Below are 56,937 nucleotides of genomic sequence, written 5' to 3'. Positions count from 1 at the left end.
CCGCACACGGCGAAGGTGATTTGTGATGCGGTGTGGAGTGCTGATGAGCCGCTAACCGTTGCCCCTCGCTACGTCTTCAAACAGCTATTAGACAAAGCGACTGAGATGGGATTTGATGTGATGATGGGTCACGAATTTGAGTTTTACCTACTACATAGAGAGACTCAAGCGCCGCTGTTTGGCGGGCTACACATCTTCAATCACATTCGCAATCAATATGTCCCCGAACTCAATCAAATGTTGGATTACCTGCGGGCGGCGGGCATTGATGTGATCACCCACAATTGCGAGTATGCGCCTTCTCAATTTGAGATTAATTTTGGGCCGGCGATCGGGCTTCACGGGGCAGACAAGGCCTTTACCTTCAAGAATGCGGTCAAAGAAATCGCGCATCAACTGGGCTATCAGTCCATCTTTATGTCTAAGCCATTTTCCGATCGCGCGGGTTGTTGTTGTCACTTTCACATCAGTTTGCTCGATCGCCCCACTCAACAAAACGCCTTGCTCGATCGCACTCAGCCCGATGGATTGTCTCAAACGGCTCGATCGTTCATTCAGGGCATTCTCACCCACGCGCCCGCGATGATGCCGTTGATTGGCCCGACTCCCAACTGTTACCGCCGTCTCAAACCCCACACCTTTGCCCCCTCCAACATTAGCTGGGGAATCGAAGACCGATCGGCGATGGTGCGCGTCAAAGCTACGGGCGATCAAGATACTCACTTTGAAATGCGGGCGGCTTCTGGGTTGAGCAATCCTTATCTGACGGCGGCGGCGACTCTTGCGGCGGGCTTGTTGGGCGTTCAACACGGCTATAAATTGCAGCCCCAGGCGGACGGGCCGAGTGAAGATAATCCCGATTTGCCCAAGTTACCGCCGACCTTAGAAGCTGCGCTAGAGAGTCTGAATGCGGATAGTGGGATGCGATCGCTCTTAGGCGAAGAATTTGTACATCTATTGACAACCGTCAAACAGTTTGAACTCGCTCGTTTTCACAGCCACGTCAGCGATTGGGAGCGACAAGAATATCTGGAAGTCTATTAGTAAATCAATAACTCCGGCAATTAATTTGCGGCTATCACAACGAAACCCACCTTCGCAGGTTAAAACTTTCAGTTGTAGATTGTTGAATCCTTTCTCCTTAACCAGTCTGGTTGTGAGGTTTACTCGGACTGCCATTGTCCCAAATGCTGATCACAAAGCCTTGTTCTCTGGCGTGCTGTTCGATCGCGCTCTGATCCAATCGGTTAGCAAAGAGCAAGATCCCGCCCTCACAGCCATCACCCCGATTTAACGCCTGAGCGATCGCATCGAATGGTTGCAGATGATAGCCCTGCCACCCAAACGTTGGATAGGTGTCGCAAACCAAGACGAGCGATCGTGCCTCCCCTTTAACAGTGCCAGCCAAAATGAGAAAGTGCCCCACATTCCAATCTGCCGGGGGCGCAGAAATCGGGTCGCCTTTGAGATAAGCGATCGCGTCACTGACCGACAACTGGCTTCCCCACAAATGGTTCGTTCTCAGGTTGCAAAGCGGAATCATTTCCCAATCTGCCTGATGACAAAACTTCAAAACCGTCTCGACCCGTTCAGCAGACCACTCCGCCCGCAGAGGCACCAGACAATAAGCGTTTTGAGAATGCTCTGACACCGCCTCGATCAAACCCTGAGCAGACGTTCCCGCATCTTGCAGACGATCGGTTTCTGGTAAAGCCAACTCATAATCCTGACGAGACAAAGCACCCCTGGGCAGCCAGTTTGACGCATCCCCGATCGGAAGGACTGAACCCGCCGATCGCGCGATCGCTGCGGGAGAAATCGAGAAGTGGCGCGATCGTAGCAACAGAGATGCCCAATAGGGCCCACAAAGATTATCCTGCTGCTGTCCTGCAAGCTGACGTTCGCTCACAACCTGCGACATTCCAGGAAGTAGCTCGATTGAGAATTCACGATGCTGCATAGGGAACATCAGCTTACTTTTTGATGACTATAGGTTAGGGAAAGGACATTGGACGCTAGACATTCGACATTAGAAGTTAGGTATGAAGCAAAGCAAGTCCTGGGTTTGTGTCTCTTGCCTCCTGTCCTCTGTTTTCTCTCTTAGGTCAAACGTCTTCAGCCTATTTCTCTATCTTTTGGGATGCAAGTGGCGCTTGCAATTGGGGGCAACACTCGCTACGATGGTGCAAGTAATGCTTACATAACCCCACTGTAACGCCCTGCGATCAAAAATCCAGGTCATAGGAATTTCAATGACTCCAAACTCTCCGACTGTTCTTCCTAAGAGCAGAAACACCCTTGCGCCCAGTTGGATTACGATCGCCTTTCTGACTTCAATGCACGCGCTGGCACTCTTGGCTCCCTTGTGCTTCTCCTGGTCTGCCCTGGGGGTTGCTTTATTTCTCCACTGGCTGTTTGGCGGGATTGGTATCTGTCTGGGGTATCACCGATTGTTGAGTCATCGGAGTTTTCAGGTTCCTAAATGGTTAGAGTATACGATCGCCACCCTCGGCGCTTTAGCGATTCAAGGCAGTCCGCTTTCCTGGGTTGGGGGTCACCGCCAGCATCACGCGCACACCGAAGACGTTGACAAAGATCCTTACTCGGCAAAACGTGGCTTTTGGTGGAGTCACATGCTCTGGTTGCTGTATGATCGTCCCGAATTTTTTGATCGAGAAGTCTATTCTAAATATGCGCCTGACCTGGCCAAACAGCCCTATTATCGCTGGCTCGATCGCTACTTTCTGGTGTTGCAGATTCCTTTAATCGTTTTGCTGTATGCAATGGGCGGCTGGTCGTTTGTGCTGTATGGCGTTGTGGTGCGATCGGTTTTATTGTGGCATTCTACCTGGCTGGTCAATTCGGCGGCTCACGCTTGGGGCTATCGTACCTTTGATGCCGCAGACGGCTCTCGCAATTTGTGGTGGGTTTCGCTGGTCACCTATGGAGAGGGCTGGCACAACAACCATCACGCCTATCCCCATGTTGCCCAAGCAGGCTGGCGCTGGTGGGAAGTCGATACAACCTGGTGGGCAATCCGCGTTTTGAAGATGTTGGGATTGGCCAAGAAAGTTGTGATGGCTCCTGTGCAGGTGAAAAGTGAGTAAGCGTCCTTAAGGGAGCAATTAGCTGCTTTTACGAAAGTAGAACGACTGTGCTGACCCTTGGTATCAAACAGATTCGACGACTTTAGAAGAATAGAATACACTCTCGTTTAGATCTCCGATTTCTTGAAGAAGTTGGGGATTTTCACCTTTAAAGTGATGCAAATAACGTGTCGATGAAGTTTTCTCGCTTCATTATTGGGGATGAATCGTTGAGGTTGAAAGTTCGGCAGTCCCGCAGAATTGGGGTTTGGGGAGCGAGTTCAGACCATTATTCAGCAAGGTCAAAGTTCTGGGAAACGTCGATCGCTCTAATAACTTCCCAAATCTGCCCAATTCAGGGACAATCAAAGCGATAATCTGTAGCAACTTTCAGCAATGGACTCACAAATCGCGCAGTTAGTCGTCAACGGTATCTCGATCGGGACAATTATCGCGCTGTCTGCGGTGGGTCTGACGCTAACCTATGGCATTCTTCGGCTGTCTAATTTTGCCCACGGGGACTTTATGACGCTGGGTGCTTACATTACTTTTGTTCTAAACACGGCGGCAGGGGTGAATATCTGGTTGGCAATGGGGATTTCATCGATCGCGACGATCGCTGTCGCCCTCCTGACCGAAAAGATTCTCTGGGCCCCGATGCGGGCCAAAAGAGCCACTTCTACAACGCTGATTATTATCTCGATCGGGCTGGCCTTATTCATTCGCAATGGCATTATTTTTATTTGGGGCGGCAGTAACCAAAGGTATGCTCTCCCCGTTGCCGAAGCGCTTTCTTTTTTAGGAATTCGCATTCCTTTTTATAATCTTTTAGTGATTGTGTTAGCAGTCATTGCGATTGCGGCCCTGCATTATCTCCTGCAAAACACCAAAATCGGTAAAGCCATGCGAGCCGTTGCCGACGATATCGATCTGGCCAGAGTCACCGGAATTAACGTCGATCGCGTTGTGCTTTGGACGTGGGTCATCGCAGGCGGCATGACGGCCCTGGGAGGCAGTATGTTGGGACTGGTCGAAGCGGTGCGCCCGAATATGGGATGGTTTCTAATTTTGCCGCTGTTTGCGTCGGTCATTTTGGGCGGAATTGGTAATCCTTATGGGGCGATCGCGGGTGCCCTGGTCATCGGCATTGCTCAAGAAGTTAGCACCTACTTTTTGCGCCCAGAATACAAACAGGGAGTGGCCCTTTTGATTATGGTGCTGGTATTGTTGGTGCGTCCGCAAGGTTTGTTTAAGGGGACGATGTAGGCGGATCATCAGGTCGCCCTTGAAGAATCTATATTACAAATTCAATTACATCGTCCCGATGAGGAGCCGCTTATCCGTTCAGTTTTTTGGCCAGCAGTTGATTGGTTAGTTTGGGGTCAGCCCGTCCGCCTGTTTGCTTCATGACTTGACCCACAAAGAACCCTAACAGCTTTGTTTTGCCACCGCGATAGGCTTCCAGTTCTTTAGGATTGGCGGCAATGACGGACTCGATCGCCGCTTCGATCGCTCCCGTATCCGAAATTTGCACCAGTCCTTCTCGTTCGACGATCGCCTTAGGTGAGCCGCCTTTGGTCAGCAGTTCGGGGAGGATGTCTTTGCCGATTTTGTTGCTGATCGTGTTGGCATCAATTAGAGCGGTCAGTTCTGCCAGAGCGTCTGGGGTGAGCGGCAGATCTTGAATGCTTTTCTTCTCGGTGTTGAGATAGCCGCTGATGTCGCCCATGATCCAGTTTGCAGCTTGTTTGGGATTGGCCTTGGCCGCAACGGCCGCTTCAAAATAGGCGGCGACATCTCGATCGTCCGTCAACACCCGCGCATCATAAGCCGACAGCCCAAACTCATCTTCATAGCGATGGCGCTTTTGATAAGGCAGTTCAGGCAATTCATTGCGCCACTGGTCTAACTGCTCAGATGTGACTTCGATCGGGCCCAAATCCGGCTCAGGAAAATAGCGGTAATCGCTGGAGCCTTCCTTGATTCGCATACTGATCGTGCGTTGTGATCCTTCTTCCCACAGTCGCGTTTCTTGAAGGATCTTTTCTCCGGTCTCGATCGCGGCAATTTGTCGTTCAATTTCGTATTCGATCGCACGTTGAATGGCATTGAACGAATTCATATTTTTGATTTCGACCTTGGTGCCAAACTCGGCTCGACCAACGGGACGCACTGAAATATTCACATCGCAGCGCAGTGACCCTTCTTGCATATTGCCATCGCTCACGCCCAAATAGCGCATAATTCGCCGCAGTTCTTGAGCATATTCGGCCGCTTCTTGCCCCGATCGCAGATCCGGTTCTGACACAATTTCAACTAGCGGCACGCCCGCCCGGTTGTAATCGACGAGCGAATAGGTTGACCCAGACAGTCTATCGCTGCCGCCATGCACCAGTTTTCCAGCGTCTTCTTCCATATGCAGTCGAGTCACCCCAATGCGTTTGCGAATGGGCTTGCCCTCTGCGTCAGGCAGTTCGATCTCTAGCCAGCCATGTTCGGCGATCGGCAGGTCAAATTGAGAAATCTGATAATTCTTAGGTAGGTCAGGATAAAAATACTGCTTGCGATCGAACTTACTATAAGGTGCAATCTGACAATTGAGCGCCAGTCCCGCTTTGACCGCATACTCCAACACTTTCTGATTGAGCACAGGCAACACCCCCGGCAGTCCCATACAGATTGGGTCAATGTGCGTATTGGGGTCGGTGGTAAATTTTGCAGAGCTATCGGAGAAAATCTTGGTTTCAGTGCTTAACTGACAATGAGTCTCTAGCCCGATCACCGCTTCATACTGTGTTTTGGTTGGGGCAGCAATGGTCATAGAATCCTTCCCATATCGTGAAAGCCATACACTATTATTGTAACTTCAAGCGTGAGAAGGCTCTTCAAACTCTGACCCTCATACCTCACACGTCTCCTAACGTTTCTCACAAAATTCTGCTTAAGATAGTCAATAGAACCGACACAGAAGGGTTTAATAGAAAAGTTCCCCACTTCTGACTTCCACGGGAATTGAGGAAGATCCCAATGCTTGTTTGCCCTCAGTGCCAATTTGAAAATCCTCACACTAACAAGTTTTGTCAAGAGTGCGGAAGTTCTTTGACCGAAAAAGCTTGCCCTACCTGCGGGATGATCGTATCCCTGAGCGACCAGCGCTGTCTCAAGTGTGGCACCGTCACCGGAACTCTCTGGTGGGCGATTTTGTCAAACCCGTTGGATCAAACGCGGCAATCAGACTATCTGGATGTCGATCGTCGCTATCAGATTCTTGAACCCTTGCCCGATGCTCCCTCAGCCGTGAAGGTTCTTGATTTGCAGCCGCTACAGCTATCACCTTTAGAGACGCTGATTGCACCAGTGGAGGATATCTCTGAGCCTCAAGCTGTTGATCCCAGTGCAGAAGCATTGAGGTCGGTGATCATTTCGCCCCAGGTTCAGCTTTATCTAGACGTGCGATCGCAGATCAATCAGACCATTCCTCAAGTCCACGATGCCTGGAAAACGGAGCATCAAGAAGTGCTGCTGGTCGAAGATCGCTCTTCCCTGCCGTCTCTTGCGACTTACCTCAAGTCACAGTCTGCCATTCCGCTTCTGCAAATTTTGCACTGGTTTCACGAGATGCTGGACATCTGGGACGCTCTAGAGCCATACCACGCTCGTCAAAGTCTGCTGGACTTGCAAAATTTACGCCTCGACGAAGACCAGGCACTCTGTCTGCAATGGCTATCTGGGGAGTCAGAACCCGCACCCAACTTGCAAAACTTAGGAGGAGTCTGGCAATTTCTCTTAGAGCAACTTTCTCAAACTCAATCGGCTGCTCTGCATCTGCTGGTTGTAGACTTGCAAGTCGGTAAACTTGAAACAACGGACGTGCGATCGCGACTCGAAACGATTGCCCACGATTTTCAAATCAGTCTTACGCAAACCGAAACTATGCCTGACCCCCAAGAGTTTTCGCCTGATGACACGACCCTGCCGCTGAGTTCCGACGAAGACGGGGACGACGATTTTGTCCAAGCTGTGACCCTGCCTCCCGATGTCGAAGAGGACTCAGATGGGGACGATATGCCCACGATCGTTCTGCCGATGCAGCTATTCAGTCTGGATGATGCCGGACGCACCGACATTGGTCGCCAGCGCGATCACAACGAAGATTGTTTTTGCATCAATACACGGGTGATGAAGGCGCAACTTCCGGGAGGTAAAACCGTTCGGGCGCGAGGGCTATACGTGCTTTGTGACGGAATGGGCGGTCATGCCAGCGGGGAAGTAGCCAGCCAGTTGGCGGTAGACACCCTCAGAGAGTTCTTTCAAGACTTCTGGGAAAATGACGCGACGGGGCTACCCTCCAAATCGGTGATCCAGGAAGCGGTGCAGTTGGCAAATAAGGCGATTTTTGATGTCAATCAGCAGAATGCGCGATCGGGCAGTGGCAGAATGGGCACCACAATGGTGATGATGCTGCTTCACGACACCGAAATTGCGGTTGCTCATGTAGGAGACAGTCGGCTTTACCGCTATACGCGCAAACGACAGTTAGAACAGATCACTCTGGATCACGAAGTTGGACAGCGAGAAATCCAGCGAGGAGTTGAGAAAGAAATCGCCTACGGTCGCCCCGATGCTTACCAATTGACTCAAGCGCTAGGGCCGCGAGATGAGCATTTCATCAACCCCGATATCCAGTTTTTAGAACTCAATGAAGACACTTTGATCATCCTGGCTTCTGATGGTTTAACGGACAATGATTTGCTGGAGAAACACAAATTGACTCACCTTGATCCCTTTATCAGTTCACAAGCCAGCCTGGAGCAAGGAGTGGGTCAACTTATCGATCTTGCTAATGAGTACAATGGTCACGACAATATCACGGCCGTAGTGATCCGTGCCAAAGTCCGACCCAATTTGGATCATTTGAAGTAAAGCGTTCTGAGTTCTAGTTTTGATCGATCCGTTTTATTGACTCAAACCTAGAACTCAACCTTTTGTCGTAACTTTTTGGAGTATTTGGCAAAAGTAGGCTTACTCCTTTATTCTTCGCACAGAGGTGTTAAAAAACTCATGCTAAGGTCTACTAATCTTCTTCCCAGCTATCAACTGATAACAGGTCACTAACAGGGTCTTGCATGGTGAAGTCAAACGCCTGGAGTTCTTGTTTCCAATAGGCCCATTCATCTCCATAGAGCAGGGCAATCTTCCACAGGCTGTCGCTGGGTTTGAGCAGTTTTGAATCGACGAGCGATCGCACCTGGCGTTGCAGCTTAACCATCGGGTGAGCTACTTGTTGGGTCATACCGTCTTTGATCATGATTAGGTTGTGTAAAAATCTAAGTCAGCCTTCTAAAAGTTCCTGAGCAATGCGTAGGTAGTTGCTTAATCAGAAAGCGGCTTTTCAGCTTCTAATGTTAGCGTATTTAGTGAGCTTTGTGGCAAGTAATTTTTTTAATCCGCACCTTTAGATCCGTTGATGAATCTATCTGTAATAATCGTGAAAAATCACGGATAGTCTAGCATCTACAGGAAGAAGGATTTTATTTACTCAGTCACATAGCGTACTTCTAAGCTTTTTTGTCTAAGTCTGCTAATGGCTCTGCAATCGTTAAGGGTAGCGCTGTGGGTCAAAGGTGAGTCAGACTTTTTTTCGTGGCTGAGATAGTAGGGTGAATAGCTTGAGCGATCGTATCGTGAATCTAAATTACAATACTCAGCAACTCAACTGACTAAGATAAAAAAACGACCATCATCTACTGACAGCCGCTTGTAAGTTCAGGGAATGATTTAGGAAATTTAAATTGAGTCTAGGCAACCCCTACTAATTTGTGTTCTGGATTCATTTGTAACACTGACGATTCAGCCGGAATGATCGAGAAATCAATGGCTGAATGTGGATCAACGCCTGATGCGGCGGCTAGATAGCGTTCTGCGATCGCATTCACAATCGGCATCTCTCCAAAGGCTCGGCCATCGACCGATCGGATCGGCGTAATCTCAGCCAAAGTCCCCACCAACGCCATCTCGTCTGCAATGATCAACTCAGTGCGATCGATCGGCCGCCGCTCAAACGGAATCCCCATTGAGTTGCACAACGCTTCTACAATATCGATGCTGATACTTTCTAAGGCACCTTCCCAGGCGGGTGGCGTAAACACTTTGCCATCGCGCACAATGATTACACAAGAAGAAATGCCTTCAGCGACTCTCCCTGCCTGATTGAGCAAAATCATGTCAGAATAGCCGCGATCGCGTCCTTCAATCTTCACAAATCGCGCTACTTGATAATTTGTGCTGGTTTTGACTCGGCAGGGAAGGGCGAGATCGGTGGCTCGTTGCCAGGGGCTAATGCCAACATCCATTGGGGCCGGGCGCTCTTTTGGGGTGTGGTAGGCCGTCAACACTAGATTAGTCGTGCTGTCTTCGCCCCAGTGGCCTTCGTCTCCATAGAGTGTGGCGCGTACCCACATATTTTTGTCGTGTTTGTAGAGTTGTTTTACCAGTTCGTGAGTGGCCTGTTCAAATTCTTCGTAGCTCATTTCAAAAGGCATGTACATGATCTTGGCAGAACGCAGCAAGCGATCGTAGTGTCGTCTCATCGCTACAATGCCAAAGCTGCCGTCAGGTTGCCAATAGCCTTTTAGACCTTCAAAAACATTTAGCCCCCGCAAGACGGCCTCGCTTGAAATGTGAAAAACAGCCTCTTCCCACAGACAGACTTTCCCGCCAAAGTAGACATATTTGGGTTTCTGTAGCTTTGTTGATAAGGTCATAGGGTCTGATTCCTTCAGGTAAACAGGAGATGAGTGAACCGGATTGTAAAGCTGAAAAGAGATCGTCCTGGGACACTGCTCAAACAAAAGGGGGGCTTTTGAGACATTCGCTGGACTGGCAACTCTGAAAGGGGTCAAGTCGTCTGGTTGGGTCTAGAGGTTAAGCACTCCAAAAAATCCTCCGAGTTTCTCCGCAGAGGGGGAGTTAGTTAATTACTCCGTATCATAGTTACGCCAGAATAATTACTGATGACTAAAGTTGAGAACTTTATGGAATTCTTAAGGAAAACCTAAAATTATAAATTTATTATTTCTCACAAGTTGAATTAGACAGAAAAAGCAACTTCTAAATTGGATGAACTGCTTGCAAAATATGGCTTACTCAATCGTTTTTTTAACTGTTCATCCATTCATATCTGTCTAAAAACGTCATAGATTAATAACGATGTTTACTCAAACAAAAATGTACTCAATCAGGCAAGAATGAACGCTCAAATTTCCATTCTCTTGCTCTAATCAGCTTTTACAACTTCTCAAGTCTCTATTCAAAGCGTCGCTAAACTGCGATCGTCGGCATATCAAACCGAATATTGGATTGTCTGAAGCGATCGAGGGCCTCACCAAGACGATCGCAGTCCGCAATCAAGCTAATCCGCACATAGCCTTCGCCTCCCGCTCCAAAGGCGTTTCCAGGAGTCACGACTACACCCGTTTTCTGCAACACAGACAGCGCAAAATCAGTCGAACCCGTACCCGGAGGACAGGGAATCCACAAATACATCGTGGCTTTGGGGGTAGGAATCGACCAGCCTAGGTCTGCCAGACCTTTGATCAAGAAGTCTCGACGAGTGCGGTAGCGATCTTGCACTTCAACCAGGTACTTGTCTGGAAGCTGAAGGGCCGTTTCTGCGGCAGTTTGCAGCGCGGCAAAAATTCCGTAATCCAGATTGGTTTTGAGCGTGCGTAAGCCTTGAATCACATGCCGATTGCCGACGACAAATCCGACGCGCCAGCCTGCCATATTGTAGGTTTTGGACAGCGTATGAAACTCAACGCCAATTTCTTTGCCCCCCGGAATCTCAAGCAAGCTGGTGGGCTGATAGCCGTCAAAGGCTAATTCTGCATAAGCCTGATCGTGGACGAGCAAAATCTGATAGCGACGGGCAAAGGCGACAACTTCCTCAAAAAATTCACGCGGAGCGGTGGCCGTTGTGGGATTGCTGGGATAGTTGAAGTAAAGGATCTTGGCACGTTCGGCAATGCGATCGGGAATCGCCGCCAAGTCAATCAACCAATCCTGCTCCGCCTTGAGAATCAACGGATAAATTTCTCCACCTGCGATCAGCGGCCCGCGAAAATGGGGCGGATAAGACGGACTCGGCACCAAAACGACATCGCCTGGATTGATATAAGCCAGCGCCAGGTGAGTGAGTCCTTCCTTGGAACCTAAGAGGGGCAACGCTTCACCGTCAGGATCGAGATTCACTGCATAGCGACGACGATACCAATCTGTAATCGCTTTTCTAAAGCTGGCAGTGCCTTCAAAGGGAGGATAGCCGTGATTTTTGGCATCCTGAAGGGCCGCGCTGGCCGCCTCAACGATCGGAGCCGGAGTCGCTCCATCAGGATTGCCCATTCCCAAATCAATTAAATCAACCCCTTGCGCTCGTGCATTTGCTTTCAATTCATCCAGCCGCGCAAACACGTAGGGAGGCAAAGATCGCAGACGATCGGCGGGGGTAATCCAATTTAGGCTCATGATCAATGGGTGAGGAGTGAGGAGTGAGGAGTGAGGAGTTAACGAAAGGGGTAACTTACCCAAACTGCCTGTCTGAGTTAGGTATTTTAACCTGGAATAGATCCCGATCGACCATCCTCACGGCCCACACTTTTCTCCTCACTCCTCACACCTCTCTCCTCACCTCTTCCACAAGGCGCTGTTGTTGAAACCATTGCGGCCATCAGTTGGGCTGGAGTCACGCTAAAGGGTAGACGATGAATGTCAGAAGTCTCGGCGCAAGCGATTTCGGCGGATTTTTGAAGGGCGGCGATCGTTACGCTTTCTAGTCCCAACTCTGTCAACGTTTGTGGCAGTCCAATTTCACGGTAAAACTTCAACAACTGCTGGCGGGCTGTGGCGGCTAACTGGTTGCCCTGGATCATTTCTTCGAGCCGAAGCTGTACCAAAATCCCAAACGCAACTTTTTCGCCGTGTAGGGTTCCATGACTTTCGAGCAGGTGCGTTAAGCCATTGTGAACGGCATGAGCCGCGACGGTTCGACATTGTGCGCCGCCGATTCCCCCGATTACGCCCGCCATCAAAACGGAGGCATCGACGACTTCGCGCCACGGTTCGCTACCGGGTTGTTGGAGAGCGATCGCTGACTTTTGAAACAAGATATCTCGCAGCACTCGCGCCTGTTGGACGGCAGCAATCAGAAAGGTTTTTTCAGAGTGACCGCTACTGACCGCAGCCTCATACCATTTGGCGATCGCGTCTCCAATCCCGGCAACCAGCGTTCTTTGGGGTGCAGTGGCGATCAGGTCATAATCTAGAATCAGTAAGTCAGGACATTTTGACAAACTCACGTCATACAGAAACGCCCCTTGTTCTGAGTAAATGTTGGAGAGGGCAGTCCAGGCGGCACAGGTAGCCCCGGAAGTTGGAATCGTGACGATCGGCAATTCACCTTGAAAGGCTACAAGTTTAGCGGCATCCAACGCTTTACCGCCGCCAATTCCAATAATCAAATCAGCTTGATGAGCAATGGCCGCCTGTTTGAGAGACAGAAGCGCTTTTTCGCTGCAATCTGCGCCATAAGAAGCGTGAGCGATCGACAGCTTTTGTGCCTCCAAAACAGAATTGAGACGAGGCTGGATCACTTCTAACGTACGATCGCCTCCTACCAATAGCGGACGAGATCCCAATCGAGCGATCGTTTTACCCATCTGCTCCAACGCTCTTACCCCTCGAACGACTTGAGCAGGAGCGATCGCCAGCGAAATCAAAGAATCAGTTTGAGTGGACATTTGAACTTAACGAATCACAAAGACAACGGTTTATGGTTGAGATTTTTGGAACGGCTAAGGATCGTGAATTGAATAAGATCGATGATTGCCTGGTTGCTTCGCCCCCTAAATCCCCCATTCTGGGGGACTTTGAGAAAGCAGAAATTCTAGAATTTAAGTCAGTTTCGCGGTTCAAGATTTAGGGGGCAGAAGCCGAATCAAACGAAGCGAAACCGCAAGAATTACAGGTTGTTTAATTCACGATCCCAAGGATTAGAGTTTCAAGCTTTTGCCTGCGGGAGTTGAGCCAGGTTTTTGCGGTAGATCTTAATGGTTGCCTGATCATCGTCTCGAACGGACAGCGATCGCTGAATTTCTCCGATAAACAACGGCTGAGACAAACCTTCTCTGGGATGCAAAATCGTCCGCGCTCGAATCAGCAGGCGATCGGCTCCTTGAGACAAGCGACCTGGAGAATACAAATCGGCGGAGGCTTGACGCAGAGTGGCTTCTAACTGCGGCTCCGTAACCGTCGGCGGCACAGCAATCACCACGACATCAGCCGACTGGTCATAAATTCGAGAATAATGCACCGCACCCGGAATCGACGGACGCGCATGGAGACCCAAACTCAGCCCAAAAATTCCCGCCGTCAAAACCCCCATAAATCCAGTAATCCCCACCAATCGAAAGCGAATTCCCCATTTGAACAAAAAGGCCATCACAGTCAAGACCGCCAGCGCGATCGTCAAAATTCCTGCCCATTGGGTTCCGGTAATCAGTTGTTGAGTTTCAAACATGGCAAGGCGTTTTGAGGGTTAAATTAAGCTTGAATTTGAGGCTATTCGTTGCTGACAGCGACAGGCGCGTTTGAAGCTTCGAGGGCAGCTTTCATCGTATGCCAGGTCAGCGTTGCACATTTGATTCTGACAGGAAACTGAGAAACGCCCTGCATAACATTGAGCTTGCGCTGCTCCGTCGGAAATTCGGCTTTGCCCAACATCATATTTTGAAAGCGCTGCACCATTTCTAACGCTTCGTCAGTTGCTTTACCGCGCAGAGCCTCCGCCATTAGATCCGCCGATGCCATTGCGATCGCGCAGCCTTCTCCTTCAAATTTCACATCCTCAATGCGATCGCCCGTCTCATTAAGCTGTACGGTTAGCTCGATCGTATCTCCACAAGAAGGGTTGTGTCCCCGCTGTTGACGGTGAACCGGATTCGTCACCCCTTTGTGTTTTGGCTTCTTGTAGCGTTCAAGAATGACCTGTTGATAAAGGTCGCGCAGGTTCCCCAAAGTCATGGCTTGGATTTGTAAATGGATGGTTCATCTTTCTTCACTCTAGAAGTTTTTGAGCCGTTCTGTCATAAATCGCGCAAGAAAGAGACATTCGACCAGAGACATTTAGACCGAAGTCCAAAGTCCAAAGTCCAGAGTCTGGAGTTAGTTTGGATTCTCTTAAACCCGATCGCTATCTAAATTTGGTACTCTATCGAAATAGTCTTGGGGAAGAGAGCGTGGATATTCAAATTGGCAGGGGCAAAACCGCTCGTCGAGCATACGGAATTGACGAAATTGCGCTGGCTCCAGGACAGCGAACCCTCGATCCAAAGTTGGCCGATACTCGGTGGAAAATTGGCGGCATCGATCGCGAAATTCCGATCATTGCCAGCGCGATGGATGGAGTCGTCGATGTAGAAATGGCCGTCTTATTGTCAAATCTGGGAGCATTAGGCGTTCTCAATTTAGAAGGGGTACAGACGCGCTACGAAGACCCCAACCCGATTTTGGACGAAATTGCATCAGTCAGCAAAGACGAATTTGTCACCCTGATGCAGCGACTCTACGCCCAACCGATCAAACCTGAACTGATCGAACAGCGCGTCCGAGAAATCAAAGAGCGCGGTGGCATTGCGGCCGTTAGTGCGACCCCGGCAGGCGCGGCTCAGTTTGGGCAGGTCGTCGCTAAAGCAGGAGCCGATTTGTTCTTCATTCAGGCAACGGTTGTCTCAACGAACCATTTGTCTCCTGAAGCGATCGCTCCCCTCGATCTGGCAAAATTCTGTCTAGAAATGCCGATTCCAGTCATCCTGGGCAACTGTGTCACCTACGAAGTCACGATGAATTTGCTCAAAGCAGGTGCGGCTGGCGTTTTGGTCGGAATTGGCCCCGGTGCAGCTTGTACCTCGCGGGGCGTTTTGGGGGTGGGTGTCCCGCAGGCAACGGCGATCGCAGACTGTGCGGCCGCTCGTGATGACTACTTCCGCGAAACTGGAAACTATGTGCCAGTCATTGCCGATGGCGGCTTGATCACCGGGGGAGATATTTGTAAATGTATCGCCTGTGGAGCCGATGGTGTGATGATTGGTTCCCCGTTTGCGAGAGCCAAAGAAGCGCCTGGTCGCGGATTTCACTGGGGAATGGCCACACCAAGCCCTGTTTTGCCTAGAGGCACGCGGATTCGAGTCGGCACCACAGGCACGCTAGAACAGATTTTGCGTGGCCCGGCTCAACTTGACGACGGCACCCACAACTTTTTGGGCGCACTCCAAACCAGCATGGGCACTCTTGGCGCAAAAGACCTCAAGGAAATGCAGCAGGTAGAAGTGATCATTGCCCCCTCACTACTCACCGAAGGCAAGGTGTATCAAAAAGCGCAACAGTTGGGGATGGGGAAGTAGAGGATGAGTGTCAATTCGACGCTGAAAGTTCAAGCTTCTTTGCCAAGTTCTAAACGAATTCTTAAGAGTTTTTTCAGTCTTGGCTGGAGTGACTGGTAATTCCAAATCCGTCGTCTAGAATAGAGAAAGCGGAGACGCATGTTTCCGTTCACTCCTCACACCACACTCCGCCTGAGCTTCGGTTCGGGCGGTTCCTTATTTAAACGGAGTAAGGGATGGGGGAGTTGTCAAAGAAAAGAAATTAGAGAAATCTCGACGGTTAAGACTGCAATAGAGGTCAGCTTTACCCTATACGCTGCACCCTCACCCCTCTTTCTCAATCTTCAGGATTGTATCTATTTATGTATGGCGTGAATTCTAATAGCCCCGTTATTGCTATGGTAGAATTTCGTCGAATGATATATTAGGCAAGGATTTTCAGGCATGTCAGCAGCCGCACAAGTCACAGATTCTACGTTTGATCAAGAAGTGCTTGAGAGCGAAGTTCCGGTATTGGTAGATTTTTGGGCCCCTTGGTGCGGCCCCTGCCGGATGGTGGCTCCCGTTGTCGAAGAAATCGCAGCGCAGTACGAAGGCAAAATTAAGGTTGTCAAAGTGAATACAGATGATAATCCCAGTGTTGCCAGCAAGTATGGGATTCGTAGCATCCCCACGCTGATGATTTTTAAGGGTGGACAGCGGGTTGATATGGTGGTGGGTGCCGTGCCCAAAACCACTCTGTCAAATACGTTGGAAAAGCATCTCTAGTCGCTTAATTCGCTCCAGGTCGCCCATACCTGAAGTTTCGTCAAACAAATCGTTACTTTACTCGCTTGTCCGTCATTTTCTTTAAGCATTGAGCATTTGAGAAAACTCATCTGCGATCGGGTGAATTGACGCTTCTGGTCATCAGGTAACTTTGCTCTCACTGCGCCTCAGCTTTCGGGTTTTGGGGCGTTTTTCAATGGAGAAGCTCAACCGATTTGCAGAATACCGATAGAATAGAATACCCGGTTTGCAGGTAGTGTTTATGGCTTCCGATCGCTCCTCTCATTCCATCGAGTCTCTTCAAGCAACGGTGAATGATCTGTTTACTCAGTTGCCTCAGTTGCGGAATGGCGACTTGATTGCTCAAGCGTTTGCGACCATTGTACGAATCGCTGGGGATGAGATCGATCGCCTCGACTGGAAGATGCTCAATGCCTCGCTGCAAGATATGGAGCGGGCTTTCAGTACGTTTTATCCCTATCGTCACGTTCGCAAGATCGCAATTTTTGGCTCGGCTCGCATTTCGTCAAACACTGAGGAATACGAGATGGCTCGTGAGTTTGCCCGCTGTGTGACGGCTCAGGGCTATATGGTGATTACGGGAGCAGGCGGCGGGATTATGCAGGCTGGCAATGAAGGGGCTGGGGCCGAGAATTCATTTGGTCTAAACATTCAGCTTCCGTTTGAGCAGGGCGCAAATCCCTTTATCGAAGGCGATCCAAAACTGGTGCCCTTTAAGTATTTTTTCACGCGCAAGGTGTTCTTTCTCAGAGAGAGTGACGCGCTGGCGCTGTTCCCAGGCGGGTTTGGCACGCAGGATGAGGCGTTTGAATGTCTGACGCTGACGCAAACAGGCAAGTCTGCCCCGGTGCCATTGGTATTAATTGACAAGCCTGGTGGCGACTATTGGCACGATTGGGCGACCTATATCGACAAACAGTTGATGAATCGCGGCTTGATTGGGGCTGACGATCCGAGTCTATACACGATTACGGATGACCTGGATGTGGCTTGTGACGCGATTTCTAGTTTTTATAAGGTCTACCACTCCAGTCGATATGTGGGCGAAAAGCTAGTGGTGCGCCTCAAGTCAGAATTGCCTGATGAGCGGGTCGAAAAGCTAAACGATCGCTTCTCTGATATTCTCGTGTCGGGCAAAATTGAGAAAAGTCGAGCGCTGCCTCAAGAAGGTGAAGATGAGACTTTGGAGCTACCGCGTTTGATTCTTCACTTTAACCAGCGCGATCTGGGCAAGCTGTATCAGTTTATCGCCGCGATCAATCAATTGGGAACGCCGCTACTGTCGCCCGAAGACTCGGCCCATCCCGAAAGAAAGTAGGAGTATGGGATGTGCTGTGCCCCTAACGAAATCCAGGTTCAGCGGGTACTTTATTTGCGCGCTAGTCCCTTAGCTGCTTTGAGGAGAACGATCGCTTTCTGACAAGTCATTCTGAGGAATCTGTGTGTCGGTGAGATGCTTTAAGCCCCAAGCCGTTATTACCTTTAAAACAGGGCGCAAGCTTTTTCCCTTCTCGGTCAGTTGATAGTTCATTCGGCGGGAGTGGTTACCATAAGGCTGCTTTTCTGCTAACCCTAATTTTTCGAGCAGCTTGAGGCGGTTTGCCAAGATGTTCGTTGAGATGCCTTCAGGAGAGTCCAAAAACTCTTCAAATCGCTGCTTTCCAAAGAACATCATGTCTCGGATCACTAATAGCGTCCAGCGATCGCCAATCAGCTCCAGCGTACAGGAGACAGGGCAGGTAGAGCGTCTGGGTTGGGTCATAGCTGAGAGCAGGTTGATTACTTGCATTTTACAAGCGATGCCTGCTAAAGTGCTTTCTAACTTGCAACTTAAGAGGTAAGGATGGACACAGCCAACCAGAAGCAGCCGTTTGAGGTTGAGATCAACTTACCAGTTAGAACCTATGATATTGACTTTGCAGGTGTTGTGAGCAACATCGCCTACGTTCGCTGGTTAGAAGATTTGCGCCTGGAGATGTTAGTCCACCATTTTCCATTGGATAATCTACTCAAGAGTGGCGTTGTCCCTGTTATTGTGCAGACAAAAATTGACTACAAGCAGCCCATCAAACTCTTTGACATTCCAAGCGGCAAAATGTGGATCAAGACGATGGAGTCCTTACGGTGGACGGTTAATGCCGCGATCGTCGTCAATGATAAAGTCGCTGCTCTCGGTGAGCAAGTTGGCATTTTTGTTGATGTGCAAAGCTACAAACCAATCCGCGTGCCACAAGGATTAAAGCAGAAGTATCAGGAGTTTGTCGCCTAAACAGCGCAAGACGTTGGTTCGTCAACGTGATTAAATCAACGTCAGTTCGATGAACGCTTCGCTTCGCTTTTAGATCCAGGAACGCCCCCTAAATCCCCCACGAGTGAGGGACTTTGAACCAGAATTCCTCTCTGAAAGTCCCCCAAAATTGGGGGGTTGGGGGGCAAAAGCCGTGAACAAGGAAGCGAAGAAACTCTCATCGAATTCACGTTAAATCAACGACTCATCGCACTCTTACAAATCCAGCTTTGGCGATCGCCTCTTGTCCCTGGTCAGTCAGTAGAAAATTGGTGTAGGCTTCTCCTGCCTGCTGTTCGGCTTGACCGTTTTGCTTGACCACGACAAATAGATTGCGCGTAATCGGGTAGCTGCCGTTTTGAAACGCTTGCGTATTGATTTGGTTGCGCTGACCGCCCGGACACTGCGACAAAAAATTGCCCTGATAGGGAGCCACAAACTGAGCGGCAGTCCGTCCGATCGCCAACGGTTTGATCGTGCATTGTGGAACCACTTCGGGCGCAGATGCAAAATAGATGCCTCCCGATGTCGCCGCCAATCGCTGAAGGGCTTGAGTCGTGGTTGAGACAATTTGCACATCGTTGGCAAGGGGCTGACCGCCCAAAATGCTTTCGATGAATAGCTCAACAGTGCCGCCAGAGGTCGCCGATCGAGAAAACGGAGTGACTGCTAGATTGGGGCCGCCTAGTTCTTGCCAGTTTTTGACGCGGCCGCTGTAAATTGATTTAAGTTGATCAATCGTCAAATTTTGCACAGCCAAACCAGGATTGACGGCCACCGCAACACCATCGATCGCCACGGGAATCTGTTTGAGCGTAAAGCCGCGCTGTTGGGCCTGCTGATACTCCGTTTCTAAAACCGGACGCGAGGACTGCGTAAAGGCAATCTGCCCATCTAACAGCATTTTGATCCCCAATCCAGAACTCGGCGGACTGCCCACCGGATCGACATAGCGCAAGCGAAATTCGGGTCGTGTGGATTGAATAGCGGTATCGATCGAGCCGCGAATCGGTGCCCAAGACGTACTGCCTCCATAGCTAAACAGCCCCGACGGGACAGCCTGAACTTGAGAGAAATTGGCGGCTCCTGTTTGCCCAGGTGGAGTACCAGGAGACTGATCAGGCGATCGCGGCTGAGACTGATTTTGCGATTCTTGCGAAGTCAACTTGCCGACATCCACACCCGATCGCTGCGTAAACCACCAAAAACCACTGCCCAACAAACCCGCTGTAATCAATAGTGAAGCAATTAATACCGGAGTTTCGTTCTTTTGAGACATAAAATCATTGCTCAACGAGCGATAGGAACAAAATCGAACCCTGAACCCGATCGATTACCAGGAGAAACTTTCACTAACTGAATGCCCGCATTGCGATCACCTGATGGCAAAAACCGCACCGCGCCCGATGCCCCCACCGCCGAAAAATCAGCAGCCACCAACGCCGCCTGAATGCCCGATCGCGTCTGACTTTTTTCTAGCGCGCCTGCAAAGGCTTGAACGGCATCATAAGAGATCGCCGATCGCCAACTCACATCTCCTCCCCAAAGCTGCCGAGATTTGGCAGGAAACGCCGACCCCGGATTGCCGTCAATATGCCAGGGCACCGCAACGACCATCCCAGTTGCTTGCTGTCCTCCCGCCTGGAGTATCTTGGGCGAATACACATCATCACCTCCCAAAAGATTAACCCGTTGCTGGGCAGCGTCAACCACCTGAAGTGCTTTATTCAATGTCCCGGTGTTGGCAGCTAACATCAGCACTTTGACACCCTGTTTGAGAGACTGGTCGATCGCCCTAGACGCGCCAAAATCCCCAGAGGACAGATCATATTCGCCAGACACGGTGCCCCCACCCAGAGAGACCGCGGTGACAAACTCTGACTTGAGAGACATGCTGTAGTCGCTCTGAGAATTGAAAAAGACGGCAAAGTTCTTTTGCTGCAACGTTTTGAGGGCGTAGTCTGCCAAGGCTCTCGCAGCTACATAATCGCTGGGCACTGTGCGAAACACATACTTGCCAAAGCCAGACAGCTTGACGGTACTGCTAATGGGCGAGATGCTGACGAGTTCTCCTGCGTTGTAGACGCTGCCTGCTGCCAAGGTGACATCGCTGGCATAGTGCCCCACCACACCGAGAATTTGAGGGTCTTGCACAAAGGTACTGGCGATTTGTCGAGCGATGCTGGCACTGTTGTCATCGTTGGCGATCGCAACTTTCAACGGCACCCCCTTCACGCCGCCTGCTTGATTGATTTCGGTTTGCGCCTGGGCTACTCCTCTGAGAATTTCGGCTGCGCCATTGGAATCAGTCCCGATCGGGACGGCGACCGCGATCGTATAAGCTTTGTTGTTGGCGATGCGGGCATTATTGAGATAAATTAGCGTCTCTGGGGCATTGCGAGATTTTTGCAGCGCCGATTCAAATAAGGTCACTGCTTGGCTGTACTGTTGAGCTTTCATCGCCCCGGTGCCCGCTTCTTTTGCTTGAGAAAACGCGGGGTTGTCCGATCGCTCTTCTAAAAGAATCTTCTCACCCTGACTAATCCGGTCTGAAAGGGCGATCGTGGGTGCCCCGTTGCTGAGTCCAATGGTTTCCCCGGTGCCCGTGTCCGTTTTTGGGCTAAACCGTTGAGAAAACCACCAAAATCCGCCACCCAGCAGACCTGCCGTAATCAACAGTGAAAGAATCAGAACGGGCATTTCGTTTTTTTGGGACATCACATTCAACCAGTAGAGAGCAATCAAACTTAAAATTTAATCGGTGCAAACTCGTACCCTTCTGACTGAGCGCCTGGCTGCACCCGCACCATAATTGGGGCACCACTGCGATCACCCGACGGCAAAAACTGAATTTTTCCGGTCGCTCCCATTGTCGAAAAATCTGGACTTGATAGCGCCTTTTGCAATCCGTCTCGACTGCTGTTTGATTTTAAACCTGCGACGATCGTCAACACCGTGTCATAAGACATTGCTGTTCGCCAGTTGACTCGCCCGCCCCAATACTGATTGGCACTGACCGTAAAAGGATTGTTGGCAATTGCATCGGGATGCCACGAAACGGGCAACACCAACCCATTTACGTCTGCCTGTCCCAGTTTGAGCGTGTTGATCGTATACATCGTCTGATTGCCCACTAATAGCAACCGACCTTGATTGGTTCGGGCCACATTGATAGCAGCATCGAGTCTGTCCACTTGGGGAGCCAACAACAGTGCTTCTGCCCCACTGCTGACTGCTTTGGAGACGATCGCGTCTGCTCTAAAGTCAGGGGCCGCCAGATCACAGCCAATATTGACAAACCTTCCCCCGTCTGCCGTCATCGCTGAAATCATGTTGTTTGCAAAGGATTGACTATCGGGTGATTTGGAGTCGAGACAGATGGCGATCGCGGTTTTGCGAGCCGTCTTCAGCACATATCTGGACAACACATCCGCCGTCAGCCGACTACTGGGCACCACGCGAAACACATAGCTGCCGATTCCTGAAATGGCATCCGCCGAGCTAGTCGAGGTAATCATCGTCAGCTTTCCCTGTTCATAAATTGGGGCAGCCGCGATCGACGCATCGCTAGAGTTATGTCCCACGACCGCTAACACGCTGGCATCCTGGACGAATTCTGTGGCGACCTGTTTGGCGATTTCAGGATTGTTGTCGTCGTTGGCGATCGCCACTTCTAAAGGGATCTCAGCCCGTCGGTTTAATTCATCCTGGGCTTGAGCGACTCCTCTGAGAATTTCTTGAGAGACGTTAAGGTTGCTGCCGATCGGGACGCTGACAGCGATCTTGCGCGGAGATTTTCGATCGAGCCGCAGTTGAGCATTATTCAAATAAATCAGCGCTTCTGGATCATTGCGATTGTCTTTGAGAGACGCTTTGAGCTTAGTCACGGCTGTCTCATAATCTTTTTTGGCAAACGCCTCAATTCCAGTTTGTTTTGCCTGACTTGCGTTGGCAATAATCAACAGTTTGTCACCCAGACTGATGCGATCTTTTGATTGGAGGTTGCTTCCGACTGAGGGCGACTGACCTGGCGGAGAAAACAGTCCTCTAAACAACCAGAATCCTACTCCCAACAAGGTTGCTGTGATCAGAAGTGCCAAAACCAGCAGCGTCGTTTCGTTTCGTTTAGCCATGTCGCACACCTCGCCAGTCGTCTTTTTACATCTCTCCTCTGAGGAGAGCTTTTATGCAAATCGACTTATAGACTATGGCTTCAGTAGCAGATCCGTAAATTCCTCAAGACTCTTTACTGAATCGTCAACGTCTAAAGAATATTGCTCAAAAGTTTATAAATCAGGCGAAAAACGGCTGTGACAGCGATCGCCACCAATCCCCCAAAGGCGGCCAAGATCAACACGCCCTCAAATCCATTCAACGACAACAATTTAAGCGCCGTAGACAACCCTGGGAAAATCAAAAGTACCGCCAGCGTAATCGCAATCAAAATCAGCAGATCGACTTTTTCAATAATTCGTCGCGACTGAGCTAGAACGAGAATGCCCGATAGCACCAGCCACAAACCTGCATTAATCACAGGAGACAGGGGAAGGCTAAAGAGAGCGATCGCCAACAATCCTCCCTCAAATCCAGTGAATGCGGCGTTGCCCAAAAGCTCCAAAGTCGAGAAACCGGGAACCGATCGAGGGGGCGCGATCGGAAGTGGCGGAACGGCGGGCTGAATCGGCAGCGGAGCAGATTGCTGAGTCATCACAGGTTGAACGGGCTGCGACTGAACGGGCTGCGGAGCCACCGGGGGAACAACAGGGTGCGATCGTGTTGTCAAAGCCTCCAGCACTTCGGCGGCCGATTGATAACGCTGACTGGGCTGCGGCAATAACAGCTTATTTAACACGCTGGCCAGACGGGGACTGGGTTGGGCGTAAACTTGCCACTTCCAAACATTTTTATAGGCATCAAATAATTCTTTGGTTTGCTTGCCCGTGAGCAGCATGATGCAGGTGACTGCCAGGGCATACAGATCGGTCGAGGGATAAACTTCGTCTCCAGCAATTTGTTCGGGTGGGGCAAATCCTAGCGAGTAGATGCCCGTCGAAGCTTTGCTGCCTCCAGCGGCCTTGGTGGCAAACTTGACAGCGCCAAAATCAAGGAGATAAAACCGTCCGTTGCGGTGGCGCATGACGTTGGAGGGTTTGATGTCGCGATGAATGGAGCCGTTTTCATGGACAAATTGCAGCACCTTGAGCGTTTCTCTCAGCACCTCTAACACGTCTGCTTCTGAGAATTTGCCCTTTTCAGCTAACGCTTCTTCTAAATTCTTGCCGTCGATAAACTCTTGAACGAGATAGAAAAACTTGTCTTCTGAGCCTTTGTAGGGATTGGGAACCGCCAACTCAAAATAAGCAAACAGATCGGGAATCTGAGGATGCTGTGATCCAAGCTGTTCTAGCACTTCGGCTTCGCGCTCAAACAAATCTTGCGCCGTTTGTAGTTGAGTGGGTGAGAGTTGTCCCGATGGCTGAAACTGCTTGACCACACATTGTCGCAGGCCCGGAGTGTAGCGATCGCGCGCCAAAAACGCCGCCCCAAACCCACCTTGACCCAAAAGCTTAGTCGGCAGATAGCGACCCAAAAGAATTAAGGGCATCCCGCAGTGGGTACAAAACTTTTGCTGTACGGTCTTTAGCGTGGTGGAGTCGTCAAGATCGCTAAAGAAATTAATCGGTCTTGAGCAGCCGGGGCGTGTGCAATGAAGCTGCATAACTGCGGTGTGGAAGCATCCAATTCTAACTTAGCTTACCAGGGATGAAACTGGCACTATTTTTTAGTATTAATCGAGATCGGGCGTTAAGCGATTTTGATTGGAGGCCTGAAGCATTGCCCGCAGGTTTTGCGGTTCTGGATAAGGACTTTGTTTGCGCTCAAAGGCGACAGGCTGGTTGGTAAATTTGGGTAAAATTTCTCGACAAAACGCTTCGGCAGCCTTGGATCGATAGCGATTGGGGTTGATGATCACCGACAGCATTCGTTTGACGACGACATCATCAATTTTGGCGCGGTGCAGCATTCCCATTTGCAACTCTTTCTCGATCGCTGAGATCGACACAAATGACGCACCCAATCCGGCCTGAACGGCATTTTTGATGGCTTCGATCGAGTTCAGTTCCATTTCAATTTTGAGGCGGCGGGTTTCGATGCCACATCTAGCCAACACCTGATCGATGACTTTGCGAATGGTGGACTGTGAATCCAACGCGATAAACTGCAAGCGATACAGGTCGTCTTTTTGAATGACTTCCGTGCGAGCCAGCGGATGCAACGTCGGCAAAATTAGGGCCAGTTCGTCTTCGGCGTAAGGGATAATCTCTAACGTGTCTTGCAGTTCGGGAGAAATTTCGCCTCCAATGATCGCCAGATCAATCTGCCCGTTGGCTACGCTCCAAGAGGTGCGTCGAGTCGAATGCACATGAAGCTGGACGGCCACATCGGGATACTGCTGGCGAAACATCCCAATCATGCGCGGTAGCAAATAAGTCCCGGTCGTTTGGCTGGCTCCAATAATGAGTGAACCGCCCTGGAGATTTTGCAGATCTTCTAGTGCCCGACAGGTTTCTTGACAAAGGGTGAGAATTTTTTCACCGTAGTTAAGTAAGAGATGTCCAGCTTCGGTTAGTTGCGCTCGTCGCCCTCCGCGATCGAACAAAGGCACATCCAACTGGCGCTCTAGATTTTGTACCTGGAGACTGACGGCGGGTTGAGAGACATATAAGCTGTCAGCCGCGCGTTTAAAGCTCCCCTCGCTGGCGATCGCTTTAAGAATGCGTAACTGATCCAAAGTAAAAGGAAGGTCAGACATACGGCTAAACCTGAAGTGTGTAAGGAGCCTGAAATAAAAGTTGACTCAAATTGAAGTTTAGAAAGCAACCTGTGAAAAACCCCCGATGGCAATGTAAAGACGACCAAAAACATCACCAATCCATAGAATCTCCCTAAAAGAAAGATGTGGCATGTATTGTACAGAAACGTAACTTAAAGAATTTATGAAACAGGAAGTGATCTGGGACTTTCTGAATTTACCAGGAATTGCCGGAATTGCCCTAATGGATGGGCGGCCCTTTGCGAGCAACTTAAAGCAACCCCCTGCGGGTAACTCACAGAGATCACAATCTTTTTTTTATGGAAATGATCAGGCTATTAACTTTCAGCAAAAAGAAGCCCTGTCACAAGGTATCCTACAGGTTGTTGAAACGATCCCCGATGGGTTTGAGTCTTTTGAATTAAAGTTTTTGGAGTATCAAGCTTACATTTATAAGCTGCAATCCGGACGAGTTTTGTTGGTGTTGGCGCGTCGAGATTTAGATTTTTTAGCGTATTCAAGGGCGATCGTTCCTCTGCAAGCCTCAATCGAGTCAGACTTTGAGGGGACAATCAGCGTTTTGCACGCGATCGCAGCAACCCAAAATTCACTCGCTATCGATCGGCGCGTGACCCATTCTCCTCTGGCCGCGGGTGTCGAAACCGCTGTAACAGAGCAAACTATCATTACTTTGCGCGATCTACTAGCGGCATTTAATCACCTCAACACCTTTACAACTCAGTTTTTAGGAACGGCTGTCATTGTCAATTACTTAAAAACGACTCGCCCTGACAGTGAATGGTTGAGCAAATTTCAGATTGATCGAGCCGCTCATATGACCTTTGTGGGCGAAGTAACGGACGCTGTAACTGACCAGCAGCACCAATGGATTCGTGATTGGGTGGCGGCTTTTATTCGTCGCTGTTCTCAAGTTGTGCGAAATTTTGGTGCGATCGTCGAACAAAACGCTTTTGATGCTCAACAAAAACTTCTGCTGTTAAATTAACGTGAATTCGATGAAGTCTTTCGCTGCGGTTAAAAGTCCAGGCAGCCCCCCAAATCCCCCAATTTCGGGGGACTTTGAACTGAAATTCTTGGCTTAAAGTCCCCCAAAATTGGGGGGTTGGGGGGCAGAAAGCTGAATCACGAAGCGGAAAAACTCCTATCGAACTGACGTTAAATTAACGTGAATTCGGTGAAATCTCTCACTACGGTTGTCAATCCGATCTGCTTCCTAAAGGGGCTAAAAGTCCCCCAGAATGGGCAACTTGAAGGGCAGAAGCGCTTTTTAACGAAGCGACAAACTCAATCGAACTGACGAACTCACATTTCCTCACGCTACCTACCCAACCTACGATGGCCAAAATTGTCAGACTCGAACCGATCGCCCAGCAAACTTCTGTCGAAACCAACGGCAACCTGCTTTCAGTGTTGATCAATAAAAATTTAGACGTTTTGAGAGAGTGTGGCGGCCGCGGTATGTGTGCGACTTGTCACGTCTATGTCAGAGAAGGCATGGAGTCTCTTTCGCCCGTCAACCGTCGAGAACAGCGCACCCTAGAAGTCATTACCTCTTGCAAATCCAACTCTCGCCTCGCTTGTCAGGCCTGTGTTCTCAAAGATGGAGTCGTCGTCGAACTGCCCCCCGGCATGTATATTAACTCCATCAAAGACATCGAAGACCTGATTGGCCGCCGCGCCGAACAAGACCTGCTGCACCCCCTGACCGGACAAGTTTTGGTCGAATCTGGAAAACTGATCACACGATCGATGCTCAAAAAAATCCAGGACACCACGAGCTTTAACGTCTCCAATTATTTCTCAAATTCATCTGGCGGTTAAGAGGAGCAATCAAAAACTGAATGGCACCATTCGTCAAATTTAGAAGATCAGTCCGACCGAAACCTCCTTAAACTCCCCTGATAATGGGAAATTTGAACAGAAAGCTCACATCGTCTATAATTCACCTTTGGTTTCAGGCTTCACCGCTCACGTTCTCGTTACCGCTCTTCCAAATCTGGGAATGCTGCGTACAAAACCACCAATTCCGAGAGAAAGTCACATGTTGAGCCAGATGCAGCGCTTGAGTTTGGAGGCAGAAGGCCGGTACGCCACTGACGAAGAATTGAGCTTTTTGACGGATTATGTGCGATCGTTTGAGTTGCGCGTCCAAACCTACCAAAAACTTCAAGGCTGTGAGGCGCTAGTTATGCAGCAGGTGCAAGCCAAAATGCAGGCGATCGACCCCGCTCTTTTTCGCAGTGGCAATGATGACATCACGATTAAATGGAAGCGAGATACTTTGCGCGTGTTGCGATATTCGGCAGTTGCGATGCTGGTAGACGACCCTGAGACCCTGAGAGAACGGTTTTTGTTTTGGTTTCAAACCATTATGCGAGCCTTTGGCGCTCAACGAAGCTGCAATGTCACCTACACTGTGATGCAGGAAGTCGTCAAACAACACCTCAGCCCCGCTCAAGCCAACGTATTCTTGCCAATCTTAGAAGTCAACCGTCGAATGCTGGGCACCGTCTAGCCGTTAGTTCTCAATCACCGAGGGAATACTCAATCCAATTACTCGTTTCACGGTCATGTCAGCCATTTTTGACTGTGATTTGCGCCCCCACTAGACTTTGCAGGAGAAGATGATGGCGACTGCTCTTTTTAATCAAAACCCCGCGAAACTCAAGAACCCCAAACGCCACAACCACTACGGTTTCAAAGACTTTTTTCAATTTGACCCCGATCGCGGCAACATCATCGACTGGAATGATAGCCAAAATGTGTTGACGACTGAGGACTTTATCATCGGTCTAGTTGAGGGATTAGAAGAAGAAGTCGGAGACGCTTCGGCGGCGACAATGTACACGATCGGCTGTGAGTGGGGCCAGAAGGATGCGTTCTTTTTTGAGAAGTGGTTTGAGAAAGAATACGATCGCAACATGCGTCAGACCAATCTGATGTTTTTGCTCGAAACCTGGTGGTGGCCGTTTACCTCTCAAGGCTGGGGTCGCTGGGAAGTCGATATGGGCGATCGCAAGCAAGGCTTTATGTTCATCAACGTTTTTGATTCCGCTGTGGCGAGAACGCTGGGCGATGTGGGCAAGCCTGTCTGCTATCTTTATGCCGGACTGTACGCTGGATTTTTTACCGAATTGGTGAAAAAACAACTCAGTTGCATTGAGATTCAGTGTTACTCGATGGGCGAGACTTACTGTAAATTTCTGCTGGGCGGCCAAGAGCGCATTGATGCAGCCTCATTCTGGCTCAACGAAGGAGCGACCGCACGAGACATCGAAAAGCGGCTGCGGGCAGGAGAATTGCAATGAGTGCTGGATCATTTCCCGCTCAGGGTCAGAATTGGCTGGACTCCTCCGTTCAAGAATTCTTCAAAACCTGCAATTGGGATGACCACTCGATCGCCGTACAAGATATCCAATTCGCGTCACTCCTCGACGAAAATATTTCTTTGGAGCTTACGCTAAGTGTGGGTCAGTTTTTTGCGGCGGTTAACTGGGAGGGGGCAAGTTTCAACAAAGCGCCTCTACCTATTGTCGAAGCGCCGATCGCCTCAGACTCAGACGGCACATTCACGCTGACAGATTTTTCAGATCTCTTTGGCTAGGTTCTAAAACTGTTGTTGAATTTTATTTTTTGCTATGCAATCTCCGATCGAAACTGTGTTTGACGAAGCCGAAAGTCGCTACCTCAAAACAGAGGAACTGCGAAGCCTGGGTAAATACGTCGTTTCTCTCCCCGAACGGATTAGCGCCTATCGTGCCCTGCGTGACCAAGAATTGACGATCATGCAGCAGGTGGCAGACCAACTTCAACTCAAGCTGCCCGACACCAAGCTAGACGTTTTAGAACGCAGTCTCAAAAATGGCATTCTAGTACTGCGCTATTGTGCAATGGGCATGTTGTTGGCCGATGAAAATTTTGTGCGATCGCGTCTCCTCCATTGGTTGAGCGATTCAGTTCAGCTACACAGCACCCAAGCGATCGACACCACCGTTTACTCACTAACCTTCCAAACCCTCAAAACCACCCTCACGCCCAAACAAATGGCTGCCCTAGAACCCTTCTTCACCCTCGTTCAAAGCGCCTTTACCCAATCTGACCCAGACGAAGATCTCCTCACGATCGCGGGTATGTTCTAAAAAGCGTGAATTCGATGAGGTTCTTTTGCTTCGTTGCTTTGTGCCTCTGCCCCCCAAGCTGCCCATTCTGGGGGCTTTATTAACTAGAACCAACCAGAACAGTTACTTTCCTCCCTCCTCCCTCCTCCCTCCTCCCTCCTCCCTCCCTCACCCCCCATGATTTCTGTTGCCGACCTCCTCACCTCCGATCGTCTTCCTGCCAACTATTACGCCAATGAAGTCTACGTCCGAGGCGATCTAGAAATGGGGCTGCTCGAAAGTCGTCGGGGCGATCGTCTGCTGGCCCTGCCCCAAACCCTGCTGCAAGCCATTTATTCTGGGCTGACCAAAGAGACGGGACAGGCTTCTAAGCTGGTGTTGTTTAACTGTGGTCGCTGGTGGGGCAAAAACTTTTACAATCGCTTTCGAGAAGAGTTGTCTGATTACTACGGGACACCGCTCAGTGACATGGTGATGGCTGACTTTTTGCAATCACTCAAGCAATGCTGGATTACCTATGGCTGGGGCAAAATGGACTTAGATCAGACGCACCACCATCGCGGCTTTTTGATCGTTCAAACCTGGAATTCGCCCTTTGCTAATCAAGCCCCTCCGACTGGGTTGCCCGTCTGCTTTCTCGAAGCGGGGATTTTGGCTGCATTTTTTAGTCAGCTTGCCGGGAGAGAATTGTACTGTGTGCAGACAAGCTGTGAGTCAATGGAGGCAGACTGCAATCGCTTTATCATCGGACTCCAAAACCGGGTAGAACCGGCCGAGGCGCTCGTCGAAGGTCATCTAGATCACGACGCTATTCTGCTCAAACTCTGCGGGTAACTCGAAGAGATCAAGTTCTTTCGCTTCGCTGCTGCTTGGCGCTTCTGCCCCCCAACCCATTCTGAGGACTTTGAGATTAGAGTTTTGCATCTCGTACGGTTGCGTCTCGTACTGTCAAATATTCTGATTTTCGCTCCAACTCTCAGATTTAAAACGCCCCCTATCGTGTGTCACAGCCAGAGTTAAATCGATCGAAATATCGCCTCCTGGGATTGGTTGGACAGGGGCAGTTTGGTCGCGTCTATTGTGCTATTCACCGCAAAACTGGGCAGATTGTTGCGCTCAAAGCGTTGGAGCGATCGCGCTTTCCGACTCGACAATTTTTGAGAGAATTACGCTTTCTCACGAGTTTGCAGCATCCGCATATTGTGGCGTTTCAAGCGTTGGAGCATGTAGACGATCGCCGCTATCTGGTCATGGATTATTGCGAAGGCGGGACGCTGCGATCGCTCATGGAATATCGTCTGCATCCCGCCTTGAGTGTCAAACTGGTAGCCGATGTGCTGACCGGACTCGACCACGCCCACAACAATGGGGTTATTCACTGTGACATCAAGCCAGAAAATATTTTGCTCAGTCTGCAACCGATGGGTTGGTCTGCCCGGATTTCTGATTTTGGCATTGCTCGTCTCAGCCAAGAACTCGAACAAAACAGCAACAGTCTGACGGGTTCCCCTGCGTATATGGCTCCAGAGCGATTTTATGGGCAATATTCTCGATCGACTGATTTGTATGCGATCGGGATTCTCCTCTTTGAGTTGTTGGTGGGGCATCGACCGTTTTCTGGCGTTCCTTCAGAGTTGATGTCGGCTCATCTCAATCAATCGGTACAGATTCCAGATTGTGTGCCTGCTCCGTTGCAAAGTCTTTTATTAAAGTCACTGCAAAAGCTTCAGGCACGACGCTTTCATTCGGCGGCTGAGATGTTGTCGGCGCTCAAATCGGTGCTGCAAAGTTGCCCAGAGTTGAAAATTAACCCACGATCGCCCAACTTTTCACTCCTCACTCCTAGGAGCGTTTTGTTGACGCATCCTCTACAAAGTCTGCGGGAGGAGATTGTGCGGTATCCGATCGAGCGTCTAGCTGTGATCGAGTTTTCTCCGATTTCGGGGTACGATCGCTATTTGAGTCGATCGTCGAGAGTGTTGACCGTCACTCAGCTAGAAAGGGGCAGTCAGATCTGGGGTCGAGACTATCCCAAAGGGCTGCTGTCGATCGGTCGTCAACGAGGTCAAGAAGGGCTACTAACCCAATTGATTGAACCGATGATTGAACCGATTCGAGAATTACTGATTCGTCCGCAGGGCTGTTTTGTGGTGACGGCACGATCGATCACCCTGCTCCCATCTCTTAAGCCACTGATTCAAACGGATCAACCGTTGGTGGCAGATATTGAGGCTCAGGGGCGTTGGCTTGCGGTGTCATCAGAGGCTCATCTCAAAATTGGGCGGCTCCCTGACTTTAGAGTGACCCATCCGCCGATCGCTTGCTTTGCGAATCCCTTCAAACTGATTGTTCTGGATTCTCGCCATTTGGTTGCCATCTCTCGCGTCTCGGCGGGGACTCATCTAGAATTTTTTAATCGTCGTAGTCAAGCGATCAGTCAGGTGTCTCTTCCGGTTCACCTCGATCGCGTCATTTTGGGGAGATCATCTTACCAACTGGCAGCCATCGAACCCAACCATCCCAAATCTCTGTTGTTAATTAACCTCAAACCGTTGAGTTTGCTGCGAATCCCTCTCAAAATCAAACCGAAATTTTTGGCAGCGATCGCCGAGGGCTACAGTCTCATCGATGAACAGGGACAGCTTGTATTAATTGACCACAGCGGACACGGACTCAGCCGCATTACAGGATTAACGAACCCTTGCGCGATCGCGTCTTTTGGTGAATCTGGCTTGCTGGTCGCCACCTGGCATCAAGGACAAGGCAAACTGCACACGCTCAACCTCAAAGCCTTTCTAGACTAGGGACTCAACAAAAGAGGGTCTGACCTGTAAGCTAATAGATAGTGAGAAAATTCTGATTCCCCCTCGCCGTTTTCGCGTTATGACGTTTGACTGGCTCACTCCCAGCCATTGGATAATTTTGGGACTGTTAACTGGGTTTGCGATCGCTCACAGCGGTTTGGCGGCTCTGCGCCCCTGGGCCGAAAAGCGAATTGGAGCAAGGTTTTATCGAGTGCTATTTGCGATCGTGAGTCTGTCGATCGCCGTTCCTCTAATCATTTACTTTTACAATCACCGCTACGATGGGTTACAGCTTTGGCAAGTTCAAGGCGTTCCGGGTGTGCAGAGTTTTGTTTGGGTTCTCTCTGCGATTTCGTTCTTTTTTCTCTATCCGGCTACATTCAATCTGCTTGAAATTGCGGCCATTCAAAAGCCTGAAGTGCATCTGTTTGAGTCGGGCATCATTCGGGTCACGCGCCATCCGCAAATGGTGGGTCAGGTGATCTGGTGTATTGCTCACACCCTATGGTTGGGGACGACTTTTACAATCGTGACCTCGATCGGGCTGATCTTGCATCATTTATTTGGCGTGTGGCATGGCGATCGTCGTCTCAGCGCCCGGTATGGAGAGGCGTTTGAGAAAGTCAGGGAGCGGACATCTATTATGCCGTTTGCGGCTATCGTGCAAAAGCGTCAAACCTTTGAGTGGAAAGAGTTTCTGCGTCCTTCCTACGTGGGGGTCTCCATTTTTATCGGATTACTTTGGTGGGCCCATCCGATATTAGTTGATGCAACAAGCCGCGTACCCTGGTAGGATGATCCCAAAGCAATAGTAAACAGCAATAATAAAAAGAAACTATGCGGTCTTCGATCAGCGAACAGGTGTTTGTGAAGGAAGTGCTGGAATCTTCAATGCCCGTTATTGTCCATTTTTGGGCACCGTGGTGTGGCATTTGTCGATTGATTGAACCCTCGTTGGATAAGCTGCGATCGGATTGGAATGAGCAGATCAAGATCGTTGGCATCAATGCAGACGAAAATCTCAAATTGTCCAGCGGCTATCGGATTAAAACATTGCCAACGGTCTTACTGTTTCGAGAAGGTGAGTTGTTGCAACGGTTTGACAGCTTCCACAATCGCGAGGAGCTTAAGACTGTGTTGCTAAAAGTAATGTCTATGGCGGCACGAGCCGAGATGCCACGGGCGATGTAGTGCAATTAGCTTAAATCTAGCTGGCGGTTCAAACTGCGTCGATAAGAACGAAGTCTACATTCGCAAACCAGGAAATCCTTTCAATTCGTGAAGAAAACTTTGTTGGTAGCCCTGTTGAAGGCACCTGCGAAGCTAACTTCATTCACTAGGTATTGAACCCATGACTCTAAGGATCGTGAATTAAACAACCTGTAATTCTCGCGGTTTCGCTTCGTTTGATTCGGCTTCTGCCCCCTAAATCCCCCAAATTTGGGGGACTTTGAACCGCGAAACTGCCTTAAATTCTAGAATGTCTGCTTTCTCAAAGTCCCCCAGACTGGGGGATTTAGGGGGCGAAGCGATCAGGCAATCATCGATCTTATTCAATTCACGATCCTAAGCTAGACGGGTGGGAATGAATGCGATCGCAAAACCTGCCCCATTCCCGCTTATTTCACTGACTACTCAGAACTATCGACTATGGGCAGCCGCAGAGTTTTGAGGAGGTTGGCTGGCGATTTCAAGCAGCCCTGGAGAATCAATAAAGCCGTAGTAGAAGGAAATCGCCGCGACGATCGCATGAAGCCAGACATCGTTGCCAAAGATGGGAATCAAGCCAAATCCGGTACTAAATTCGGGCACCAGTCCAAAGGCGGCCAGCAGCCCAAAAAAGAAGGCCAATCCGCGCCCATAGATGCGAGATCCACCCAGACCGATCGCTGAGACGAGTCCCAAAATTCCCACAATAATGTAGAGGCCATTCTCAATTGGGTTAATAGGAAACAGCCCAAACAAATAGCCCAACTGTACCTCAACGCCGCCATGCGCCTCGATCACATTGATGGGGTGCTGCAAAGCCGGGATGAACCCTAAAATTCCAAATACGATAAAAAAGATGCCAGTGAATAAGGCAAAATACTGACCTGGTTTCATGTTCTTCATACGATCGCTCCGATGTAGAAATAGAGCTTTTTGCAGGCTCTACCGATTTCTATTTCAGATTAAGCAATCACTGTTTTAGCCTCCTCTCCTTAATGGAGGATTTGAGAACTAATCCCCATTTACACATTGATGGCAAAGAACCTTAGACATTGGATAGTAGACTCTAAACTTTGAGAACTATTTAACTTCTCCTATCTGCTCTAGTTCCTCTTCTTCCGCATTGTCCGAAACTTTTGCTGAAGCTCTCGCAAATTAGCGGATTCACCTCCATAGCGCCAACTGACATAAGCCTGAGAGATGTCTTGAATGGTTTGAGCGTGGCTTTGTTTGCCGTCTTGCGCCTGTTTTGCATATTCCAGCGGCGTTTGGGACGGGTGTTTGCGAAATCCTTGCGTCGCTAACCATCTCAGCATTTGTTGATAGAGACTTTCCATCGGCGACAGTTTGTTAAGCCAGCGACGGTAGCGAATTTTTTGCCAGCCTTGCCAAGTGAGCCAGCCCACAAAACTCAGACAGGTCGCCAAAATCAGACCAGTAAATAGCCCAATCCAACCTCTCGAAAAAAGTCCAACGAGCCAACCTAAAACGCCTCCAAACCACTGCACGATCGCGCTCATCACCCGATTTAACACCGCCGCAACCGGAGACGGCAACCAACCCGCAACCCACTGCCAAAAGCGCTGAAGTACGGAGAAGGTCTGATCTTCTTCAATGGAAGGTGGAATCAATTCATGTCCGGGAATCGGATCAAAGGCAAACCAGCCAAACTTGGGAAAATACACTTCTGTCATCGCATAGGCATCCGTGTTTCGCACCACGTACAGCCCTGTAAATGGGTTGAATTCTCCAGGAGCAAAGCCAACGACGAGCCGCGCAGAAATTCCAATCGATCGCAACATCATCGTCAGCGCCGTCGAGAAATGATCCGGATAGCCCCCTTTGTACTTGAACAAAAAGGCTTCGGTCAAGTCTTCGTCTTTGGGCAACAGCGGCAAATTTGGCTGGATTCTGTAGCGCTGTTTGAGATATTGCGCCAGATAGAGCGCTTTTTCGTAGGGAGACGCGATCGCTTTCTCTGACTTTGAGAGAATCGTCTGAGTTTCTTGACGCACTTTGGCCGCGATCTGAGGGGGAATTTGTAGATAAGATTGACCGTCTCTAGGAATGCCAACGGGTGCTCTCTGCAACCAGGTACGATCGCGGTAAGGCACTTCTGAAAGCACGGTGTAAGTGATGCCTTCGGCCAGGGGTAGGGGCGCTCGCAGTCCGTCTTCAGGATCGATCGCCACCTCTGTTGTGGGAAAGTAAAGCTCTTTGGGCTGCGTCAGCGCGGGAATCAGATTGGGCAACTCAGAGACGATCGTATAAGTTTGAATCACCTCTTTGGTTTTGTTGAGGGTGACGGGTCTGGGTAAGAAAAATTGATAAGACCATTCTGATCGACTCAGCGTTTTGGTTTGATTGTTGCGCGCCAGTTCCCAGCCTTGTCCGGTGTAGCGATCGAAGGCCTGCACTCGCCAAAAGCCCTCGGCTTGCGATCGGACTCTCATGACGACTTTGGGTTCGAGTTGACCGCGCAGATTTTGATTGATGCGATCGCCAAATCCGTAGTAGAAGGTTTTATCCATCTGCCCAGATTCACCGTTGCGAGCGGCTCCTGCGCCCTGTCCGGCTGCGCCCTGTCCCCGATTGCCGTTTCTCACATAGCCAGGATTGGTAATTTGACGGTTATTAAATTCGCCCTGTAATTGAATCTGCGGACTCATCGGAAAACTTCGCAACTGGTAGCCAGAAAATCGAGGCATCACTGCAAAGATCATCAAGCCCAACGCCAGCGTGATTGCAAACGTGAACGGTAATGAGGAGAAATTAACCTTGCGTAAAGTCAGTTTTGTACTGGTCGATCGACTCAATCCCAAGCGCGATCGATAATCTAATACCAATACTGGAAGCGCGATCGCTAAGAACGCCAGCAACAACACGCCAAAGATCATGGTTTGACTCAGGGTACTCGCCACCCCGATCAAAATTAAACCAATGATCATTGAATAGCCCAAATCTTTGCGACGCGGTAAATCAAAGCTGTGTAATACCTGAAGTTGAATCAACAGTTCTACTAAGACCAGCCTTGTGTCGTTGAGTTCTCGATTGCCGATCAGATTGACGAAGAAAGTCGCCAAAGCTACGAGCATCGCGATCGCCAGCGCAAACTTAGTGGGAATGTTGCGATCGTGCCGCCGCATCCAACTCCAGGTTGCCCCAATCAAGCTGAACGGAATGGCCCAAACGCTGAGATGGGTTTCTGCGGCAATGTCGGTTGCGATGATGCCAATGCTGACGAGTGTCTGAGTCAAAATCCGAAACAAAATTGACTCTTCTGGCTCTGGCATCAGGGCGCGTTGTGGCCACCACGACTGTCTCATAGAAAAGGGTGAAGGTAATTTTACTCATGGTACACGGTTGCACCTTGGGAGGAGTGAGGAGGGAGGAGGGAGGAGGGAGGAGGGAGGAGGGAGGAGGGAGGAGGGAGCTTGGTGAAGTTCTTTCCTTTGGTTGAGACATTGGGTTGTTTCCTAAATTTCCCATAAGTGAGGGATATTGAACCGAGACGCTTGTTTCAAAGTTCCCCAAATTGGCAGCTTGGGAGGTAGAAGACTTGGATACCGAAGCGAAAGAACCTCATCGAACGGGTGGTTTGTTAGCGTTGAGGGGTGCTGATGATTGTTTTGATGGTTGGTTTTTATGGGACAGAAAGTGGCGATCGTGGGGTCTGGGGTTGTTGGAGCGGCGATCGCGTATGAACTCAGCAAAATTTCAGAGTTGACAGTGATGGTGTTTGATCAATTGCCTGCACCTGTTGAAGCTGATTTGAGCGTTTGTCCGACTTCGACGGGGGCGGCTTTGGGGGTGTTGATGGGGGCAATCAGCAAAAAGGAAAAAGGTCGAAATTTGCAGATGCGCCTATCGAGTCTTCAAGCTTATGAAACGCTGATTCCAGAACTCGAAGCTTTGACAAGAAGTGTGGTTCCCTACAATCGGCAGGGAATCTTGATGCTGGAGTTTGAAGAAGATTTGACGCGCTGGGAACGGCTGGTTGAGATTCGACGATCGCAGGGCTTGACGCTGGAGATTTTGGAAGTCGATCGTCTGAGGGCTGACTTTCCTCAGTTGCGCTTGGATGGGGTGAAAGCGGCGATTTATTCTCCTGACGATCGGCAGGTCAATCCCGTCGCGCTGACTCATGCGCTGATCAAAGCCGCTCAACAGAATGGGGCAGCTTTTCAGTTTAATACTAAGGTGACCGGGGCGATCGACCACGAACTGCACACTTCACACGGCACGATCGCTACTGATTGGATCGTGATTTCTGCGGCACTAGGATCGACTCCTCTGACAGCAACAATGAATCAACCTGTAGACATTCGTCCTGTGTTGGGGCAGGCGATTCATCTGCGATTAGAGAAGCCGTTCCAGACTTTAGAACCTGTAATTACGGGAAATGATGTACATTTGGTGCCGTTGGGTGGTGGCGATTATTGGGTAGGTGCCACGGTCGAATTTGAGGAGGATGCGGCTCCACTTCGGCCCGATCACGCTCAATGGGAAGCCGTGATCAATCAAGCGATCGCCTTCTGTCCCCGTCTTGTGGATGCGAAGCCAATTCGCTCCTGGTATGGGTTGCGTCCTCGCCCTCAAGGTCGTCCGGCTCCAATTGTTGAATTGCTCCCAGGCTACAATCAGGTTTTGTTAGCAACGGGCCACTACCGCAACGGTGTTCTTCTGGCTCCCGCGACGGCAAAAATGGTCAGAGATGCGATCGTCAAGCTGTGATTAACGTCAATTCGATGAAATCTCTCGCTGCGGTGGTTAATCTGGGCAGCCCCTAAATCCCCCACGAGTGAGGAACTTTGAACTAGAAATCTTGTCTGAAAGTCCTCCAAAATTGGCATCTTGTGGGGCAGAAGACTACAACAACGAAGCAAAAAACCTCTGTCAACCTACCAATTGAACTAGCAACGAAGCGGCAGCACTTCAAGAAGTCGATTGGTCAATCCACTTCAAACGCAAAATTTTCTTGCTCAGAACCTAATCGTTCCGCTCCAAAATAGAAACATTCCGCTCTGAAATCGAAACGTTGGGGTTTAAGGAGCGATCGTTCTGCTCTGGAATCGAAACGTTCCGCTCCGAAATAGAAACATTCCGCTCTGAAATAGAAACGTTGGGGTTTGGAAAGTTAATCGTTCCGCTCTGAAATAGAAACATTCCGCTCTGAAATAGAAACGTTGGGGTTTAAGTAGCGATCGTTCCGTTCTGGAATCGAAACGTTCCGCTCTAGAAGTCGATCGTTCCGCTCTGGAATCGAAATGTTCCTCTCTAGGAAAGCTTTGAACCAAAACACTTCTCATGAAGCTTCCTAGAATTGGGAGATTGGGGGGCAGAAGACTTCACCACCGAAGTGACCCCCCTCAAAACCTACGTCCAATAGAGAATCTGCGCTTGAGGAAAGCGATCGCCAATCTGCCCTTCAAAAAAGCGGCGCATCGTCTTCATCGTGTCAGAGTCATACACATACTTGACCCCGCCAAACTTATTGCGCTTCATGACTCGCTTTGACTCATCCATCTCTAGCTTGCTGTTGGGATACCAGCTTTGCAAAACCTCTTTAGAGCCAGGGGTAAAGCGATGAGAAATTAGCTCAAACGTCAGGTCACAGTCAAAATCTAAAGCACGACTGATCGAGTCAAACAAGCGATCGTACTCCTCTTCCCAGTCCTCGATCGGCATGATCGGCGCAATCACCAAACCAACCGGATAACCGCCACCCCCCCGCTCACGAGGCAAGGCCAACTTTCTCAAAGCTTGAAGTCTCTGGGTAACGGATGCAGTCCCCCCTTCGAGACGATCGCTAATCGGAGCCGCATTCACACTAAATCGACAGCGCGTATGACCATTGTGTGGCAGATCCAACAACTCATCAACCCCATCAAACTTGGAAACCCAGCGCAAATAACCATCCTCGCGGGTGCCAAAGTAGCGAATACACTCCGACAAGCTGCCCGTCAAATGCTCAATGCTCAATGGGTCGGTATAACAACTCACTTCAAAGGAGGTAGCCTGCCCAGGGCGCTCATAGTTGCCCAAATTCTGCAAGGTCTGAGGCAAATTGGCAAAGGCTCGAACCACAGGCGCACCTTTGAGACTGCCCGCCAGATAACAATACTGACAATGAGCAGGACAGCCTTCAGCTAAGTGAAACTGCCAATCCGCAGACGGGGGAATCGGACTCAACTTCAAACTACTCGGCGGCGCAGTGACGACGGCCATCGTGCGCTTAGAAATGCTGTAGGTCTCGCGCTCAGTCTCTCCTCGCAAGCCAGTCAGCCGATTCTTGGGCAACTCTTCAACAGGCAGATCCAAGGCTCTGACTCGTGAAAGGATCTGCTGTCCCCAGGGTTCGTCGAGGGCAGCGGGGGTAAAAATGACGCGATCGGGCATCCACAAACGCGCTTTGGGATGGGTGTCAGCAGCAGAAATGGGACTCGCAATTGTACTCAACAAATTTGTTCTCCAGCTTTGCTCTTTCTCTATTATGGCGGTTATGCAAAGGCTGAAAAACTCTGCTGTGAGCGGATTTCACGACTTTAAGAGTAGGGTTCTCTACCTCTTCTAAAACCGTATCAAATCTAACTCTTTGGAGAGGTGAGCCGTCTTAAAAATTGAGGTTAATTGATTAATAGAGAGCCTTAAATAAACGTCAGTTCGATAGAACTTTTCGCTTCGTTATCTTGCACTTCTGCCCCCCAACCCCCCAATTTTGGGGGACTTTAAGACAAGAATTCCAGTTCAAAGTCCCTCCCTTGTGGGGGATTTAGGGGGCGTTCCTGAATTTGCAGTCGGAGTGAAGTATTTCGTCGAATTCACGTTAAATAAATAGGTTTTCGAGATCAAGAGATTGTTTAGGAATGGAGAAAAAATATGGCGATCGTTAGGTTTGATCCATTTCGCGACATTGACATCATGCAACGGCAGATGAATCGCTTGTTTGACCAAATGATGTCTTACAACGGTGGCGATGCTCAGACTGATATCACTAGCTCTAACTTTGTCCCAGCGGCAGAAATCCACGAAACGCCTGACCAGATTCAACTCAAGATGGAGCTTCCCGGCATTGAGCCAAATGATTTAGATGTGAAAGTGACCGCAGAAGCAGTGGCAATTCGGGGAGAGCGCAAGTCTGAAGTCAAGCAAGAAGATAAAGGAGTGCGGCGATCGGAGTTTCGTTATGGCAGTTTCCAGCGCGTGATTCCTCTGCCTGCTCGCATTCAAAACGACCGGGTTCAAGCCGACTTCAAACATGGCGTTTTGAGCTTGACGCTACCCAAAGCTGAGGAAGAAAAGAATCGAGTGGTGACTGTTAGCCTGACTGGGCAAAATCAACCCCAAATCAGTGGGCAACAATCTCAGTCTGATGGGCAACCTCAGCAACAATCCCAAGCGGTTGGCAGTTCAAATTAGCTTTAGGTTACGCAATGTGAAACTTCATTTAAGCGTCTCTTCTCAAGGATGCCTACGGAATCACTCCACTCGGCTGGTTCATGTTGAGATCCCCTTAGCTGCCTTGAAAAGGAAAGATGTGAATTCCAGGTTGCACAGCGCGTTCTAAGTTTACTGACTTTTTGGGATGGATAACAGACGGGATGGAGCGATCGATTAAAGTGAGCGATCGCTTCGTTCCGTTTTGGCGTGCTTGCTCAGAGAGAGGGACAGTACCTAATGCGTTTGGTGAACATAGTAAATCCGTAATCAAAATCAAACGTTGTATCGTACTGTTCTTTATGTTTACTCAGGGATGCCAAATGACATATGCCCTCTGATAGGCATGGTTAATAGAGTTTCCTCCCATGAAACCCTGCCTACTAGCGCAACTCAATCGATTATGGGTAGTTTTGCAAGGTTTGAAGCGCAATCTCAAGAAATAGATCGTATTCAGAGTTTATAAGACTCTCTAAGCTGCGCCAGTTATGGAAGTGGCCCATGTCAACCCCAAATTTCGGTACAAAGATAGATACAGATGGGGGGTCATCCCCTACACGGGGTAACTTCTTACCTTTAGAAGATGTGCAGTATTCATAGCAGAAATAATATTGATGAAGACGGCTACGAGCATTGGAACCGCATGTAACCGCCTTTTATCATCTGATTCGCAACCTCCAAAGGAGGCAGCTTCCTCATGTCAAATTTTAACGCTCTCCCTCGCAATTCAGCTTCCGTAGTTACTAACACCATCCAGGTGCCTACTTCCGGAATTGAATTAGCAAGTCCTACGGTTGTCAAACTCATTGAGCAGGGAGGAATGGCTGCTTCTCTCGTCCTGGTCTGCCTGTTTATATGGCTGCTGACGAAACTGATTGAAGTGGCAAAGAAGGAGTAGCGATCGTTCAAGTTGTGCGATCGTGGCTACTTATCTGTCAAACATGCTATTGAGCAACTTATTAAAATCCTGGTTCCCTGTTGAAATCGATAGCATCTCTTCACAATTTACGAGTTCAGGAGAGCCAACTAAACTGCCCTTCTAAAGAACCTGAAGCTAAATTTCTAGCTCAAAGTTCTCCTCTATAGAAACTCGGCAAGCAGAAATGCCAAAATCATAAGGCAAGAAATCTGATCGAACTTGAGTCACAATAGTGTGTTCCCTTCATTCCGTTAAACTTCTAGACACTACGGCTCAAGCGTTTCCAAATTTGTTTGAGAGCACGGTTGACCAAGATTTTTTCTGAAATCGAGCAGTCACTCTTTTCTAAAAGCGGTGCGATGGCTTGCGCTTCTGCCTCGGCAAACCCGTATTCTCTTAGCTCCTGCTCATAAAGCTTGTCTCGAAAGGCTTTAACCGGATCGATGCCCCGTGCAAGACAGTCTAAATACTCGATATCAGACATGCCCAAATCGATGACTAGCGGTGAGGTATTCATCAAAATTTTGCTCTCGACTCACAGTGATGTAAGCCAGCATACCAGTCGATCGCCCTTCATATTGTAAAAACGAAGGCAAATCTTCTAGCTGTCATCCATCCATAGGAGGAGCGTAAAAAATGGAACCTCGCTTAAGCTACCACTGCCGAATAATTTGGGCTAACTCACTGATCCTTAAGTAGTCAGAAACAAAGCTTTTTTGCAGCAGATTGGTGGGAATGAATTCATCGTACTTTTGCAGCTTTGGGGCTTCTTCTGGATCGAGTAAATCGTCTGAACTCAGGTGTCTTTCTGCGAGAGATTTCACTTCATATTCCAGACTTTCGACCTTACACTTGCCCAATCTAACGATGAGAAAGTAGGGCGATCGAGCCTTAATACTTTTGATGCCCAATGCAGGTTTGCAATGAAATCTGAGGAACCGTTCTAACGTTCTAAAGGCGATCGTGCCTGCCCACGGAAAAATACAGCAGATTTCTTCATCCAATAGCACAATTGGATTTTGAATAAGTCCGTTTCTAGCTAACTGACGTGCTGCTTGCAATCGATCTTTTGCACCCGCTTGCAGGTAGGAATATTGCATATCTTCTTGCAAAACTTTTCGCATTCGTTGCAGCACACGAGTATGAATATCACCCGCACTGCCGCGCCACGAACTCGATGTTCCGGTCTGTTTGGTCGGTTGGACAGAGATAATCTTCTTTCTAGAATTCACCTCCAAAACTTCCCAGATGCGACCTGCTAATGAGAAGCGATCGCCTTCACTTGGAGGCACGACAATGCTACCGATCGTTTTGGTTTCTTGCTTAACGATGTACTCTTCTACATCAGGAAAAATGGCGTAAAACTTAAAATTGCGAGCGATCTTTTCTCCTGCTAATCCAATGATTAATCCGCCTTCTACAGTTTTTTGAATGTGGTCGATTTCGATCCAGTGCCGCAACAGTTGGCGATATTCATCTTGAGAGATCGATCGAAAGGGTGCCAATGTCAAAACTTGCTGCGCCAACGCTCCCGGAGACAATTCACCGACCGACACTAACACACTCATCGTTTGGTGATAAAGCAGACTATAGGGATACTTGGCTGACTGAAGCGGCTCGATCCATTTCTCTTCTAAATAAAGCTGAATAATCGCGATCGCCTGCAATAGTTGCCAGGGAATTTGTTCGGGTAGAGACTCTTCGCCCGTGGGTTTGTCTTCTGCACAGATAAACCGCATTTCTGCCGCCCCGCCCCGTCTGCCCGATCGCCCCAATCGCTGCAAAAAGCTGGCCACCGACGACGGAGATTCTAACTGAATGACGCGATCGAGCTGCCCCAGATCAATCCCCATTTCAAAGGTCACCGTTGCCGCAGTCACGGCTGGCGTATCTGGTTTTCGCATCGCCGCCTCAGCCGCTTCTCTCAAAGGAGCCGAAATGCTGCCGTGATGGACGTGGTAAATGTCAGGAAATCCCTTCGCCTGAGCAATCTCGCGCAGGGCTGCGATCGCTTCTTCGGTCGCCGTCCGTCCATTGGCAAAAATCAGACATTTGCGCCCCTGACTTTGATTAAATAAATGCAAATGATAAGGGTTAAATGCAGAATCCTTGGTTTCACCTTTGGCGCGAACGACTAAACCCGGATCGTAGAAGTGTTCGATCGAGAGTTGAATATTTCGCGCACCGCCTTGAATGTCGGGTGTGATTACCGATTGAGTTGTCCCTAATCGCAGCCATTCCTCCGCCAAACCATAATCGCCCAGGGTGGCAGATAATCCAATTCGACGCGGCTGATTTTGAGTTCGTTTGGCTAATCTCGACAACTGACAAAGAATCTGATCGCCTCGATCGCTACCCATAAATGCATGGATTTCATCAATTACCACAAACCGCAAATCGCCAAACAAGCGATCGAGATCTGCGTTTTTATTAATCAACAAACTCTCCAACGATTCGGGTGTAATTTGAAGTATGCCTTTGGGCCGAGTTAACAGCTTTTTTTTGCGACTTTGAGTTACGTCCCCATGCCAGGCCCAGACTGGGATATCCGCATATTTCAAGAGGTCATTCAACCGATCGAACTGATCATTGATCAACGCTTTGATTGGGCTGATGTATAGCGCCCCAACCGTTTGAGAAGGATTTTCGTATAGCAGCGTCAATATCGGCAAGAATGCTGCTTCAGTCTTTCCGGATGCCGTTCCCGCAGCAATGAGTAAATGAGCATCTGTTTCAAACAAAACGCGACAGGCTTCGATTTGGGATTGCCTGAGATCAGTCCAACCATTGCTGTAGATATAGTCTTGGATAAACGGAGCAAGACGCTGATAAGAACTTTGCATCATAGCGATCGTCAGAAACTACATACGATTTAGCGATTACCCAGAATAAATCATTGGGAACGCAAAATTAGAAATTCAAAACTCAAACGGACGATCGCTCGTAAATTCTCATCACAGCGGATTGACTCAAATCTACTCGATCAAAGACTCCATCAGACGTTAACCCATCCTACCCGACTGATTATGAGTGAAGTTGATTTCTTTGTAATAGTGAAATCTACCTTTAGGAAGATTGGTGACGTAACCGTTGTTAGATAACCTGCACGGAGATTATAGTCACGCAATCAAGGTGCGAACTCTACCGATATCAGCGCGGTGAATCGGGATAAAACAGGGCGTAGAATCGCTCGATCGTGACACAGATACTCAGATTATTACGGAGACGAATCGAACATGTTAAAGAAAATTGCTGCTGCAAGTATTCTTACTATGCTTGTCGGACAAACACTTCCAGCATCGGCTCAATATGATCAGCAATACAATCAGTCAAAGCCGACAACTCCTTCTGAGAAGCCGTCTACCGAAGCGATGCCCTCTGCTGCACCAGACGAAACGCCATCCAATAACACGCAGCAAATAATTCCTTCTGCGGCCCCTGGCACGGAGGCCCAACCCTCTACAACTCCTGCGCCTGAGATGATGCCTACCGCACCCTCTAGAATGCCCTCAATGGAGATGACCCCTTCGTCACCTTCTACAGCGCCTTCGACTGAAATGATGCCCGCATCACCGTCTAAGGAGATGACCCCCTCGTCCCCTTCTATGAAGCCCTCCGAGACGATGCCATCGACCGAAATGACTCCCTCATCGCCTTCGACCGAAATGACTCCCTCATCGCCTTCGACCGAAATGACTCCTTCGTCACCTTCGACTGAGATGACTCCTTCATCGCCTTCGACCGAGACGACTCCTTCGTCGCCTTCAACCGCGCCTTCGACCGAAATGACTCCCTCATCGCCTTCAACCGCGCCTTCGACCGAGATGACTCCCTCATCGCCTTCGACTGAGATGGCTCCTTCGTCACCTTCGACTGCGCCTTCAACTGAGATGACTCCTTCGTCACCTTCGACTGCGCCTTCGACTGAAATGACTCCCTCATCGCCTTCGACCGAGATGACTCCTTCATCGCCTTCGACCGCGCCTTCGACTGAGATGGCTCCCTCGACTCCTGCTCCGTCAACCTCCACGCCCGTCACCCCCTCTGCTGACGCAAAACCAGCCGAATCGGGAGCGAAAACTATGGTGCTAGAGAAAGAAAGCCTTACGGGTATCAAAGAAATTTCGTTTCCCACTCCGCCTGTAACGCCTGCATTCTTTACGTTGCCGATGCAGCTTAAGGTGGTCAAAGATACCTCGATTACCAGTAATACGCCGATCACCGATAAGAGTGCCAAAGATATCACCGCTTGGGCCGCCGCAATTCGGGCTTGTGCTGCCGATCGCCCTGCGTTTGTGCGCGTTGTCGGGGATCAAGAAGTGCCCTTTATGATCAATGGTTCCGAAGGCAAAGTCCGGATGAATGCCAACGATAAGCCTGTTTGTAGCGCTTAGTTTTAGAGCTTTCGAGCGTTCGTAGTTCTGGTTCACTGATTCCTAGTTGAGGAGGGTGTGGTTGTTTTGATTAACGATCGCTTCCTCCTCTTTCTCTTTAAAAACTTTTCTAAAGTGCAATCACTTTTGTATTTAGTTCTTATTCCATATGCAATTAGTCATATAACTTTTTGGCATTCATCGCTGATTAAAGATGGCTGTGATTTGGCGTTTCATCAAGATTCTGTGTAGTCAATCTCGATTTATCTTTTTGTGATTAATTCAGTGATAGTTTGAAACGGCACTCGACGATACTGATACACCATGAGAAAAGCTTGGATCTTTGTTACCGTCAGTCTTGCCCTATTTACGGGTACCACTTCTAGTAGCGCTGCTACACTGACCCTCTACGACGGCTCCAAAAATACCTCACTTAGCGCTCAAGGCTGGATGTCTTCTATCCCTTTGGGTGTCTCTCAAACCGTCAGTGCAGGGGTCACCACACTCAACACCACAGCTAACGATGCGCTGCAAGCCGGGTACGCCAGAATTCCTACTAACTTTGCCCTCGATCGCAACCGGGGCTACACATTAGGATTCAACATTCGGCTCTTGTCTGAGACGCACAGCAGTTCTAACGATCGAGCGGGCTTTAGCGTCATTGCCCTCGGTGCCGACAAAAAAGGGGTTGAACTGGGATTTTGGACAGACACCCTCAAAAAAACTGGTTCCATCTGGGCGCAAAACGACGGCGCAACCAAGCCTCCGCGATTTACTCGTGGCGAAACGACCGCCTTTAATCCTGGAACTGCCCTGACTCGCTACGAACTTTCTGTCAAAGACAATTCCTACAATCTGTTTGCCAATCGCAACTATCAGGCCCCCATTCTCAGCGGCGTTTTGCGTAACTATTCGCTCGAAGGCTCGTTCTACTCGACTTCCAACTCCTTGTTTTTTGGCGACAACACCACCTCCGCTAGAGCCAACACCAGCATTGCCAAGATTGATCTGACGGATTTTGCGATCGCTCGATCGGCGGCTCCTACGATCTCTTCTCCAACAACGCCTCGACTAATACCAATGTCCGCGCCCGTCGCAAGGTTGCAGACTGAAGATTCTCAGGTTGAAGTGGATGCGCCTGCAATCACCTTTCAAACCAAAATTAAAGAGGATGTAGAGCCTACTAAAGAAATTCCAGAATCCTCTCTTTATCTGGGGCTACTTGGCATTGCGGCCTGGTTTTTCACCCGTCGCGTCCTGACCGCAGGTGCTAAATCAAATCGTTAAACAGAAACTTCTGCCTCTTTGCTTTCTGCCTGTTCGATCGCTTCTACTTGTTTTGCCAGGTCAATCAGAGATTCCTCAAAGATTTCTTTTTCCTGAAAAACGAGACTGACGAGATGAATAAGTGCCAGCGTCACGGCGGCGATCGACACAATATAGCTGTGAATCGTGTACAAATGTTCGACCGAAAGACTGCCCACCGCTCCGCCTGTAATAATGTCTCTCAGGGTCGGCCCAATTAGCGGAATGGCTTCGATCGTGCCCAACTCAATTTTGAACCGCCAATAGCCAAGCTGATCCCAGGTGAGAATCATCGCAGTCCAGGCTAGACCGATCGCTGACAGCGTAAACAAAATGCCGCTCACCCAGGCCGTCAGCCAACTTCTGCGAAACCGTTCGCCCAAAAACATCACCACGATCTGAATCAGCCCAACCCCGATCACCAGGTTTCCGGCGAGATTGTGCATTGAGTGAACCAGCCACCCAAACGCCACCTCCGTATCGAGTAGTTTTAGCGAATCGTAAGCGCCTCCAGCAGAAGGTTGGTAATAAAAAGCTAAAAGAATGCCAGAACTGGCCGCAATCAACGTCAGCGTTAGAATTACGACTGCCAAAATGGTCGAAAGGCGACGAAGGACAAAAGCAGGATTTTTCATAAACGTACAGGAAACTTTATAAGACAGACCCGAATGATTTGCTGGGTCATTTGTCTAAGCGTGATTTTGAAACCCGCAGAACCTTAAGATTTGTTTCTTTAATTAAGATATGGGACTTTGCGATCGCGCCCCTCTCCCAAAAGGCAGGAAGATAACCGAAGCACTTCTCGACTTGTCTAATCTAAAGAACCGTAAATTTGATTGGGGGTTTTCGCTTCGTTGTAAAGCGCATTCACGTCAGATAAGTTGCCCACTGCTCGATTACGCTGGGAGTGCCATACCAGAGACCCCCCGATCGCGGGGAATGTCGAACGTTTTCTAACGTAATATTTTCGGCACCTTTGAGATGAGCCGCGACGATCGGTGTGATGCCATCTCCCCAACAGTTTCCTTGTCCGCAGGTAATTTGATAGCTGCTGTAAGCCAACCACTGACCCAATCGACGATCGCCCAAAATCGCTTTACCCGCCACACAGACATAGCGCACGTCTGAATAGAACGCACCCGGATAAGTCTCGTTGACGAAATTCAGGTTTCTCAAGGCCCACCGTTCTAAACTGATGTGCGGCGTTCCGAGGGCGACGAGATTGGCGACAAAGGAATGCGCTTTCCACACATAGGTTTTGTCAGGCAAGACTCCATGCACATCGTAGGGCTGTTCTCCGAGGTAAATGCGCGATATCCAACCGCCTGCCGAATGTCCAATCAAGTTCACCTTGGGCGCATCATACTTTTGCATCACAGTTTGAACGGTGCGATCGAGCCATTCTAATATTGGCAAAACCGATCGACCGCCCAGCGTCGGAAACCAGGTGCGTTTGAGCAGCGGCACTGTCACCGTCGGATAGCCCAAATCGTTGAGAGTCTGCTCCATGAGTCGGTAGTCGATCGCGCTGGCAAGATAACCCGGCAAAATCACGGTAGGTAAAGGCATGAAAAATCAGTAGAGAGAGATGAAGATTTATTTAGCTTAGGACACTCTTCTAACTTTTTGAGGTTTAGCAAAGGTACAAGACCAGGGACGTTAGACCAAATCAATTTGTTAATGCTACAGATCCGTCGCCCCCTAAATCCCCCAGAATGGGGGACTTTGAGAATCCGAGACTTCTTTGGCTTGAAGTTCTCCACAAGTGGGTGATTTAGGTTGCTCTCCCAGATCTGTAGCACTCAAAGATCAATTTGATATTAGACCAGAGACGTTAGACCAGGGACGTTAGACCAGAGGTTAAAAGCCCATTCTGTCCAAAGTCTCCTCCCTCCTCCCTCCTCCCTCCTCCCCAATCTCCCAGTCTGAAGCTAAGATCTGAGCGGGATTGTTTCTCTCTGCCCCGATTACTTGTCATGGACTTGTTATGAATCAGCCGATCGCCCCCTCTTCTGCTTTCTCCTCGTTTGTTAGAAATCTGCCTGACCTGTTGCAACAGCCTGCATCTCTGGCACTATTTGGTTCGCTGGGGGCGCATCTGTTTTTCTTTGCCACGCTGCCCGCATTTACCTCACCCCCCGAACAGCCAGACTTGCGATCGGTGCGCCTGGTCAATTTGACTCCACAAGAACAAAGCCGTCTACCCCAATCGCCGCTCACATCTCAGTTTGGCTTGCCGCCGCTGCCTGATTCGAGTGCCAAATTTAATGTGCCGTTGGGTCAGCCGTTTCCGCAGTCGCCTTTACCAGATGCATCGCAGTTATATAAGATTCCTGACTTGAGTGTGCCAACTCCGCGTGTGCAGCCTCAGCCGCCGTTTGACATTTCTCGCTACATTTTCAAACCCAACACAACACCTTTAATCTCTCCCGATCGAACCAAGGTTCAAACTCCTGACGATCCCACTTCGCCTGACAAGCCACCCTCTCAACCGCTTCCACCTGACCAAATACCTTCTGGAGCAACCGATCGTAATATTCCTCGGCTGCCTGCTGCTCCAGTTGTACCTGACCCCAACGATCAAGCAGCAAACAATCCAAATCCTTCAACTCCAGGAAACAATTCGGCAAGTGCCACCCCGTCACAGTCCCCAGTTTCTCCTAGCAGTCGCTTGTTAGCCGAAAATCGTCAGCTTCAAGAACTCTACGCCCGTGAGAATTTTGTCTTTAATCCGATGGGCGCAACTGACAGCGAACGGGGACAGCAAGCGACGCAAAACTACGCTAAATGGTTTGAGGAAAATATTACTAACAAGGACATTGCGGCTGAAGATTTAACAGAACAAGTCATTAAGAGTGAAATACTGTATCGATCGCCTGCCCCACTCACCGAAAGGTACAGTCCTGCACTAGTTTATGTTCTCATTGATCCACAAGGTAAGATGGTTGGCGCTCCGGCTGTGTTGGGTCGATCGGGCTATCGGTATTTAGACCTGCTTGCTGAGAGAGCGATTAATCAGCAGATCAAAGACTTAAAGCCCGTAGATGGAAAATATGTAATCTACAAAATCGAGCTAACCTTTAAACCCGAAGCTCAACCACCGAATCAGCCGACTAGCTAACAGTTGAGTGATTGCTTGTTTAGACCCAAGCGTCCGCGCATCTCATCGTTGGAAATGCTGCCTTCTGAGCAACGACGCTTTCTTGATCGCTCAATCATGTCTATAAACTTAGGATTGCTGCTCAATGAAATTGCAAGTGTACAAACGCCCGATACAATCGAGTGACTGAATCGCAACCTGTACCGCTTCATATTGGTATGTTACGAGTAGTGTTCGCAATGAATCCTTCAAGCTCACTCACAGAGTATTGTGTTAACCCTCTCGTACTTAAGTAATGTACAAACGAATTTGATACGCGAGTGTAGCAAACTGCTGGTTTGTATTGCCGCTCCAGACTTTTCCGTTTCTTTTTACGCTCTGCCTTCAATAAATCACCGCTCTCGCTACTAAACTTTAAAAGCTGATAGTCATATTCTGCCTCTCTTTGAACAAAAAGGTTTGAATCTTGTCGCAATTGCTTAATACACCTGAATTTACTCTGGAATAGTTCACTTTGTGATTGAGCATCATCACCAACGATATGTAGCGCATCAATAACTGCCCATCGTGTTGTGTAAACTGCTATAGTTACAAGTCTTACCCAGGGTATAAACCGCCTGCTTCCGAGTAAAGTGATTGTCAGAAAGAAGTAGTTGTTCAAGAATTTTGACGATCGGAGACTCTGGATATTCTTGTACAAATTTTTTGGAGTCAGGATGCCGAGATCCAATCAGTATTAAGTCTCGAACAAAAAGACAAGTTAGATCAACGGTTTCAGCATTCTTTGACTGCAAGAGTTCAACAATGATATTGCAGAGTTTTGATGAAGAAGTTGAGTTAACAATCGCAGCCAAGTAATCAACATCTTGAAGGTGAGCAAGGTAATAGAGAATACCGTTTACTATCAATTCCACCTCAGTTGCTCCACTGACAAAATTGCAAATACTATTTCTTCATCATTCCCACGCTAATCCTCGAACCTGTTCTGAAAACTGAAACACATCAGCAGAATTACTTTTTGACTCGATAGAAGGGGCGTTTTACAATGGTGGCTGAGTAGCTTTTTCCGCGAATCTCAACTTCGACTAGTTGACCGGGTTGGGCGAGATCAAGTGGCACATATCCTAAAGCGATCGCTTGTCCTAATGTTGGTGATAGCGTACCACTAGTTACAATTCCGACAGGCTGACCTTGGTGCAATATCGGATAGTCGTGTCGGGCAATGTTGCGACCCTGCATTTGTAGAGCGACAAGTTTTTTAGCAACGCCGTCTCGTTTTTGTTGTTCTAAAACCGATCGACCAATAAAGTCACCCTTGGTATCAAGATGCACGACCCAGCCCAGTCCCGCTTCTAAAGGAGTCGTCGTGTCGTTGATGTCTTGTCCATAGAGTGCCATTGCCGCTTCGAGCCTTAGCGTGTCGCGGGCACCCAGACCACAAGGAGTCACCCCAGAAGAGAGGAGCGATCGCCACAGTTCTCTTCCCACTGTCGGATCGAGCATCACCTCAAACCCATCTTCTCCGGTGTAGCCCGTGCGAGCGATAAAGGCAGGTTCACCCAAAACAGACGCTTCTAAATGACCAAACGGTTTAATTGGCGACAAGTCCGCATCCACAAACGCTTGAAAATGCCGAACCGCTTCTGGCCCCTGGAGGGCAATCAGAACTTTGGAAGACTGATCGGTGAATGCGATCGCTTCCATATCCATATTCTCTAACATCCAGGTTTTGTCTTTGAGTGTCGTCGCCGCATTGACAATGATCATCCAACGCTGATTGTTATCGGCATCCAACCCCTGGTAATAGAAAATCAGATCATCAACAATCCCGCCTTGAGGATTGAGCAACACCGTATATTGAGCTTGACCCGGCTGTAGGCGACTCAGATCAGACGGCACCAATCGTTGAATCTGACTCAGCACGTCCTTCCCAGTCAGCGCAAATTTGCCCATATGCGAAATATCAAACATGCCTGCGGTCGATCGCACCGCCTGATGTTCTTGCCCAATTCCTCCAAACTGCACAGGCATCTCCCACCCCGAAAAACCAGTCATTCTAGCTTTGAGGTCTATTGCTAAATCAAATAGAGGCGTGCGAGCGAGGATTTCAGGGGATTGAGTCACGAGTCGATCGTCCTTTGTTAAGTTCTCAAATTAAGGTAGCAGGGAAAGGGAGGGAGGAGGGAGGAGAGAGGAGGGAGGAGAGAGGAGAAGTAATGTGTGAAAACTATGAATGTGATGTAGATGACAATGGATGTGTGAACCTGTGGGCGAATACGAGATTCTGAATGACTCATCCTTTCTCGCGAAGCGGAACAAAGTTCTCCCTCATCACCTTCTTCCCCGATCCCCAATTTACGATTCTCTTGCGCTAACCCCTTGTCAACGGAACCATACAAGCACACACTAAAGTTGGGAGTCGAAGTGGCAGCAAAGAGGTTTTTTTGTGAAAAGAGTCTTATCTATTATTCTTGGCGGAGGAGCCGGAACCCGCCTTTATCCATTAACTAAGCAACGGGCAAAACCTGCGGTGCCTCTAGCGGGAAAATATCGCCTGATTGATATTCCTGTCAGTAATTGCATCAACTCAGAAATCTTTAAGATTTATGTTCTGACTCAGTTTAATTCGGCTTCCCTTAATCGCCACTTAACCAGAGCCTACAATTTTTCTGGCTTTAGTGATGGCTTTGTCGAAGTGCTTGCCGCTCAACAAACTCCCGAAAATCCTAACTGGTTTCAAGGAACAGCCGATGCGGTGCGTCAATACCTCTGGTTGTTTCAAGAATGGGATGTTGATGAATTTTTGATTCTCTCTGGCGACCATTTGTATCGGATGGATTACCGTCAGTTTGTACAGCGTCACCGCGAAACCGATGCTGACATTACGTTGTCTGTTGTACCGATGGACGATCGCCGCGCTTCTGATTTTGGTCTGATGAAGATCGACAAAGATGGGCGCGTCATTGACTTTAGCGAAAAGCCTAAAGGTGATGCGTTGAAATCGATGCAGGTCGATACGAGTATTTTGGGACTCAACCCCGACGAGGCGAAACAGAATCCCTACATTGCGTCGATGGGGATTTATGTCTTCAAGAAAGAAGCCTTGATGAAACTGCTGCGACAAGCGCCCGATCGCACCGACTTTGGCAAAGAAATCATTCCTCATTCGGCGCAGACTCACAACATTCAGGCGTTTCTCTTTAACGATTATTGGGCGGATATTGGAACGATCGAAGCCTTCTACGAAGCCAATCTAGCCCTGACTCATCAGCCCGATCCGCCCTTCAGCTTCTACGACGAAAAGGCTCCTATCTATACTCGTCACCGCTTTTTGCCACCGAGTAAGTATCTAGACTGCAAGATTACTGAGTCGCTGATCGGTGAGGGCTGCATTCTCAAAGATTGTCGGGTGCATCATTCGGTCTTGGGCGTGCGATCGCGCATCGAGTCGGGTAGCGTCGTCGAAGATACTCTGGTTATGGGAGCTGACCTCTATCAAGGAGGAGCAGAACGCCCGTCTGGATTGGATTGTGATAGCCCAGAAGTGCCTTTGGGAATCGGCTCGGATACGATCGTCCGGCGGGCCATCATTGATAAAAATGCTCGAATTGGCTGCAACGTTCAGATTGTCAACAAAGATCGAGTCGAAGAAGCCGAACGCGAAAATCTAGGATTCTATATTCGTAGCGGGATTGTGGTGGTGTTGAAGAACGCGACGATTCCGGATGGGACGATTATTTAGGGATGAGGGATGAACGGCTCTGGGGGTTCGTCTCTTGTGATTTTGATTGGGTTGCCGGGAAGTGGTAAGTCAACGTTTGCACGATCGCTGCTGACTACTCATCCCGATTCAATTTTGATCTCGACGGATGGGATTCGATCGCAGCTATTTGGCGATGAATCAACTCAGGGGTCGTGGCTAAAAATTTGGCTAGAAGTGCGGCGGCAGTTTCAGGAAGCGGTGCGTCAGATTGAAGTGGGACAAGCTTCTCTGGCAGTTTATGATGCGACGAATGCTGTGAGGAAACAGCGACGACAGGCGATCCATCTCGCTCGAAAAATGGGCTTCTCTCACATCGTGGGGCTATGGATTAATACGCCACTTTCTGTCTGTCTAGCGCGCAATCAAGCCAGAAGTTGCCAGGTGCCAGAAGCCACAATCTTACGAATGGATCGTCGCTTGCAGGGGGCACCTCCGACGATCGTAGAGGGACTGGATGAGTTGCGATCGCTTTCTCTAGACGGCGCACCAGATCCCCAATTTCTTCAAATTAACGTCGGGTCGATGAAGTCTGTTCGCTGCGTTGTTTAGCGCTTCTGCCCCCAACCCCCCAACCTTGGGGAACTTTGAGCCAACGTCAAATTAGGAATCTGTGCCTTTATCTTTAACTGCTCTAGACCACAGCCAACTGACGCTGAAAGTCATACACTTGTCGCCCAACGGCTTTGGCAACGGGCTTGATGCTGTGAACTAATTGCACCATGTCGGGCAAGGAGAGCGCCTGACGCGCATCAGAGACAGATTTTTCGGGTTCGGGGTGACACTCGATAATCAGACCATCGGCACCACAAGCGATCGCGCCTCTCGACAAATCGGCAATCAGTTCGCGCTTTCCGGCGGCATGGCTCGGATCGACAATCACCGGGAGATGCGTAATTTGTTTCAACGCGACGACCGCACCCAGATCCAAAACATTGCGCGTGTAGGGGTCGAAGCTTCGGATGCCTCGCTCACACAAAACGACATTGGGATTGCCGTGGCTGACCACATATTCAGCGGCCATGACAAATTCTTCGATCGTCGCTGACAGTCCCCGCTTTAACAATACGGGCTTATTTGCCTGACCGATCGCTTTCAACAGATCGAAGTTTTGCATATTGCGGCTGCCGATTTGTAGCATGTCGGCGTAAGCAGAAATTTCCTCAATCTGCGAGATAGCCATCACCTCCGTCACGACGGGCATTCCATAGCGCTGGCGCACCGAGGCGAGAATTTCCAGTCCTTCTAAACCCATTCCCTGAAAGGCGTAGGGCGACGTGCGCGGTTTATAAACTCCACCTCGAATGGCTTGCACCGGGGCGGTTTGCAGCGCTGAGGCGACGGTCTCCATTTGCGCCATGCTTTCAACGGTACAGGGGCCGCCGAAGATGACGATTTTTTGTCCCCCGATCGCCACCTGATCTGAGAGACGAACGATCGTGTGTTGAGCAGCGTCAGACTTAGAAACTAACTTGGCATCCAGCATTTGATTGAGTCCTTAATTGGGATGAGTTGGTTGGAAAAATTGAGCCAAAACGAGCAAAAAAAACCGGAACCCTTGTGAGCAGTTCCGGGAGACGAAGACAGCCGCGACGACCTTCACCCAGAACTTCTGTGGGGCCAAAAATAAAATCCAAAAAAGTAGATTTTGAGCAGCATGAGGGTCGAAGGTGAAGGGTCTGGCAATAAAAAAACCGCAGAGTTGGCTCTACGGTTCACTGGGGCGTTCACACAGAACCTCATTCACCCCAAGTGAACCGCCTCGCGCCAAAAAAAGTAAAAGTAGGAAGGCCTGTGAGACATGAAGCGAAAAATCCCCTTGTCGAGAAACGTGTCCAAAAACTTTGTTCTTTGAACTTAACAGAGGGATCGGTGCAAGTCAACTCCCCGATCGGGCTACAACCGTCAGTTTCTTAGCATAATCCTTGATTGTCTGCAAACTTTCTTGACACTTTGTAACAATCTCTGTTATATTTGTTTACATAAGACAGAGACAACCCGGAGCGATTTCAGCCCGCTAAGTCCTTGTTACAGATTTCACTTCACTCTCAGAAAGAGGTTTGACAATGACAGCGATTTTAATTGCCTTGTTTGTAATTGGTTGGGCGGCGGTAGCGTTGTTGGGTACGCAGGCTTATTTTCGAGGCGAACAGACCAAGCCCATCCACGAACGCAACTGGCGCTCTGAGTCGTTTGAAACGTTGGCAGAGTCGATCACAGGAAGCGAAATCGACTACAGCAACCGAGTTCCCGCTTATGCAATGGATGCCTACGCTAGTCGATTGCTTCCCGATGCGTAGTTAGATTTTAAGAATTGTAAGTTTGAGACTCTTCAGCCCTGGTTTAACGACTGGGGCTTTTTTGCGTCGATTTTTGTCTTAAATAAACGTGAATTCGATGGAATTTTCTCGCTTCGTTATTCAGCAATTCTGCCCCCCAACCCCCCAATTTTGGGGGACTTTGAGACAATATTTCTCGTTC

General features: G+C 49.3%; 54 protein-coding genes (1 of these 54 only partly in view). 27 read left to right on the top strand and 27 right to left on the bottom strand.

Translation table 11 applies throughout. The annotated features are described in order from the left end of the window. Positions 1-1,044 carry the 3' portion of a glutamine synthetase family protein gene (locus tag ACKFKF_RS16190; RefSeq protein WP_446868613.1) on the top strand. It extends 312 nt beyond the left edge of the window, so 1,044 of the gene's 1,356 nt are visible here — the last part of the coding sequence; the start codon falls outside the window, past its left edge; its stop codon occupies positions 1,042-1,044. A 97-nt stretch (positions 1,045-1,141) separates the two neighbouring features. Here ACKFKF_RS16190 and ACKFKF_RS16185 read toward each other — a convergent pair whose 3' ends face one another. Continuing rightward, on the bottom strand, positions 1,142-1,960 hold the full coding sequence (locus ACKFKF_RS16185) for a DUF6885 family protein (RefSeq protein ID WP_446868612.1): 819 nt from the start codon (positions 1,958-1,960) through the stop codon (positions 1,142-1,144). Positions 1,961-2,252: 292 nt separating this feature from the next. Between ACKFKF_RS16185 and ACKFKF_RS16180 the strand changes: the two genes are divergently transcribed. Beyond that, positions 2,253-3,107 (top strand): acyl-CoA desaturase, encoded by an 855-nt coding sequence (locus ACKFKF_RS16180; protein ID WP_446861768.1) that lies wholly within the window; start codon positions 2,253-2,255, stop codon positions 3,105-3,107. 375 nt (positions 3,108-3,482) lie between these two features. Next, entirely contained in the window at positions 3,483-4,352 is an 870-nt protein-coding gene (locus ACKFKF_RS16175) for a branched-chain amino acid ABC transporter permease (RefSeq protein ID WP_446868611.1), read from the top strand. Between the two features lie 70 nt (positions 4,353-4,422). Here ACKFKF_RS16175 and gatB read toward each other — a convergent pair whose 3' ends face one another. Further along, on the bottom strand, positions 4,423-5,907 hold the full coding sequence (gene gatB / locus ACKFKF_RS16170; protein WP_446868610.1) for an Asp-tRNA(Asn)/Glu-tRNA(Gln) amidotransferase subunit GatB: 1,485 nt from the start codon (positions 5,905-5,907) through the stop codon (positions 4,423-4,425). A gap of 206 nt (positions 5,908-6,113) precedes the next feature. Between gatB and ACKFKF_RS16165 the strand changes: the two genes are divergently transcribed. Beyond that, the gene (locus tag ACKFKF_RS16165; RefSeq protein ID WP_446868609.1) at positions 6,114-8,009 is read left to right on the top strand and encodes a serine/threonine phosphatase; all 1,896 of its coding nucleotides are present in this window, start codon (positions 6,114-6,116) and stop codon (positions 8,007-8,009) included. A gap of 151 nt (positions 8,010-8,160) precedes the next feature. On the opposite strand, the gene ACKFKF_RS16160 is transcribed toward ACKFKF_RS16165, so the two are convergent. From ACKFKF_RS16160 to sufU, 6 genes are all read right to left on the bottom strand, one after another. Then, positions 8,161-8,379, bottom strand: coding sequence for a DUF4327 family protein (locus ACKFKF_RS16160; protein ID WP_446861764.1), 219 nt, complete (start codon positions 8,377-8,379; stop codon positions 8,161-8,163). A gap of 505 nt (positions 8,380-8,884) precedes the next feature. After that, positions 8,885-9,850: an aminotransferase class IV gene (locus ACKFKF_RS16155; protein WP_446868608.1), complete on the bottom strand. Its 966-nt coding sequence runs from the start codon at positions 9,848-9,850 to the stop codon at positions 8,885-8,887. Between the two features lie 556 nt (positions 9,851-10,406). After that, a complete protein-coding gene (locus ACKFKF_RS16150) occupies positions 10,407-11,609 on the bottom strand; it encodes an aspartate aminotransferase (protein WP_446868607.1) in 1,203 nt (400 codons plus the stop codon). Positions 11,610-11,695: 86 nt separating this feature from the next. Continuing rightward, on the bottom strand, positions 11,696-12,880 hold the full coding sequence (locus ACKFKF_RS16145) for an iron-containing alcohol dehydrogenase (RefSeq protein WP_446868606.1): 1,185 nt from the start codon (positions 12,878-12,880) through the stop codon (positions 11,696-11,698). Between the two features lie 260 nt (positions 12,881-13,140). Beyond that, positions 13,141-13,659 carry a DUF2518 family protein gene (locus ACKFKF_RS16140; RefSeq protein ID WP_446868605.1) on the bottom strand — a complete coding sequence of 173 codons (519 nt, stop codon included), beginning with the start codon at positions 13,657-13,659 and terminating at the stop codon, positions 13,141-13,143. Between the two features lie 41 nt (positions 13,660-13,700). Beyond that, positions 13,701-14,162 carry a Fe-S cluster assembly sulfur transfer protein SufU gene (gene sufU / locus ACKFKF_RS16135; protein ID WP_446861759.1) on the bottom strand — a complete coding sequence of 154 codons (462 nt, stop codon included), beginning with the start codon at positions 14,160-14,162 and terminating at the stop codon, positions 13,701-13,703. Between the two features lie 215 nt (positions 14,163-14,377). Between sufU and ACKFKF_RS16130 the strand changes: the two genes are divergently transcribed. Together ACKFKF_RS16130 and trxA are read left to right on the top strand one after the other, a co-directional pair. Next, positions 14,378-15,541 (top strand): GuaB3 family IMP dehydrogenase-related protein, encoded by a 1,164-nt coding sequence (locus ACKFKF_RS16130; RefSeq protein WP_446868616.1) that lies wholly within the window; start codon positions 14,378-14,380, stop codon positions 15,539-15,541. 423 nt (positions 15,542-15,964) lie between these two features. Continuing rightward, complete coding sequence (trxA, locus tag ACKFKF_RS16125) at positions 15,965-16,288, top strand: thioredoxin (protein ID WP_446861757.1); 324 nt, start codon at positions 15,965-15,967, stop codon at positions 16,286-16,288. Here the strand turns inward: trxA and ACKFKF_RS16120 are convergent. Continuing rightward, positions 16,285-16,449, bottom strand: coding sequence for a hypothetical protein (locus ACKFKF_RS16120; protein ID WP_446868604.1), 165 nt, complete (start codon positions 16,447-16,449; stop codon positions 16,285-16,287). The genes trxA and ACKFKF_RS16120 overlap by 4 nt on opposite strands. Positions 16,450-16,550: 101 nt before the next feature. On the opposite strand from ACKFKF_RS16120, the gene ACKFKF_RS16115 reads away from it, so the two are divergent. Further along, positions 16,551-17,627 carry an LOG family protein gene (locus ACKFKF_RS16115; protein ID WP_446861755.1) on the top strand — a complete coding sequence of 359 codons (1,077 nt, stop codon included), beginning with the start codon at positions 16,551-16,553 and terminating at the stop codon, positions 17,625-17,627. A gap of 69 nt (positions 17,628-17,696) precedes the next feature. On the opposite strand, the gene ACKFKF_RS16110 is transcribed toward ACKFKF_RS16115, so the two are convergent. Continuing rightward, positions 17,697-18,071, bottom strand: a complete 375-nt coding sequence (locus ACKFKF_RS16110; RefSeq protein WP_446868603.1) for a winged helix-turn-helix transcriptional regulator — start codon at positions 18,069-18,071, stop codon at positions 17,697-17,699. Between the two features lie 81 nt (positions 18,072-18,152). Here ACKFKF_RS16110 and ACKFKF_RS16105 point away from each other — a divergent pair, with 81 nt between their 5' ends. Continuing rightward, positions 18,153-18,578 carry an acyl-CoA thioesterase gene (locus ACKFKF_RS16105; protein WP_446868602.1) on the top strand — a complete coding sequence of 142 codons (426 nt, stop codon included), beginning with the start codon at positions 18,153-18,155 and terminating at the stop codon, positions 18,576-18,578. A 223-nt stretch (positions 18,579-18,801) separates the two neighbouring features. Here ACKFKF_RS16105 and ACKFKF_RS16100 read toward each other — a convergent pair whose 3' ends face one another. The 5 genes from ACKFKF_RS16100 to ACKFKF_RS16080 form a co-directional block, all read right to left on the bottom strand. Further along, positions 18,802-19,875 (bottom strand): PstS family phosphate ABC transporter substrate-binding protein, encoded by a 1,074-nt coding sequence (locus tag ACKFKF_RS16100; RefSeq protein ID WP_446868601.1) that lies wholly within the window; start codon positions 19,873-19,875, stop codon positions 18,802-18,804. Between the two features lie 11 nt (positions 19,876-19,886). Then, positions 19,887-21,314, bottom strand: a complete 1,428-nt coding sequence (locus tag ACKFKF_RS16095; protein WP_446868600.1) for an ABC transporter substrate-binding protein — start codon at positions 21,312-21,314, stop codon at positions 19,887-19,889. A gap of 29 nt (positions 21,315-21,343) precedes the next feature. Further along, positions 21,344-22,729 (bottom strand): ABC transporter substrate-binding protein, encoded by a 1,386-nt coding sequence (locus ACKFKF_RS16090; RefSeq protein ID WP_446868599.1) that lies wholly within the window; start codon positions 22,727-22,729, stop codon positions 21,344-21,346. Positions 22,730-22,860: 131 nt separating this feature from the next. Next, entirely contained in the window at positions 22,861-24,315 is a 1,455-nt protein-coding gene (locus tag ACKFKF_RS16085; RefSeq protein ID WP_446868598.1) for a protein kinase domain-containing protein, read from the bottom strand. Positions 24,316-24,384: 69 nt separating this feature from the next. Beyond that, positions 24,385-25,410: a LysR substrate-binding domain-containing protein gene (locus tag ACKFKF_RS16080; RefSeq protein WP_446861748.1), complete on the bottom strand. Its 1,026-nt coding sequence runs from the start codon at positions 25,408-25,410 to the stop codon at positions 24,385-24,387. 184 nt (positions 25,411-25,594) lie between these two features. Between ACKFKF_RS16080 and ACKFKF_RS16075 the strand changes: the two genes are divergently transcribed. The 10 genes from ACKFKF_RS16075 (at position 25,595) to ACKFKF_RS16030 (ending at position 33,544) form a co-directional block, all read left to right on the top strand. Then, positions 25,595-26,416, top strand: coding sequence for a hypothetical protein (locus ACKFKF_RS16075; protein ID WP_446861747.1), 822 nt, complete (start codon positions 25,595-25,597; stop codon positions 26,414-26,416). Between the two features lie 350 nt (positions 26,417-26,766). Then, positions 26,767-27,252, top strand: a complete 486-nt coding sequence (locus ACKFKF_RS16070) for a 2Fe-2S iron-sulfur cluster-binding protein (RefSeq protein ID WP_446868597.1) — start codon at positions 26,767-26,769, stop codon at positions 27,250-27,252. A 181-nt stretch (positions 27,253-27,433) separates the two neighbouring features. Beyond that, positions 27,434-27,946, top strand: a complete 513-nt coding sequence (locus ACKFKF_RS16065; RefSeq protein ID WP_446868596.1) for a phycobilisome protein — start codon at positions 27,434-27,436, stop codon at positions 27,944-27,946. Positions 27,947-28,058: 112 nt separating this feature from the next. After that, the gene (locus ACKFKF_RS16060; RefSeq protein WP_446861744.1) at positions 28,059-28,739 is read left to right on the top strand and encodes a V4R domain-containing protein; all 681 of its coding nucleotides are present in this window, start codon (positions 28,059-28,061) and stop codon (positions 28,737-28,739) included. Further along, positions 28,736-29,035, top strand: a complete 300-nt coding sequence (locus ACKFKF_RS16055; RefSeq protein WP_446868595.1) for a hypothetical protein — start codon at positions 28,736-28,738, stop codon at positions 29,033-29,035. Before ACKFKF_RS16060 ends, ACKFKF_RS16055 begins: the two co-directional genes overlap by 4 nt. Before the next feature lie 34 nt (positions 29,036-29,069). After that, on the top strand, positions 29,070-29,570 hold the full coding sequence (locus ACKFKF_RS16050; protein ID WP_446861742.1) for a hypothetical protein: 501 nt from the start codon (positions 29,070-29,072) through the stop codon (positions 29,568-29,570). A gap of 156 nt (positions 29,571-29,726) precedes the next feature. Further along, positions 29,727-30,383, top strand: a complete 657-nt coding sequence (locus tag ACKFKF_RS16045; RefSeq protein WP_446868594.1) for a V4R domain-containing protein — start codon at positions 29,727-29,729, stop codon at positions 30,381-30,383. Between the two features lie 167 nt (positions 30,384-30,550). Continuing rightward, positions 30,551-32,353: a serine/threonine-protein kinase gene (locus ACKFKF_RS16040; RefSeq protein ID WP_446868593.1), complete on the top strand. Its 1,803-nt coding sequence runs from the start codon at positions 30,551-30,553 to the stop codon at positions 32,351-32,353. Between the two features lie 79 nt (positions 32,354-32,432). Further along, on the top strand, positions 32,433-33,146 hold the full coding sequence (locus ACKFKF_RS16035) for an NnrU family protein (RefSeq protein WP_446868592.1): 714 nt from the start codon (positions 32,433-32,435) through the stop codon (positions 33,144-33,146). A gap of 44 nt (positions 33,147-33,190) precedes the next feature. Continuing rightward, positions 33,191-33,544 (top strand): thioredoxin family protein, encoded by a 354-nt coding sequence (locus ACKFKF_RS16030; RefSeq protein WP_446861738.1) that lies wholly within the window; start codon positions 33,191-33,193, stop codon positions 33,542-33,544. 450 nt (positions 33,545-33,994) lie between these two features. Here ACKFKF_RS16030 and ACKFKF_RS16025 read toward each other — a convergent pair whose 3' ends face one another. Together ACKFKF_RS16025 and ACKFKF_RS16020 are read right to left on the bottom strand one after the other, a co-directional pair. Further along, complete coding sequence (locus ACKFKF_RS16025) at positions 33,995-34,465, bottom strand: DUF4383 domain-containing protein (RefSeq protein WP_446868591.1); 471 nt, start codon at positions 34,463-34,465, stop codon at positions 33,995-33,997. Positions 34,466-34,665: 200 nt separating this feature from the next. Beyond that, positions 34,666-36,888 carry a transglutaminase TgpA family protein gene (locus ACKFKF_RS16020; protein WP_446868590.1) on the bottom strand — a complete coding sequence of 741 codons (2,223 nt, stop codon included), beginning with the start codon at positions 36,886-36,888 and terminating at the stop codon, positions 34,666-34,668. Between the two features lie 319 nt (positions 36,889-37,207). On the opposite strand from ACKFKF_RS16020, the gene ACKFKF_RS16015 reads away from it, so the two are divergent. Next, positions 37,208-38,296: an NAD(P)/FAD-dependent oxidoreductase gene (locus ACKFKF_RS16015; protein WP_446868589.1), complete on the top strand. Its 1,089-nt coding sequence runs from the start codon at positions 37,208-37,210 to the stop codon at positions 38,294-38,296. A 255-nt stretch (positions 38,297-38,551) separates the two neighbouring features. On the opposite strand, the gene ACKFKF_RS16010 is transcribed toward ACKFKF_RS16015, so the two are convergent. Beyond that, the gene (locus ACKFKF_RS16010) at positions 38,552-38,728 is read right to left on the bottom strand and encodes a hypothetical protein (RefSeq protein WP_446868588.1); all 177 of its coding nucleotides are present in this window, start codon (positions 38,726-38,728) and stop codon (positions 38,552-38,554) included. A 210-nt stretch (positions 38,729-38,938) separates the two neighbouring features. Next, on the bottom strand, positions 38,939-40,024 hold the full coding sequence (locus ACKFKF_RS16005; RefSeq protein ID WP_446868587.1) for a spore photoproduct lyase family protein: 1,086 nt from the start codon (positions 40,022-40,024) through the stop codon (positions 38,939-38,941). Between the two features lie 417 nt (positions 40,025-40,441). Between ACKFKF_RS16005 and ACKFKF_RS16000 the strand changes: the two genes are divergently transcribed. Then, positions 40,442-40,981: an Hsp20/alpha crystallin family protein gene (locus tag ACKFKF_RS16000; protein ID WP_446857930.1), complete on the top strand. Its 540-nt coding sequence runs from the start codon at positions 40,442-40,444 to the stop codon at positions 40,979-40,981. 715 nt (positions 40,982-41,696) lie between these two features. After that, entirely contained in the window at positions 41,697-41,897 is a 201-nt protein-coding gene (locus ACKFKF_RS15995; RefSeq protein WP_446868586.1) for a hypothetical protein, read from the top strand. A 280-nt stretch (positions 41,898-42,177) separates the two neighbouring features. On the opposite strand, the gene ACKFKF_RS15990 is transcribed toward ACKFKF_RS15995, so the two are convergent. From ACKFKF_RS15990 to ACKFKF_RS15980, 3 genes are all read right to left on the bottom strand, one after another. Further along, positions 42,178-42,435 (bottom strand): hypothetical protein, encoded by a 258-nt coding sequence (locus ACKFKF_RS15990; RefSeq protein ID WP_446857931.1) that lies wholly within the window; start codon positions 42,433-42,435, stop codon positions 42,178-42,180. A gap of 136 nt (positions 42,436-42,571) precedes the next feature. Then, on the bottom strand, positions 42,572-44,764 hold the full coding sequence (locus ACKFKF_RS15985; protein ID WP_446868585.1) for a DEAD/DEAH box helicase: 2,193 nt from the start codon (positions 44,762-44,764) through the stop codon (positions 42,572-42,574). 479 nt (positions 44,765-45,243) lie between these two features. Continuing rightward, a complete protein-coding gene (locus ACKFKF_RS15980; RefSeq protein ID WP_446868584.1) occupies positions 45,244-45,957 on the bottom strand; it encodes a hypothetical protein in 714 nt (237 codons plus the stop codon). Positions 45,958-46,000: 43 nt separating this feature from the next. On the opposite strand from ACKFKF_RS15980, the gene ACKFKF_RS15975 reads away from it, so the two are divergent. Further along, positions 46,001-46,312, top strand: a complete 312-nt coding sequence (locus tag ACKFKF_RS15975; RefSeq protein WP_446868583.1) for a hypothetical protein — start codon at positions 46,001-46,003, stop codon at positions 46,310-46,312. 303 nt (positions 46,313-46,615) lie between these two features. Then, positions 46,616-47,578 carry a choice-of-anchor Y domain-containing protein gene (locus ACKFKF_RS15970; protein ID WP_446868582.1) on the top strand — a complete coding sequence of 321 codons (963 nt, stop codon included), beginning with the start codon at positions 46,616-46,618 and terminating at the stop codon, positions 47,576-47,578. On the opposite strand, the gene ACKFKF_RS15965 is transcribed toward ACKFKF_RS15970, so the two are convergent. Next, complete coding sequence (locus ACKFKF_RS15965) at positions 47,575-48,231, bottom strand: cytochrome b N-terminal domain-containing protein (protein WP_446868581.1); 657 nt, start codon at positions 48,229-48,231, stop codon at positions 47,575-47,577. The two genes, ACKFKF_RS15970 and ACKFKF_RS15965, sit on opposite strands and share 4 nt — an antisense overlap. Positions 48,232-48,463: 232 nt before the next feature. Beyond that, a complete protein-coding gene (locus tag ACKFKF_RS15960; RefSeq protein ID WP_446868580.1) occupies positions 48,464-49,165 on the bottom strand; it encodes an esterase/lipase family protein in 702 nt (233 codons plus the stop codon). 418 nt (positions 49,166-49,583) lie between these two features. Between ACKFKF_RS15960 and ACKFKF_RS15955 the strand changes: the two genes are divergently transcribed. After that, a complete protein-coding gene (locus tag ACKFKF_RS15955; RefSeq protein ID WP_446857938.1) occupies positions 49,584-50,717 on the top strand; it encodes a hypothetical protein in 1,134 nt (377 codons plus the stop codon). A gap of 530 nt (positions 50,718-51,247) precedes the next feature. Here ACKFKF_RS15955 and ACKFKF_RS15950 read toward each other — a convergent pair. Further along, positions 51,248-51,610 carry a hypothetical protein gene (locus ACKFKF_RS15950; RefSeq protein ID WP_446857939.1) on the bottom strand — a complete coding sequence of 121 codons (363 nt, stop codon included), beginning with the start codon at positions 51,608-51,610 and terminating at the stop codon, positions 51,248-51,250. 97 nt (positions 51,611-51,707) lie between these two features. Continuing rightward, the gene (gene gcvT, locus ACKFKF_RS15945; protein ID WP_446868579.1) at positions 51,708-52,820 is read right to left on the bottom strand and encodes a glycine cleavage system aminomethyltransferase GcvT; all 1,113 of its coding nucleotides are present in this window, start codon (positions 52,818-52,820) and stop codon (positions 51,708-51,710) included. A gap of 322 nt (positions 52,821-53,142) precedes the next feature. On the opposite strand from gcvT, the gene ACKFKF_RS15940 reads away from it, so the two are divergent. Both ACKFKF_RS15940 and ACKFKF_RS15935 read left to right on the top strand, forming a co-directional pair. Then, the gene (locus ACKFKF_RS15940) at positions 53,143-54,438 is read left to right on the top strand and encodes a glucose-1-phosphate adenylyltransferase (protein WP_446857941.1); all 1,296 of its coding nucleotides are present in this window, start codon (positions 53,143-53,145) and stop codon (positions 54,436-54,438) included. Positions 54,439-54,447: 9 nt separating this feature from the next. Continuing rightward, complete coding sequence (locus tag ACKFKF_RS15935; protein ID WP_446868578.1) at positions 54,448-55,008, top strand: AAA family ATPase; 561 nt, start codon at positions 54,448-54,450, stop codon at positions 55,006-55,008. An 82-nt stretch (positions 55,009-55,090) separates the two neighbouring features. Here ACKFKF_RS15935 and aroF read toward each other — a convergent pair whose 3' ends face one another. After that, positions 55,091-55,942, bottom strand: a complete 852-nt coding sequence (gene aroF, locus ACKFKF_RS15930) for a 3-deoxy-7-phosphoheptulonate synthase (protein ID WP_446868577.1) — start codon at positions 55,940-55,942, stop codon at positions 55,091-55,093. A gap of 580 nt (positions 55,943-56,522) precedes the next feature. Here aroF and ACKFKF_RS15925 point away from each other — a divergent pair. Then, complete coding sequence (locus ACKFKF_RS15925; RefSeq protein ID WP_446868576.1) at positions 56,523-56,756, top strand: photosystem II protein, Psb35-related; 234 nt, start codon at positions 56,523-56,525, stop codon at positions 56,754-56,756. Positions 56,757-56,937 lie beyond the last annotated feature (181 nt).

Source organism: Phormidesmis sp. 146-12, from assembly GCF_052939495.1.
The sequence above is the reverse complement of the archived record's forward strand: the minus strand, read 5'-3'. Positions and strand labels throughout refer to the sequence as shown.

Excerpts from the sequence above, each read along its gene's own strand:
- ACKFKF_RS16090 (WP_446868599.1), bottom strand. The coding sequence starts at position 22,729 with ATGGCTAAACGAAACGAAACGACGCTGCTGGTTTTGGCACTTCTGATC.
- ACKFKF_RS15925 (WP_446868576.1), top strand. The coding sequence starts at position 56,523 with ATGACAGCGATTTTAATTGCCTTGTTTGTAATTGGTTGGGCGGCGGTA.
- ACKFKF_RS16160 (WP_446861764.1), bottom strand. The coding sequence starts at position 8,379 with ATGACCCAACAAGTAGCTCACCCGATGGTTAAGCTGCAACGCCAGGTG.
- ACKFKF_RS16055 (WP_446868595.1), top strand. The coding sequence starts at position 28,736 with ATGAGTGCTGGATCATTTCCCGCTCAGGGTCAGAATTGGCTGGACTCC.
- aroF (WP_446868577.1), bottom strand. The coding sequence starts at position 55,942 with ATGCTGGATGCCAAGTTAGTTTCTAAGTCTGACGCTGCTCAACACACG.
- ACKFKF_RS16115 (WP_446861755.1), top strand. The coding sequence starts at position 16,551 with ATGGCTTCCGATCGCTCCTCTCATTCCATCGAGTCTCTTCAAGCAACG.
- ACKFKF_RS16140 (WP_446868605.1), bottom strand. The coding sequence starts at position 13,659 with ATGTTTGAAACTCAACAACTGATTACCGGAACCCAATGGGCAGGAATT.
- ACKFKF_RS16165 (WP_446868609.1), top strand. The coding sequence starts at position 6,114 with ATGCTTGTTTGCCCTCAGTGCCAATTTGAAAATCCTCACACTAACAAG.
- ACKFKF_RS15975 (WP_446868583.1), top strand. The coding sequence starts at position 46,001 with ATGGTGCTAGAGAAAGAAAGCCTTACGGGTATCAAAGAAATTTCGTTT.
- ACKFKF_RS16050 (WP_446861742.1), top strand. The coding sequence starts at position 29,070 with ATGCAATCTCCGATCGAAACTGTGTTTGACGAAGCCGAAAGTCGCTAC.
- ACKFKF_RS16000 (WP_446857930.1), top strand. The coding sequence starts at position 40,442 with ATGGCGATCGTTAGGTTTGATCCATTTCGCGACATTGACATCATGCAA.
- ACKFKF_RS16070 (WP_446868597.1), top strand. The coding sequence starts at position 26,767 with ATGGCCAAAATTGTCAGACTCGAACCGATCGCCCAGCAAACTTCTGTC.
- ACKFKF_RS16095 (WP_446868600.1), bottom strand. The coding sequence starts at position 21,314 with ATGTCCCAAAAAAACGAAATGCCCGTTCTGATTCTTTCACTGTTGATT.
- ACKFKF_RS16100 (WP_446868601.1), bottom strand. The coding sequence starts at position 19,875 with ATGTCTCAAAAGAACGAAACTCCGGTATTAATTGCTTCACTATTGATT.
- ACKFKF_RS15990 (WP_446857931.1), bottom strand. The coding sequence starts at position 42,435 with ATGAATACCTCACCGCTAGTCATCGATTTGGGCATGTCTGATATCGAG.
- ACKFKF_RS16075 (WP_446861747.1), top strand. The coding sequence starts at position 25,595 with ATGAAACAGGAAGTGATCTGGGACTTTCTGAATTTACCAGGAATTGCC.
- ACKFKF_RS16035 (WP_446868592.1), top strand. The coding sequence starts at position 32,433 with ATGACGTTTGACTGGCTCACTCCCAGCCATTGGATAATTTTGGGACTG.
- ACKFKF_RS16010 (WP_446868588.1), bottom strand. The coding sequence starts at position 38,728 with ATGTTTCTATTTCAGAGCGGAACGATTAACTTTCCAAACCCCAACGTT.
- ACKFKF_RS16020 (WP_446868590.1), bottom strand. The coding sequence starts at position 36,888 with ATGAGACAGTCGTGGTGGCCACAACGCGCCCTGATGCCAGAGCCAGAA.
- ACKFKF_RS15955 (WP_446857938.1), top strand. The coding sequence starts at position 49,584 with ATGAATCAGCCGATCGCCCCCTCTTCTGCTTTCTCCTCGTTTGTTAGA.
- ACKFKF_RS16110 (WP_446868603.1), bottom strand. The coding sequence starts at position 18,071 with ATGACCCAACCCAGACGCTCTACCTGCCCTGTCTCCTGTACGCTGGAG.
- ACKFKF_RS16045 (WP_446868594.1), top strand. The coding sequence starts at position 29,727 with ATGATTTCTGTTGCCGACCTCCTCACCTCCGATCGTCTTCCTGCCAAC.
- ACKFKF_RS15970 (WP_446868582.1), top strand. The coding sequence starts at position 46,616 with ATGAGAAAAGCTTGGATCTTTGTTACCGTCAGTCTTGCCCTATTTACG.
- ACKFKF_RS16155 (WP_446868608.1), bottom strand. The coding sequence starts at position 9,850 with ATGACCTTATCAACAAAGCTACAGAAACCCAAATATGTCTACTTTGGC.
- ACKFKF_RS16145 (WP_446868606.1), bottom strand. The coding sequence starts at position 12,880 with ATGTCCACTCAAACTGATTCTTTGATTTCGCTGGCGATCGCTCCTGCT.
- ACKFKF_RS16180 (WP_446861768.1), top strand. The coding sequence starts at position 2,253 with ATGACTCCAAACTCTCCGACTGTTCTTCCTAAGAGCAGAAACACCCTT.
- gatB (WP_446868610.1), bottom strand. The coding sequence starts at position 5,907 with ATGACCATTGCTGCCCCAACCAAAACACAGTATGAAGCGGTGATCGGG.
- trxA (WP_446861757.1), top strand. The coding sequence starts at position 15,965 with ATGTCAGCAGCCGCACAAGTCACAGATTCTACGTTTGATCAAGAAGTG.
- ACKFKF_RS16025 (WP_446868591.1), bottom strand. The coding sequence starts at position 34,465 with ATGAAGAACATGAAACCAGGTCAGTATTTTGCCTTATTCACTGGCATC.
- ACKFKF_RS16065 (WP_446868596.1), top strand. The coding sequence starts at position 27,434 with ATGCTGCGTACAAAACCACCAATTCCGAGAGAAAGTCACATGTTGAGC.
- ACKFKF_RS16185 (WP_446868612.1), bottom strand. The coding sequence starts at position 1,960 with ATGCAGCATCGTGAATTCTCAATCGAGCTACTTCCTGGAATGTCGCAG.
- ACKFKF_RS15935 (WP_446868578.1), top strand. The coding sequence starts at position 54,448 with ATGAACGGCTCTGGGGGTTCGTCTCTTGTGATTTTGATTGGGTTGCCG.
- ACKFKF_RS16060 (WP_446861744.1), top strand. The coding sequence starts at position 28,059 with ATGGCGACTGCTCTTTTTAATCAAAACCCCGCGAAACTCAAGAACCCC.
- ACKFKF_RS16085 (WP_446868598.1), bottom strand. The coding sequence starts at position 24,315 with ATGCAGCTTCATTGCACACGCCCCGGCTGCTCAAGACCGATTAATTTC.
- ACKFKF_RS16030 (WP_446861738.1), top strand. The coding sequence starts at position 33,191 with ATGCGGTCTTCGATCAGCGAACAGGTGTTTGTGAAGGAAGTGCTGGAA.
- ACKFKF_RS16105 (WP_446868602.1), top strand. The coding sequence starts at position 18,153 with ATGGACACAGCCAACCAGAAGCAGCCGTTTGAGGTTGAGATCAACTTA.
- ACKFKF_RS16175 (WP_446868611.1), top strand. The coding sequence starts at position 3,483 with ATGGACTCACAAATCGCGCAGTTAGTCGTCAACGGTATCTCGATCGGG.
- ACKFKF_RS16080 (WP_446861748.1), bottom strand. The coding sequence starts at position 25,410 with ATGTCTGACCTTCCTTTTACTTTGGATCAGTTACGCATTCTTAAAGCG.
- ACKFKF_RS15995 (WP_446868586.1), top strand. The coding sequence starts at position 41,697 with ATGTCAAATTTTAACGCTCTCCCTCGCAATTCAGCTTCCGTAGTTACT.
- ACKFKF_RS16150 (WP_446868607.1), bottom strand. The coding sequence starts at position 11,609 with ATGAGCCTAAATTGGATTACCCCCGCCGATCGTCTGCGATCTTTGCCT.
- ACKFKF_RS15965 (WP_446868581.1), bottom strand. The coding sequence starts at position 48,231 with ATGAAAAATCCTGCTTTTGTCCTTCGTCGCCTTTCGACCATTTTGGCA.
- ACKFKF_RS16015 (WP_446868589.1), top strand. The coding sequence starts at position 37,208 with ATGGGACAGAAAGTGGCGATCGTGGGGTCTGGGGTTGTTGGAGCGGCG.
- ACKFKF_RS15960 (WP_446868580.1), bottom strand. The coding sequence starts at position 49,165 with ATGCCTTTACCTACCGTGATTTTGCCGGGTTATCTTGCCAGCGCGATC.
- ACKFKF_RS15985 (WP_446868585.1), bottom strand. The coding sequence starts at position 44,764 with ATGATGCAAAGTTCTTATCAGCGTCTTGCTCCGTTTATCCAAGACTAT.
- sufU (WP_446861759.1), bottom strand. The coding sequence starts at position 14,162 with ATGACTTTGGGGAACCTGCGCGACCTTTATCAACAGGTCATTCTTGAA.